The sequence below is a fragment of the Streptomyces sp. NPDC058289 genome, assembly GCF_042880975.1.
Lineage (GTDB): Bacteria > Actinomycetota > Actinomycetes > Streptomycetales > Streptomycetaceae > Streptomyces > Streptomyces stoeckheimensis.
Window position 1 is genome coordinate 1 of record NZ_JBHVYI010000035.1, and the last position, 55,141, is coordinate 55,141.

The following is a 55,141-nucleotide window of genomic DNA, read 5'->3' on the forward strand; positions in this document are numbered from 1 at the left end:
GGGGTGGGGTTGGCGAGGGTGATGCGGGCGCCGATGACCTGGGCCTGGCCCAGGGCGATGGTCAGGCCCAGGCCCGTGCCCTGGCCGCGCTCGGTCGCGCCCGTCAGGAACCGCTGCGGGCCGTCCCGCAGCAGCGTCTCCGGGAAGCCCGGGCCCCGGTCCCGTACGGTCACCGTGTTCCCGTCCACCGTCACGGTGATCGGGTCCCCACCGTGCTTGCGGGCGTTGACCAGCAGGTTCGTCAGGATCCGCTCCAGCCTCCGCACGTCCGTGCGGACGCGGGCCGTGCCGTCGGCGGCGCCCAGGGCCTGCGCCTCCACCCCCGAACGCCGGGTGACGGCCTCCACCAGCGGCCCCAGGAGGTGGACGTCCAGCTGGGCCACCTCACGCTCCCCGTCCAGCCGGGCCACCTCCAGGAGGTCCTCCGTCAGACTGCACAGGGCCGCGACCCGGTCCCGCACCAGCTCCGTCGGCCGCCCCGGAGGGAGCAGTTCGGCGGCGGTGTGCAGACCGGTCAGCGGGGTCCGCAGCTCGTGCGCCACGTCCGCCGTGAACCGCTGCTCCGCGACCAGCCGCCGCTGCAGGCTCGCCGCCATCGTGTCGACCGCCGCGGACAGTTCGGCCACCTCGTTCCGCGTCCCCGGCACGCCCGACGGGCCTATCCGTGCGTCCAGTTCGCCCGTGCTGATCCGCCGGGCCGTCTCGGCCGCGGACCGCAGGTCCTTGCTCAGCCGGCTGGCCAGCGCCGCCCCGCAGATCGCCGCGAGGGTGACGACGACCACCCCGAAGGCCATCAACTTCTGGTCGAGTTCCCACAGTTCCGACTGCTCCTCCGTCAGCTGCTGCCGTACGGAGAGCACTTGGTTGCCTCCGACCGGCCGGGCCGCCCACACCGCCGGGTGGGGGCCGTGCAGGTCGAGGTAGGTGGTGCGCTTCCCGGCCAGGACGGCCTGCCGCAGGGGTTCCGGCAGGCTCGGGCAGTCGAGGCGCGCGTCGGCCGATCCGACCTTGTCGAAGTCGAGCTGGCCCGTGAGCTCGTACACCTGGCGCACCCGGACGAGCTGCGCGAGGGCGCTTTGGCGCGCCGCGTCGGCCACCTGGTTCGCGCGGGCCTCGTGGATCAGGACGCCGATGGTGAGCGCGACGAGGGAGCAGCCGACGGCGAGCAGGACGGCGATCTTCCAGCGCAGGCCGAGGGAGTGCAGGCGGCGGCGGCAGTGGAGCAGGAAGCGCTTCACCGGCCGCCCCGGTTCGTGGGCGTGGGTATCGGTGCGGGTGTTTCGGAGCCGGACGGTAGCGGGGCCGGGCACGTGCCGGAGCCCGGTGCGGAGATGGCGTTGCCGAACTTGTGCTCGTCGCTGAGCACGCTCAGCCGCTGGCCGTCCCAGTGGTAGCGGATGTCGTGCGCGGATCCGTCGTCGTCGGTGGTGCGGACCAGCAGGTCGGTGCCGACGGTCTCGACGTGCATCCGCCGGCCGCTGGTGAACAGGATCGGAACGATCTTCCCGCCTGCCGCGGTGTAGACGCTCAGCACCGAACGCCCGGTCTCGGTGTCGGCGGCGACGATCAACTCGGGCTTTCCGTCGCCCGTCAGGTCCGCGAACCGGGCCGGCCGGACCCCGGCCTTGCCCGGACCCTCGATCTTCTTCCCGTCGCCGAAACGCTTCATCGCCTTGTCCGCGCGGACCACGGCCATCACGTCGACCTTCTCGATCCCCTCCGCCCCCACCGCAGGGGCGCCGGCGAGCGGCTGCGGCGGCGGCACTCGGCCGGCCACCGCCGTACCGCCGGAGCTGGGGGACTCGGTCCACGAGGGCCAGAGCGGCTTCGGCCGGGGCTGGGAGATCACGGGCTGCGCGACCTCGCCGGGCCCGAGGCCCCCGGGTGCGCCGCAGCCGCCGAGGCCGATGCAGAGCAGGGCGGCCGCGGCGAGGCTGCGGAGGGTCGGTCGAGTCATGGAAGGCGGAACCGTCGGGTGGTGGGGGAGGGCGGGGTGCGGGGAGGCAGACTGACGGTAGGCGGCGTCGGTCACGGGGACCGGGCGGTCGTGTAACAGCGGTGCGTAGGCGGTCTCCCGCGGTCGAAGTCGGGACTTCGGGCCCGGCCCGCGGGTCGGTGGGAGACCGGTCAGCAGCTCAGTCTGAATCGAGGGAGGCCCGCATGACATCGGCCGATCGGCCGGAAGGCCGGGGCGAAGGAACGATTCCACAGGTGGAGGAGCTCCTGGAACTCCCGGAACTCCCGAAGCTCCCGGAACTCCCGTTCTTCGTCTACGGGACCTTGCGCCCCGGAGAGGTCAACCACGACCTGTTCCTGCGCGGCCGCACGGCCGCCGAGGAGCCCGCCCGCCTCCCGGACGCGGCCCTGTACGAGGGCCCCGGATACCCGTACGCCGTGGACCGCCCCGGCTCCGCGATAGCCGGAGAGCTGATCACCCCGGCCCCCGGGGCCTACGGGGAACTCCTCGTGGCGCTCGACCTGCTGGAGGAGTACGCGGGCCCCGGACACCCCGCCAACATCTACGACCGCACCGCCCGCGAGGCCCTGCGCCCCGACGGCACCCCGGTCCGCGCGTGGGTCTACCTGGCGGCCCCGCCCCTGGCCCACCACCTCGCCCGCTCCGGCACCCCCATCCCGGGCGGCGACTGGCTGCGACGCTAGGGCGTGCTCCTCGGGCCTGAAGGTGCCTTCCGGACCTACAGGCCTTCCGCGCCGCGGTTGCGCAGGCGCCGGCCGTACTGCTGGAGCACCCACAGCTCTTCCTGGACCGCCGCGAGCTGCTCCGGCGCGTCCTGGTGGCCGAGGCGGGCCAGGGTGCCCTGGATCTCGTGCACCCGGCGGTCGACCGCGCGGAGCCTGACCTGGACCAGCTGGACCCCGGCGTAGACCTCGTCCACGGTCTTCGCGTGGATGGCCTCGACGACGAGCTCGGTGACCAGCGCGCGGACGGTGTCGTTCGGCGCGGCGTCCCGGACCCGGGTCAGGTAGTCCTCGGTGCCGAGCGAAGCGCCGCCGGCGTCCAGGATGGCCTGGCGGACGGCCGCGTAGGGCGGGGCGGTGAACTCGTCCATCCCGTACGCGTCGAAGGCGGGGGAGACCAGGGCGGGGCGCTGGAGCGCCAGCTTGAGCAGCTCGCGCTCGGTGATGTGGGCGGGGCTGCGCAGGTTCAGCGCGGGGCCCGTGGGGGTGGCGGACGGCGCCGGGATGTCCTCGTACGAGTGGCTGGAGTGGCTGGAGGGACCGGAGCTGCCGGCCTGGCCCCGACGCCCCTGCTGCGGCTGGTTGCCGCGCTCCCGGGCCCAGCGGTCGAGCTGGGCGATCCGCTTGACCACGAACTGCTCGTCGCGCATGCCGAGCATGCCCGCCAGCTGGACCGCCGATTCGTGCTGGATGGCCACGTTCTTGATCTTCTTGATGATCGGGGCGGCTTCCTCCAGCGCGGCCGCCCGCCCCGCCGGGTTCTCCAGGTTGTGCCGGGCCACGATGTGCTTCAGCGCGAACTCGAACAGCGGGGTGCGGGCCTCGACCAGCCCCGATACGGCCGCGTCGCCCTTGGCCAGGCGCAGGTCGCAGGGGTCCATGCCGCCCGGGGCGATGGTGATGGAGGTCTCCGCGGCGAACTTCTGGTCGTCCTCGAAGGCGCGCAGCGCGGCCTTCTGTCCGGCCGCGTCCCCGTCGAAGGTGAAGATCACCTCGGCGGTTGCGTTGTCCATGAGCAGCCGGCGCAGGATCTTGATGTGGTCGCCGCCGAAGGCGGTGCCGCAGGTGGCGATCGCGGTGGTGACCCCGGCCATGTGGCAGGCCATGACGTCGGTGTAGCCCTCGACCACGACGGCCCTGGAGGTCTTGGCGATCTCCTTCTTGGCCAGGTCGATGCCGTACAGCACCTGGGACTTCTTGTAGATCGCCGTCTCGGGGGTGTTCAGGTACTTGGGCCCGTTGTCGTCGTCGCGCAGCTTGCGCGCGCCGAAGCCGACGACCTCGCCGCTGATGTCGCGGATGGGCCACATCAGCCGGCCGCGGAAGCGGTCGATGGGCTTTCCGCTGCGGCTGTCCTGGGCCAGGCCCGAGGTGATCAGTTCCTTGTCGCTGAAGCCCTTGCCGCGCAGGAAACGCGTCAGGTGGTCCCAGCCGGCCGGGCTGTAGCCCACGCTGAAGTGCTGGGCGGCGGCCTGGTCGAAGCCGCGTTCGGCCAGGAACTTGCGGCCGATCTCCGCTTCGGCGCTGCCGAGCTGGTCCATGTAGAAGTCGGCCGCGGCCTTGTGCGCCTCGACCAGCCGGATGCGCTCGCCGCGCCCACTGGTGCCGGCGGTGTAGCCGCCCTCTTCGTACCGCAGGGTGATGCCGGCCAGGCCGGCGAGCCGTTCCACCGCCTCCGAGAAGGAGAGGTGGTCGATCTTCATGACGAAGTCGAGGGTGTCCCCGCCCGCCTGGCAGCCGAAGCAGTGGTAGAAGCCCTTGCTGGGGCTGACCTGGAAGGACGGGGACTTCTCGTCATGGAAGGGGCAGAGGCCCTTGAGGTTGCCGCCGCCCGCGTTGCGCAGCTGGAGGTACTCCGAGACCACGGCGTCGATCGGGACCGCGTCCCGTACCGCCTTCACGTCGTCGTCGTTGATCCGTCCTGCCACGCGTGAAGTCTACGGCCGGGCGGAGACAATCCCGTCAGGCACCCTCCGCCGGCACCAGGGCCGAAAGCGGAATCGATGGATCCGCCAGCTTCTCGCGGTCCACGGGCGCCTTAGACCTGATCAGGGCCTGGATGTCCTCGGTGACGTCCCACACGTTCACGTTCATCCCGGCCAGCACCCGGCCGTCCGAGAGCCAGAAGGCGATGAACTCCCGCTTGCCCGCGTCCCCGCGGATCAGCACCTGGTCGTAGCCGCCCGCCGGGGCGTACCCCGAGTACTCCAGCCCCACGTCGTACTGGTCGGAGAAGAAGTACGGAACCCGGTCGTACGAGACCTCCTGCCCCAGCATCGCCCGGGCGGCGGCCGGACCCCCGTTGAGCGCGTTCGCCCAGTGCTCCACCCGCAGCCGGGTCCCCAGCACCGGATGGTGCGCGGCCGCCACGTCCCCGACCGCGAAGACGTCCGGGTCGGACGTGCGCAGCGAGGCGTCCACGGCGATGCCGCCCCCGTGCTCCCGGTCCACCAGGGCCAGGCCCGAGGTCTCCGCCAGCGCGGTCCGCGGGGCGGCCCCGATCGCCGCGAGGACCGCGTGCGCCGGGTGCTCCTCCCCGTCGTCCGTACGGGCCGCCAGCACCATGCCGTCGTGCCCGACGATCTCCGTCAGATGGGACCCGAAGTGGAAGCGGACCCCGTGCTCGGTGTGCAGGTCGGCGAAGAGCCGGCCGACCTCCGGACCGAGCACCGCGTGCAGCGGGGTCGGCGCCGGCTCGATGACGGTGACCTCGGCCCCGTACCCGCGGGCGGCCGCCGCGACCTCCAGGCCGATCCAGCCGGCGCCCGCGATCAACAGGTGCCCGTTGTCCCGGCCCAGGCCCGCCAGGGCCTTGCGCAGCCGCTCCGCGTGCGAGAGCCGGCGCAGGTGGTGCACCCCGACCAGCTCGGTGCCCGGGATGTCGAGCCGACGCGGTTCGGCGCCGGTGGCGAGCAGCAGCTTGTCGTAGGGCAGCGCCGTCCCGTCGCCCAGGACCACCTTCTTGGCGTCCCGGTCGAGGTGGACCGCGGGCTGGCCGAGGTGCAGCTCGATGTCGCAGGCCGCGTACCAGGACGGCTCGTGCACGAAGACGCTCTCGCGTTCCTCCTTGCCCGCCAGGTAGCCCTTGGAGAGCGGGGGCCGCTCGTAGGGATGCTCGCGCTCGTCGCCGATGAGGATCACCCGCCCCGTGAACCCTTCGGACCTCAGCGTTTCGGCCGCCTTAGCCCCGGCGAGCCCTGCGCCGACGATGACGAACGTCCGGTGTGCGTCGACCACCTGATGCCTCCTCATAACCTCTGCGCCACATGCGACCACATGCGAGCGTCCCGCACCGAGCCTGCCGCGTGAAGGGGGAGTGGCCCGATCGGCTCACCCTTCGGCGCGTCGCGCGCGCTGGATGAGGCGGGCGTGCAGGGAGCGCGCGGAGGCGTCCGTGAGGGCCGCGATCTGGTCCACGACCGCCCGCTTCCTGGCCCGGTCGTCCGGGGCCTCGTCGAAGATCGCACGGAACTGCGGGTCCAGACCCTCGGGCGCGCGGGCGCTGACGGCCTCCGCCAGTTCGGCCAGGACGATGCGCTGATCGGCGCGGATCCGCTCCTGCTCGTCGCGCTGCATGACGTACAGGTCGGCCACCGCCTTCAGCACCGCGCACTCGTTGCGGGCTTCGCGCGGCACCACCAGCTCCGCCGCGTACCGGGTCAGCCGGCCGGTCCCGTACGCCTGCCGGGTGGCGCCCTCGGCGGCCAGGCAGAAACGGCCGATCAGCTGGCTGGTCGCGTCCTTCAGCCGGGCCTGGGCCACGGCCGAACCGTCGTACCCGTGCGGCCACCACTCCTGCTCCATCAAACGGTCCAGGGCCTCCCGCAGCTCCTCCGGCTCGGTGTCGGCGGGCACGTACCGGCCGATGGCCACCCGCCAGATCTCGGTGCGCTCGGGCTCGGCGAAGAGCAGGTTCGGGTCGAGGTGGCCGGCGTGCAGGCCGTCCTCGAAATCGTGGACGGAGTACGCCACGTCGTCCGACCAGTCCATGACCTGCGCCTCGAAGCACTTGCGGTCCGCGGGCGCGCCGCGGCGCAGCCACTCGAAGACCGGCAGGTCGTCCTCGTAGGCCCCGAACTTCACCGAGCCCGGGTCGGTGGGGTGGTCCCCGCGCGCCCAGGGGTACTTGGTGGCGGCGTCCAGGCAGGCCCGGGTGAGGTTGAGCCCGACGCTGACCAGGGTGCCGGTCTGCGGATCGGGGACGAACCGCTTGGGCTCCAGCCGGGTCAGCAGGCGCAGCGACTGGGCGTTGCCCTCGAAACCGCCGCAGTCCTTGGCGAACTCGTTGAGCGCTTCCTCGCCGTTGTGGCCGAAGGGCGGATGCCCCATGTCGTGCGACAGGCAGGCGGCTTCGACCAGATCGGGATCGCAGCCGAGCGCGGCGCCGAGCTCGCGGCCGACCTGGGCGCATTCGAGGGAGTGCGTCAGCCGCGTACGAGGACTGGCGTCCCAGTCGTACGAACGCGTCCCCGGGGTCACCACCTGCGTCTTCCCTGCGAGCCGGCGCAGGGCGGCGGAGTGCAGCACGCGGGCACGGTCTCGCTGGAAGGCGGTCCGCCCGGGCCGTTTGTCGGGCTCGGTGGCCCAGCGCTCGGTATCGGCGGGATCGTACGGCTCGCCGGGCAGGTCGAGGCCGGGTCGGACAGGTGCGGTGGTGCCTTCCATGCCTTCCATGGCCCAAACGGTAACCGGAGGAGCCGACAAGACGAGTCAAGAGGAGCAATCCGAGCGATTGCGAACCAACCAGACCGTTACGCGGTGGCCAGTTCGAGCGGCTGCTCCCGTCCTACGGGTCCTGCGAGCGCGGCGGCGGCTTCGTCGTAGCGCTGGAGCACCAGCCGGGCCAGCGCCGGATGCGCGCCCAGCGGGGCGGCGGCCGGGCCCGACGCGGCGGCGGCGCTCGCTGCGGCGAAGCGGCCGGGTGCGGTGAAGTAGGAGGCGACCGCGACCCGGTGGAGGCCCCGCGCGGCCAGGGCCCGTACGGCGGCGGGCACTCCGGGCGCGGTGCCCGAGGCGTAGGCGGCCACCACGGGGACCCCGCCGAGCCGTTCCGAGAGCAGGTCGGCGGTGGCCCGCACATCGGTCGCGGAGTCGGGGTCGCGGGACCCGGCGGCGGCCAGCACCACCGCCGACCCGGCGCTCCAGCCGGCCTCCACGAGCCGCTCGTACAGGGCCTCGACGAGCAGCGGATGCGGTCCGAGCGGGGCGGCGACACGGGTCCGCAGGTGCCCGGCGCGGGCGGCGGCGGCCGGCAGGTCCCGCTTGACGTGGGTCCCGCGGCCGAGCAGCAGCGGGACCAGTACGGCGGCTCCGGCGGCCCGTTCGAGGGTGTGCTCCAGCAGCGGGTGGTTCAGCTCGATGTGACCGAGCCGGACGTCGAGGCGGGGACGGAGCTCACGGACCCGTTCGAGCAGGGCTTCGACGGTGTGGAGGGCGCGCGGATCGCGGCTGCCGTGGGCCACGGCGACGAGTGCGGGCTGCTGCATGGGAGGACTCCTGCGTGGTGTCGGGGGCGCAGACCGCTGAGCTGCGTACCGAGCTGGGCGGTGATCCGGGTCAGCAGCTCCGCCGTGGTCGCGGGCGGAAGCGGTGGGAGGGGCGGGAGCAGGGGGAGGGGCAGGGACTCGGGAGGGTGCGCCGGCTCCGTCATGAACCGATCCTGCGCGCGGCAGGTTGCCGATGCGTTGCGCGGGCGTGACGGGTGTTTTCCACCTGCTCACACGGGGGTGGACGGCGGGGGTGGGATCGGGCCGTGCTTCCCCGTGCCGCGAACCGGCCGGGAAACCGCCGGGACCGTACACGCGTCCGTAGACGACGTAGACGACAGGACCGAGAGCAGCAGAACCGGCAGCATCACAACGGGCAGCATCAGAGCCGACAGCATCAGAACCGACAGCAAGACCGACAGCAAGACCAACAGGGGGATCGCATTGAGGCGCGCAGTGGTACGAGGCCTGCCGGGGGCGGCGTGGGAGCGGCTGAAGGCCGTACGGGTCGAGGTGCCCCGCACCGTGCGGTCGCGGCGGCGGGCCGTGCAGGTGGTGATGGCGGGCTGCGTGCTGGCCCTGCTGCCCTCGGCGTGGACGCACGCGTCCGCCGGGCCCCGGCTGCGGACCACCGCCGACGCGCCCGCCGCCGAGGTGGCCGTGGTCTTCGGCGCCGGGCTGTGGAACGGCCGGCCCACCCCGTACCTCGCGCGCCGCCTCGACGCCGCCGTCGAGCTCTACCGTGCGGGGAAGGTCAAGGTCGTCCTGGTCACCGGCGACAACAGCCGGACCGATTACGACGAGCCCGACGCGATGCGCGCGTACCTGACGGGTCACGGGGTGCCGGACGCCCGCGTCGTCAGCGACTACGCAGGCTTCGACTCGTGGGACTCCTGCGTCCGGGCCCGGGAGGTCTTCGGCGTGCACCGGGCGGTGCTGATCAGCCAGGGCTTCCACATCCGCCGGGCGGTCGCGCTGTGCCGGGCCGCGGGCGTGGACTCCTACGGGGTCGGGGTGTCCGACGTGCACGACGCGACCTGGTACTACGGCGGGGCCCGCGAGGTCTTCGCGGCGGGCAAGGCGGCGCTGGACGCGGTGTTCGAGCCGGAGCCGCGGTTCCTGGGGCCGAAGGAGGAGGGGGTGTCGCGGGCGCTGGCCTCTCTGGCAGACTGACGCCGCGATCGGCGTATGCCGATTAGTCATATAGCTCTTAGGTCTATGTGGCCCGTAGAGCCGTCCGTCGTGTGCGTCGTGTGCGTCAGGGGTGTGGAACCGTGGCTGTTGTGGATCTGAGCGGCAAGGTCGTCGTCATCACCGGTGGGGCCCGCGGCCTCGGCGCGGCGGCCGCGCAGGCAGTCGTCGACGGCGGCGGCAAGGTGCTGATCACCGACGTCCTGGAGGCCGAGGGCGCCGAGACGGCGGCCAAGCTGGGCGACGCGGCGCGCTTCCTGCGCCACGACGTGACCAGCGAATCCGACTGGGACGCGGCCCTGGCCTTCGCCCTCGCCGAGTTCGGCCGCATCGACGGGCTGGTCAACAACGCGGGCATAGCCGCCGGCCGGTTCCTGGAGCACGAGAGCGTCGAGCACTTCCGCAAGGTCGTCGAGATCAACCTGGTCGGCGTCTTCATCGGCATCAAGGCCGCGATCCCGCTGATGCGCGAGAACGGCGGCGGCTCCATCGTCAACATCTCCTCCGCCGCCGGCCTCACCGGCCTTGCCCTGACCGCCGGCTACGGAGCCTCCAAGTGGGGCGTGCGCGGACTGTCGAAGATCGGCGCGGTCGAGCTCGCGGAATCCCGGATCCGCGTGAACTCCGTACACCCCGGCATGACGCTCACCCCGATGACGGCCCCGGTCGGCATCCAGGCGGGCGAGGGCAACTACCCCGGCGCCCCCCTCGGCCGCGTCGGCCTCCCCGAGGAGATCGCCGCCGCCGTCGCCTTCCTCCTCTCGGACGCCGCGAGCTACATGACGGGCGCCGAGCTCGCGGTCGACGGCGGCTGGACGGCCGGCCTCACGGTGAAGTACCTGACCGGCCAGTGACCCCGGCCCCGGAGCCCGGATCGTGTACGCCGGGATCCCCGGCCCCTCCCGTGCGCCGGGCCACCTCACCGGAGGGGGCCGCGCGCGCTGAGGTGGAGCACGCCGAGTTGTAACGCGGGGCGGCGGCCCGCGTAACACCGCCGACGCACGCTGGGCTCATGCACACCTCGGACTCCCTCACCGCCACGCACTGCCCGTACTGCGCGCTGCAGTGCGGCATGAACCTGCGCACCGAGCCCGGCGGCGCGGGCGTGACGGTGGAGGAGCGGGCCGACTTCCCCGTGAACCGGGGCGCACTGTGCGGCAAGGGCCGCACCGCCCCCGCCGTGCTCTCCTCCCAGGTGCGCCTCACCGAGCCGCTCGTCCGCACCCACGCCGGGCGGCTGGAGCCGGCCACCTGGGAGGAGGCCCTCGACGCCGTCGCCGAGGGACTCGCCCGCACGCGGCGGTCGTACGGGGCCGACGCGGTCGGGGTGTTCGGCGGCGGCGGGCTGACCAACGAGAAGGCGTACGCCCTCGGGAAGTTCGCCCGCATCGCCCTGCGGACCTCGCAGATCGACTACAACGGCCGGTTCTGCATGTCCTCGGCCGCCGCCGCGCACCAGCGGGCCTTCGGGCTCGACCGGGGGCTGCCCTTCCCGCTGGAGGACATCCCCCGGACCGGCTGCGTCATCCTCGTCGGCTCCAACCCCGCCGACACCATGCCCCCCGCCCTCCGCTTCTTCCGGGAACTCCGTGAGAACGGCGGCACGTTGATCGTGGTGGACCCGCGCCGCACGCGCACCGCCGAACAGGCCGACCTGCACCTGGCCCCGCGCCCCGGCACGGACCTGGCGCTGGCGCTCGGCCTGCTGCACCTCGTCGTCGCGGGTGGCCACACCGACGAGGAGTTCATCGCCGAGCGCACCAGCGGCTGGGAAGAGGCTCGCGCGGGTGCGATGGCGCACTGGCCGGAGCTGGTGGAGCGGATCACCGGCGTGCCGGTGCCGAAGCTCCGCGAGGCGGTGGCGATGTTCTGTGCGCCCGAAACCGCGATGGTGCTCACCGCACGCGGGCCCGAGCAGCAGTCCAAGGGCGTCGACACCGTCGGAGCCTGGATCAACCTCTGCCTCGCCACCGGCCGGGCCGGCCGCCCGCTCTCCGGCTACGGCTGCCTCACCGGCCAGGGCAACGGCCAGGGCGGCCGCGAGCACGGCCAGAAGGCCGACCAGCTCCCCGGCTACCGCAAACTGACCGACCCGGCGGCCCGGGCCCACGTCGCCGGGGTCTGGGGGATCGACCCCGACGACCTTCCCGGGCCCGGCCGCAGCGCGTACGAACTCCTCGACGCGCTGGGCTCGGACGTCAAGGCGCTCCTCCTCATGGGCTCCAATCCGGTGGTCTCCGCCCCCCGCGCCGGCCACGTCGAGGAACGCATCCGCTCCCTGGACTTCCTGGCCGTCGCCGACGTGGTCCTGTCCGAGACGGCGGCGCTGGCCGACGTGGTCCTCCCGGTCACCCAGTGGGCGGAGGAGACCGGCACCACCACCAACCTGGAGGGCCGCGTCCTGCTCCGTCGCCGGGCCCTGACTCCGCCGCCGGGGGTCCGCTCCGACCTCGAGGTCCTGCACGGCCTGGCCACGAGGCTGGGCATGCCGAAGGCCTTCCCGACCGACCCCGAGGAGGTCTTCGAGGAGCTGCGCCGCGCCTCGGCGGGCGGCCCGGCGGACTATTCGGGCATCACGTACGCCCGCATCGAAGCGGAGCAGGGCGTCTTCTGGCCCTGCCCTTCGGCTCCGCGGACGGGGGAGGCGGCCTCGGGAGAGCCCGGCCCCGGGGCCGCACCGGGGGAGCCCGTCCCCGGGACGCCCGTCTCCGGGACGCCCGTCTCCGGGGAGCCCGCCTCCGGGGAGCCCGCCTCCGGGGAGCCCGCCTCCGGGGAGCCCACCCCCGCGACGCCCCACCCCGGTACCCCCCGGCTCTTCCTGGACCGCTTCGCCACCGAGGACGGCCGGGCCCGCTTCGTGCCCGTCACCCACCGGGACGCCGCCGAGGTCCCGGACACGGAGTACCCGCTCCTGCTCACCACCGGCCGGGTCGTCGCCCAGTACCAGTCGGGCGCGCAGACCCGCCGGGTGGACGAGCTCAACGAAGCCGCCCCCGGCCCCTTCGTGGAACTCCACCCGCGCCTCGCGGCCCGCATCGGCGCGGTCGACGGAGCCCCCCTCGCGGTCACCTCCCGCCGCGGCCGCGCGGTCGCCCCGGCCCGCATCACGGACACCATCCGCGCGGACACCGTCTTCATGCCCTTCCACTGGCCGGGCGAGGGCCGCGCCAACACCCTGACCAACCCGGCGCTGGACCCGGTGTCCCGGATGCCGGAGTTCAAGGTCTGCGCGGTCCGCGTCGAGCCGGCCTAGCCGTTCTCCGGAGCCCCGGCGAACGTGGGCGCCAGCGCCGCCAGCAGGCGGTTCGCGTAGGACTCGGCGGAGCCGGGGATCCCCGGGTACTCCTTGTGGAACGTGTCCCAGTCCGTCTGCGCGAACCCCTCGAAGACCTCCGGGGCGGGCGGCTGTTGCCCGCCGCCGCCAACCTCGAATTCGCCGGAGAGCCGGAACACCTCCGCCAGCAGCGGGTACGGCAGTGCGCAGCTCTCCGCCAGCAGGACCGCGTCGTAGAGGTCCTTGCCCTGCGGGTACATGTCCCCGGCCAGCCACACCAGCTTCCAGGCGAGGGACAGCTCCGGGGTGGCCCCCAGCAGCGGGACACCCGCGACCACCACGGGCTCGGGCGCGACCGGCAGGGGCTCGTTGAAGACGAAGTCGAGCTGGACCTGGCCGCCCCGCATCCCCGGCGCGGACCAGGGGAGGACCAGCCTGCGCCCCGGAACGCGTTCGTACGTCCAGATGTACTCGGAGACCGCGTCCGCCGCCGGCATCACCAGGCCTTCGTGTGCGGCCATCCGCTCGGCCCCGGCCGCGATCGCGTCGAGCATCCGCCCGGTGCGGTCCTCCTCGATCATCCAGTCCGCTGGGACCACGACGAAGTCCAGGTCGTGCGGCTCCCGCGCGGCCTCCCCGAACCACTGGGACATCAGCATGCTGCCGCGCAGCACGAGCGAACCGGCGTGGCCCGAGGCTCCGACCGCGCGCAACGCCACGTCCATCGCCGCCCGTCGGGCCGACCGCCAGGCCGTTCGCTCCGCAGGTTCCGAGATCACCGGATCCAGCGGCCGGTACGCCTCGGAGAAGTGCTTGAGGGCGGGGTCGAAGGCCACCGTGGCCGGCTCGCCCCTGTCGCCCGTTCTTATGGTGCGGGGCCGCTGGTCCATCCGTCGAAACCGCTCCGCCTTCGGCTCCGCGGGGTCGTCCGGGCCGCCCGGAATCGACGGTTTCCACTCCCGGCTGCTCATCGTGCGCCCTCCTCCTCGATCCACCCGTCGTCCACCGACAGGTCGCTGTCGTACAGCACGAACTCCCGCTCCTCCGAGCAGACCTCGTACCCGGCCCCCGCCAGCGCAGCGACCAGCGCATCGCACGCCGCCCCCGCCTCCGCCGCCGTACCCCGCCACCGCTGGGTCACGAAACGTTCCTGCCGAGCCCCCGGCAGGACCCGGCGGGCGTTCCACGAGACGTGTGCCGCGTGCCGGACCGCCAGGGACTCCAGGGCCGGGCGGTCCCAGTCGGCGGGGAGCCGCAGTTTGAGGTGGTGCTCGAAGTAGCCGCCGCCCGGCCCCGGGGGCTCCGTGGTCCACGGGACCGTCTCCACCTTGACCCGGACCGGATCGAAGCCGGCCGCGCGCAGCCGGGGCACCAGGACCTCGTGCCCGTCCCGGTCGGGCAGCGTCAGCATCGGCTGCGAGAGCATCCGGCCCCGGGCCAGCACGATGTGGGTCACCTTCAACTCCCTTTCCGCCGCCCACGATTCGAGTCGTGCCAGCTCCGCCGGGTGCGGGCAGCGGACGGTGATGTGGGATTCGTACTCGGGCATGGCAGCGATCATCTCGGACATGCGTCCGATCCGCATCGGGGTTCCGGTCGGGGGGTAACCATGGGTCACGCACCGGACCCAGAAAGTGGTCGCACGCCCCTCGTGGCAGCGATGTGTCGTACCCCACACTGAGGTGCGGTGCACCCGTCCTCGGAGCCCTGTGGAGGCCGCCCCCGTGCAGACCCAGAGCTTGACCGTCACCGTCAGCCCGCCCGCCGAAGTGCCCGCGGCCGAAGAGCCCGAGCCCGAGGCCGAGGCCGACGCCATGCACGAGGAGGAGGCCGAAGAGCCTGAGGAGTTGGAGGGCCCGGAGCTGCTGGAGAAGGTGCCCCCGCCGCGCAAGCGCCCGGCGGAAGGCTCCGGCGGAGCGGGACCATCCGCCGACCTGTTCCGGCAGTACCTGCGCGAGATAGGCAGGATCCCGCTGCTCACCGCCGTCGAGGAGGTCGAGCTCGCGCGGCGCGTGGAAGCGGGCCTGTTCGCGGAGGAGAAGCTCGGCAGCGGAGCCCCGCTCGATCTGCAGCTCACGCTCGACCTCGACAAGCTCGTCGTGATGGGCCGCATGGCGAAACGGCGTCTCATCGAGTCGAACCTGCGGCTCGTCGTCTCCGTCGCCAAGCGCTACGTCGGCCGCGGACTCACCATGCTCGACCTGGTCCAGGAGGGGAACCTCGGACTGATCCGCGCCGTCGAGAAGTTCGACTACGCCCGCGGCTACAAGTTCTCCACCTACGCCACCTGGTGGATCCGCCAGGCCATGTCCCGCGCCCTCGCCGACCAGGCCCGAACCATCCGCGTCCCCGTCCACGTCGTCGAACTGATCAACCGCGTCGTGCGCGTCCAGCGCCGCATGCTCCAGGAGCGGGGGTACGAACCCACCGCCGAGGAGGTCGCCGTCCACCTCGAGCTGACCCCCGAGCGGGTCCTGGAGGTGCTGCGCCTCGCGCAGGAGCCGGTCTCGCTGCACGCACCCGTGGGCGAGGAGGACGATGTCGCGCTCGGCGACCTCATCGAGGACGGCGACGCCGCCTCACCGGTCGAATCGGCCGCGTTCTTCCTGCTCCGCGAACACCTGGAAGCGGTCCTCTCGACCCTCGGGGAGCGGGAGCGCAAGGTGGTCCAGCTCCGCTACGGGCTCGCCGACGGGCGCCCGCGCACCCTGGAGGAGATCGGCCGGATCTTCGGGGTGACCCGGGAGCGGATCCGCCAGATCGAGTCCAAGACCCTCAACAAGCTGCGCGACCACGCCTTCGCGGACCAGCTGCGCGGATATCTGGACTGACGCAGACGGACAAGACGAACAAGACGGAAAAGGGGCGCCCGGATGGGCGCCCCTCCCCGCACCGGCCGCACGGCCGTACCGGTCTAGTCGACCTCGGCCACCGCCTGCGCGAACTGCGCCGCGTACAGCCGCGCGTAGGCGCCGCCCGAGAGCAGCAGCTCCTCGTGCGTGCCCTGTTCCACGATCGAGCCGCTCTCCATCACCAGGATCAGGTCCGCGTCGCGGATCGTGGACAGCCGGTGCGCGATCACGAAGGACGTACGGCCGTGCGCGAGGCGCGCCATCGCCTTCTGGATGAGCACCTCGGTACGGGTGTCCACCGAGCTCGTCGCCTCGTCGAGCACCAGGATCACCGGGTCGGACAGGAACGCCCGCGCGATGGTGATCAGTTGCTTCTCGCCCGCGCTGACGCCGGCGCCCTCGTCGTCCAGCACCGTGTCGTAGCCCTCGGGCAGGGTACGGATGAACCGGTCGGCGTGGGCCGCCCGCGCGGCCTCCTCGACCTCGGCGCGCGTGACCTCGCGCGTGGCCCCGTAGGCGATGTTCTCCGCGATGGTGCCGCCGAACAGCCAGGTGTCCTGGAGCACCATGCCGATGCCGCTGCGCAGTTCCTCGCGGGTCATCTTCGCGATGTCCACCCCGTCGAGGGCGATCTCCCCGCCCGTGACCTCGTAGAACCGCATCAGCAGGTTGACCAGCGTGGTCTTGCCGGCGCCGGTCGGGCCCACGATCGCGACCGTCTGACCGGGGTCGACGCTCAGCGAGAGGTTCTCGATCAGCGGCTTGTCCGGTTCGTAGCGGAAGGCGACCTTGTCGAAGGTGACCTGTCCGCGCAGGTTCTCCGGACGCTCGGGGACCTCCGCGTCCGCCTCCTGCTCCGGCGCGTCCAGCAGCTCGTAGACCCGCTCCGCGGAGGCGACGCCGGACTGCACCAGGTTCGCCATGGAGGCGACCTGCGTCAGCGGCATCGAGAACTGGCGCGAGTACTGGATGAAGGCCTGGACGTCACCGATCGACAGGGTGCCCGAGGCCACCCGCAGACCGCCGACGACCGCGACGAGCACGTAGTTGATGTTCGAGATGAACAGCATCACCGGCTGCATGATCCCGCTGACCAGCTGCGCCTTGAAGGAGGCCCGGTACAGGGCTTCGTTCTGCTCGGCGAACAGGGCCGCGGACTCCTTCTGCCGGCCGAAGACCTTGACCAGGGTGTGGCCCGAGTACATCTCCTCGACGTGGGCGTTCAGGGCGCCCGTTGACTTCCACTGCGCCACGAACTGCGGCTGCGACTTCTTGCCGATCTTCGCGGCGACGTACGCGGACACCGGGATCGTCACCAGCGCGACCAGTGCCAGCACCCACGAGATCCAGAACATCATCGCCAGCACGCCGACGATCGTCAGGAGCGAGTTGAGCAGCTGACCCATCGTCTGCTGGATCGTCTGCCCGACGTTGTCAATGTCGTTCGTGGCCCGGCTGAGCACCTCGCCGCGCTTCTGCTGGTCGAAGTACGACAGCGGCAGCCGCGACAGCTTCGCCTGGAGCTCCTCGCGCATCCGGTAGACGGTGCCGTTCATGATGTGGTTCGACAGCCGGGTGGCGACCAGCATCAGCAGACCGGCGACCGTGAAGACGGCCAGCGCCCACAGAGCGACCGACCCGACCGCGCCGAAGTCGATGCCCTTGCCCGGGGTGAAGTCGGTGCCGGACAGCATGTCCGCCATCCCGCCCTCGCCCTTGGCGCGCAGACCGTCCAGGGCCTGCTGCTTGGTGAGGCCCTTGTCGAAATTCCGGCCGACGATCCCCGCGAACACCAGGTCGGTGGCCTCACCGAGGATCTTGGGACCGGTCACCGACGCGGCGACGCTGCCGACGACCGCGAGGATCATGCCCCACAGCTTGGCCCGGTCACGCGCCAGCGCGCTCAGCAGCCGCTTGCCCGAGCCCTTGAAGTCCATGGACCGCGTGGTCGGCGGTCCCATCATCATCCGTCCTCCGGGCCCGCTCACGCCGCCTCCGCTTCCGTCAGCTGGGAGAGCACGATCTCCCGGTAGGTCTCATTGCCGGCCATCAGCTCGTGGTGGCGCCCCTCGCCCACCACCTGCCCCTCGTCGAGGACGATGATCCGGTCCGCGTCGCGGATCGTGGAGACCCGCTGGGCGACGATGACCACGGTCGACTGCTCGGTCTCGCGGGCGAGCGCGGAGCGCAGCGCCGCGTCCGTGGCGTAGTCCAGGGCCGAGAAGGAGTCGTCGAACAGGTAGATCTCCGGGCGCTGTACGAGCGTGCGCGCGATCGCGAGCCGCTGGCGCTGGCCGCCGGAGACGTTGGTTCCGCCCTGGGTGATCGGAGCGTCGAGCCCGCCCTCCAGCTCGGACACGAAGCCCTTGGCCTGCGCGACCTCCAGCGCGTGCCAGAGCTCCTCGTCGGTGGCGTCGGGGCGCCCGTAGCGCAGGTTGCTGGCGACGGTCCCGGAGAAGAGGTATGGCTTCTGCGGCACCATGCCGACCGTCTTGGCGAGCAGGTCGGGGTCGAGGCGCCGTACGTCCTCGCCGTCGACGAGCACGTCGCCGCCGGTCGCGTCGAAGAGCCGGGGGATCAGCCCCAGCAGCGTGGACTTGCCGCTGCCGGTCGAGCCGATCACCGCGGTGGTCTCGCCGGGGCGGGCCACGAGGTCGACGCCGCGCAGCACGGGGGCCTCGGCGCCCGGGTAGCGGAAGTCGGCGCCGCGCAGTTCCAGGCGGCCGTGGTGGAGCAGCTTGCGGACGGGGTCGGCGGGCGGGATCACGCTGGAGTCGGTGTCCAGGACTTCCTGGACGCGCTCGGCGCAGACCTCGGCGCGCGGCACCATCATGAACATGAAGGTGGCCATCATCACGGACATGACGATCTGCATCAGGTAGGCGAGGAAGGCCGTCAACTGGCCGATCTCCATGTCGCCGGAGTCGATGCGCATCGCGCCGAACCAGACGACGGCGACGCTGGAGATGTTCACGACCACGATCACGGTCGGGAACATCAGCGCGAGCAGCTTGCCGGCCGCCAGCGAGACGCCGGTGAGGTCGGCGTTGGCCTCGCGGAAGCGTTCCTTCTCGTAGTCGTCGCGGATGAAGGCGCGGATCACCCGGTTGCCGGTGATCTGCTCGCGCAGGACCCGGTTGACCGTGTCCAGGCGCGTCTGCATCGCACGGAACAGCGGGCGGGTCTTCAGCACGATCGCGCCGACCGACAGGCCGAGGATCGGGACCACGGCGAGCAGCACGCCCGAGAGCTTCACGTCCAGCGAGAGCGCCATGAAGATGCCGCCGACGCACATGATCGGTGCGGAGACCATCAGCGTGAAGGTCATCAGCACGAGCATCTGGATCTGCTGGACGTCGTTCGTCGTACGGGTGATCAGCGACGGGGCGCCGAAGTGGCCGAGCTCACGCGCGGAGAAGCTCTGCACGCGGTCGAAGACGCCGGCCCGGACGTCCCGACCGAAGGCCGCGGCGGTACGGGCCCCGTAGTAGACGGCGCCGACGTTGCAGACGAGCTGGACCAGCGAGACGCCGAGCATGAGTGCGCCAAAACGCAGGATGTAGCCGGTGTCGCCGTTGACGACACCGTTGTCAATGATGTCGGCGTTCAGCGTGGGCAGGTAGAGGCTCGCACTGGTCTGCAGCAGTTGCAGCAGGACCAGCACGGCGATCGGTTTCCGGTACGGACCCAGGTGGGTCCGCAGAAGTCGTATGAGCACGCGCAGGCTCCGGTCGGCATGATCGAGGGGATTCACTCCATCTTCTGCCAACGGGAGGCCGGAACCCACCGGATTTCGTAAAGCCCGGTCAAAAGGAGTAGCCCGGGTGCGGCAGGGCGTAGGCCGGGCGGGCCCGGGCCGCCGCCGCGCCGACGGGGGGCGCCGGGAGGACGATGGGGGAGGGGGAATGGCTCGGGGACGTCTCGGGGACGGACCGTCCGCGGAGGAACCATGACGGCAGCCACACGGGAGCAGATCCCCGTCCTCTTCGAAGGCAACGGCGCCGAACTGCGCGTGCTGGAGCTCGGCGGAGGCTTCTCCGTCGCCTTCGGGCGCTTCGACAAGGGCGTCGACATGACCCCGGCGTTCAAGGGCCTGCCCGACGACCTGTGTCCGTGCCCGCACTACGCCTATGTGCTCAAGGGCCGGATCAAGATGCACACGAAGGACGGGGACAAGGTCTACTCGGCCGGGGAGGCCTGCTACTGGGCGCCTGGACACGCCCCGGTGGCCCTTGAAGACACCGAGTACCTCGACTTCTCGCCGACGGAGGAATTCCAGGCGGTCGTCGAGCACGTGAAGGCGCAGCTGTCCTAGGGCCTGTCGCCCTAGAACGCCCCCGGGTGGATCTGGTCCCGGGTCGCGATGTACTGCTGGCGCGCGCCCTGCCAGGCCGGGTACTCCTCGTCCGGCTCGAACAGCTGCGCCGCGGGCGCCGGCCACACCGGCGGGGTGTTCGGGGCCGCCGTGCCCTGCGCCGCACCGAGCGCCCACGCGGCCTGCCGGGCCGCGCCCAGGGCCGCGTAGTCGGCCGGCGCCGGTACGAGGACCTGCGTACCGAACAGTCCCGGCGCGAAGGCCTGTACGGCCGGCAGTTCGGCGGCCGCGCCGAGCAGGAACACCCGGCGGATGTCCACGCCGCGGCTGCGCAGCACGTCGAGCGCGTCCACCAGCCCGCACAGCATGCCCTCGAAGGCGGCGCGCGCGAGGTGCTCCGGCTTCATGGAGTCCCGGCGCAGCCCCGACAGGGTGCCGGCGGTGTGCGGCAGGTTCGGCGTCCGCTCTCCCTCCAGGTACGGCAGGAGTACGAGTCCGTGCGCGCCCGGGGTCGACTTCAGCGCGAGCTCGCTCAGCCCCTCCAGATCGGTGCCCAGCAGTTCGGCGGTGCCGCGCAGGGCCCGTACGGCGTTCAGGGTGTTCACCACCGGCAGGTGCAGCCCGGTGGCGTCGGCGAGGGAGGTGATCAGCCCGCCCGGCTCCGACAGCGCCTCGTGGTGCACCGCCATCACCGATCCGGACGCGCCCAGCGAGACCACGGCGTCGCCGGGTCCCATGCCGAGCCCGAGCGCGGCCGCCATGGTCTCCCCGGTGCCGGCGGAGATCAGCAGCCCCTCGGGCGTGGTCCCGGCGGCTTCGGCCGGGCCGAGTACCTCGGGCAGCAGCGCCCGGTGCCCCAGCGCGAGCTCGACCAGGTCGGGGCGGTAGGCGCCGGAGGCCGCCGACCAGTAGCCGGTACCGGAGGCGCCGCCCCGGTCGGTGGTCCGCCGGGCCGGGCGGCCCAGCAGCTGCCACACCAGCCAGTCGTGCGGGGACATCAGGACGGCCACCCGCCGGGCCGCCTCCGGCTCGGTACGGGCCAGCCAGGCGAGCTTCGTGACGGGCTGCGCCGCATGGGGGACGGAGCCGACGGCCTCGGCCCAGGCCTGCCGGCCGCCGAAGGACTCGATCAGGTCGGCGGCTGCGGCCTGGCCACGCTTGTCGTTGCCGATCAGGGCGGGACGGACGAGGCCGCCCTGCGCGTCCAGCGGCAGCAGCCCGTGCTGCTGCGCGGAGACCCCGATGGCCTGCACCCCTTCGAGGAGCCCGCCGCCGGCGGCCTCGCCGAGCGAGAGCAGCCAGGCCTGTGGATCGGTCTCGTGCGGCACCGCCTCGCCGGTGGGCTGCGGATGAGGGGCGTACCCCTGGCGCAGCACGGCGCCCGTCTCGGTGTCACAGACGACGATGCGTGTGAACGCGGAAGAGCTGTCCAGCCCGGCGACTATCCCCATGCGGAGAATTCTGCCGCACGCGGGGCGGTCTCGACCGCCCCGGCGTGCGCGGGACGGACACCGTCCCTTATGTGGAGCCCCGCGCACGGGACCGGGCGGGACCGGGCGGGACCCCGGCGAGGGGTCCTCGGGCGAGGACCCCTCGCTCCGGGCCGGGCCGGTCAGGTGTTGCTGGTGCCCCAGTCGTCCTCGGCCGCGCCGTTGCCGCCGACCCGTGCCCGCAAGCCCCGTACGCGTCCGGCCAGGGCGTCCGGCACCGCGTCGCCCACCTTGTCGCTCACCGCGGCGAAGGCCTTGCCGGCGAACTCCCGGCTGCTCTGACCTGCGCTCTCGGCGGCGTTGCGGACCGCGGGGTTCTGCGCGAACTCGCGCGCGGACTTCTTCAACTGTTCATACCGCTCGCGTCCGGCCCGGGTTCCGAGCACGTACCCGAGGGCCAGCCCGACCGCGAACGTGACCTTGTACCGCATGCTTGCCACCCTTCGTCGTGTGGTGCCCGGCCCGCTGGCGATACCGATTGGCGGAGCACCCCCCTGCTTGCGCTAATCTATGACTCGCAACGGGCGCTCGCCCCCTGGCCAAGGCCGGAGGTGGGCTGTTCGGTGCAACGCAGCAATCCCCTGTAGCTCAATTGGCAGAGCAGCCGACTGTTAATCGGCAGGTTACTGGTTCGAGTCCAGTCGGGGGAGCGCGGTCCCCTGTAGCTCAATTGGCAGAGCAGCCGACTGTTAATCGGCAGGTTACTGGTTCGAGTCCAGTCGGGGGAGCAAGAAGGAATGAGGACCCCTGGTGGGTCCTCTTTCTTTTTTCTGCCCTCCGCACGCAACCGGGCAGGGCCCGGCGCGGTCTCTCTGGGCAGGCGAAGCCGATCATGCGAGGCATCCGAGGCAGGAGATCGTATGAGCGGCTATGCTGCGGCAGACGGCGCGCACACATGTACGCGCCACGCCGTGAAGGGGCGGTAGCTCAGCCGGTTAGAGCAGCGGACTCATAATCCGTCGGCCGTGGGTTCGAGTCCCACCCGCCCCACTGCGAGCCGCAGGTGAAGAATCGTTCTCATCTGCGGCTTTGGCGTGTCCGGGGTCTGTCGTGCCATCAGGCGAGCGGGGCTCAAGCCTTTGGCTGGGAACCACCTGGGCACGAGAGTCCCCCGGTTGGACCTGCTCGCGCCGCCGGCGCGGCACGAGGGATGCCGCCTTCTCGGCCGCGTCGCGCCCGACTCCACCCAGCAGGTGTGAGTACAGGTCTGTGGTGATCGTCACCGTGGAGTGCCCGAGGCGCTTCGACACGATCGCCATGTCGACCCCGGCGGCGAGCATCAGCGACGCCTGGCCGTGCCGCAGGTCGTGCAGCCGTACCCGTCGCAGGCGCCGGCGCTCCCCGTCGGGGAGGTGCGCGTCGTCCTCGAAACGGACGGCGTCGATCAGGCCACCGAAGAGCTTGGAGACGTGATCCGGGCGCAGGGCGTCGCCGTCGTCATGGGCGAACACGAGCCCGTGGTCCCGGTACGCCGACTTCCACTTGCGGCGCTCCTCCTCCTGCCGCAGCTTGTGACTCAGGAGCGCACCGACGGTCAGCTCGTCGAGGTCGATGATCCGATCCTCGCCGCTCGCCGTCTTGGGCCGGGAGAACATCAGACCGATGTGTCCCCCTTCGCAGTACGGGCACGCCACGGGCGGCATGTCCCGCTTCTTGAGCCCGGACACCTGCACGATCTGTTGCCGCACGACGATCACTCGCCGGGCGAAGTCGACGTCGTCCCATCGGAGCCCGCACGCCTCACCGCGGCGCAGGCCCGTTCCGGCGATCACCTCGAAGAGGGCGCCGAGGCGGTGCGTGCCGATGTGGTCGAGGAAGGCGCCGAGCTCGGCCGGCTCCCACGGGATGACCTTGGGGCGCTGAGAGGTCGGCAGCTCGACGTTCTTCGCCATGTTGAAGGTGATGAGCTGCTGCTTCACCGCGGTCGTCAGGGCGCTGCGCAGCGTCGCGTGAATCCGGCGCACGGTCGCCGTCTTCCGCTTCCCGTCGTTGACCTCGGCGAGCAGCTTGTCGACGTGCGAGGGCCGCAGGTCGCGCAGGCGTATACGGCCGAGGTGCGGCACGAGGTAGTCGTCGATGTGGTGCCGGTACGAGCGGAGCGTCGTCGGGCGCCGGCCCGCCCGCTCCTTTAGCTCCATCCACTTCTTGAGCCACTGCTCGACGGTCTGCCCGTCGTCGTGGGTGTAGCTGCCCTCACTGATCCGGGCGAGGACCGTGCTCAGCTCGCGCTCGGCCTCGTCGGCCGTGGCGAACCCGCCCTTCTTGAGCTGCTGCCGCTTGCCGTCCTTCTCGATCCCGGTGTCTGCGGCGTAGTACCAGGAACCGTGGGCCTTCTTGCAGTTCTTACGCCGGCCCTTGGCGTCGTACTGGGCGATGCACTGGCACCGTTTGAACACGTGCCCTTTCAAACTGACTCCTCTGGGGGGTCGGTGGCGGTCTAGTCATCCGTCCGAGCCAAGATCTCTTCCGCAGTCGGGGGCGGGGCGATGTCCTCCTCGAAGTAGGGGGCGAGGTAGTACGGAAGTGGAGGGGGTGTCAGGCCGTCCTCACGGAGCTCTGCGCGGATCTTGGCCACCTCCTCTGCGGTCCGGTAGGTGGCTTCGGTCATCTCTTCGGCGACCTGAAGCAGCGCACGGTGAAGCTCGGGGTCGAAGTTCTCGCCGAGTTGGACCGCGCGTTTCATCTTTGCGTCGGCTCGAAGCTGGTGTGACACAAGGGACCGGACGAGCCGCTCGTGCTCTCGGAACTGGGCTACGCCGAAGGGTGTCTCTCGGAAGGCGGCCACATCGTCTTCCGTCGCCTGCCAACTCGACGAGAGGCCGTGCCCAGGGACCTCGCCGGAGAACCACTGTGCCGCCTCGAACGTGTCGTACTTCTTCCCCGGCAGGTACTCAGTCCGTTCTTCGTACCCGACCGGGAAGACGAGCGATACCGGTGGTACTCGCAGGGCCTGCGCGATGATCAGGAGCTCGGCAACGGACAGTGTGGGCCGACGACCGCTCTCGAAGTTCGCCAGCACGGATCGCGCGATGGGCATCCCGAGCTCCGCGCATCGGTCCGCGAGCTGCTGTGCGCTCATGCCCCGGACCTGCCGGAATCGCCGGACTTCGGCGGCCATCGTCCGGGCCAGTCGAGCAGGCCATTCCTCTTGTGTCATGGCAGCACAGTATTAGGGATCATTGACACTGTCCAGCATTGACGTGCATTCTGTGCTCCACGGTCACCAAATTCGTGGAGGTAGTCATCCCGTGACACAGTCCAGCATGACTCGCTCGGACCTCTTGGCTCTGCCGCCCGCTGTTGATCTTGTGACGGCGGGTCGTGCGCTGGGGCTGGGACGCAGCAAGGTCTACCAACTGGCACAGCGAGGCGAGATGCCCGTACGGACCCTGCGCCTTGGCAGCGCCTACCGCGTGGTTACGGCCGAGCTGCTCGAACTGCTCGGCGTTCGGCCCGAATAGGTGGGCCCCGGCCGGTGCGTCAACACCGAGCCGAGGCCCTTGAAGCCCCCAGCACTGCCCAGCTCTGAACAGTCGCGGCGGGAGCGAGGTCTCTAACCACCTTGCGCCGCCAGTAAGGAAGCTCCATGTCTCAGGTTACTGAGAGCGCGCGTCCCCCGTCTCCACCTGCCCGGCCGGTGCCGGTCCGGGGTCGCACGATGATCGAGACCGACACGGCGCGGCGGGTCGAGCAGGTGCTCGACCTCGCCAGCCACGGCATGCACGTATTTCCCCTCCGCCCCGACGACAAGCGGCCCGCCGTGAAGGAGTGGCAGCAGCGGGCCACGACCGAGAAGGACGCGATCGTACGGGCGTGGTCGCACGGGCCGTATGGCGTCGGCATCGCCTGCGGTCCCTCCGGTCTCGTCGTGGTCGACCTCGACACGGCCAAGGGCGACACCCCGCCCGACGAGTGGACCCTGCCCGGGATCACCGACGGCGCCGACGTTCTCGCCGAGCTGCATGCCCGCCACGGGGCTCGGTGGCCGTTCGGCACCACCCCCGCGGTTCGCACCGCATCGGGTGGCCAGCACCTCTACTACCGGGCGCCGGCCGACGGCGAGATCCGCAACAGCGCCGGCCGCCTCGGGTGGAAGATCGACGTACGTGCGGTCGGAGGGTACGTCGTCGCCCCGCCCTCAACTGCGAACGGCGCCCCGTACCGATGGCTGACCGGACTCGACGCCGAGCTCCTCGCCCTGCCCGAGTGGCTGGGCGAGCTCGCCGCCCCGGCGAGGCCCGAGCCAGTGCACGCGGTAGTACTGCCGCTGACCCCGCCGCGCACCACCCGCCCGGGGTACGCCGCCGCCGCGCTGCGCGCCGAGGCTGATGCCGTCCGCACGGCCGCCCCCGGAACCCGGAACGACACCCTGCACCGGGCCGCGTTCAAGCTCGGCACGCTCGCCGGCCGCGGTGACCTCACCCCCGCCGAGATCGTCGACGAGCTGCTCGCCGCGGCAGCAGCCAACGGCCTCGGCACGACTGAAACGGGGAAGACCATCACCTCGGGCCTGCGCTCCGGGATGCACCACCCGCGAGGGGCCGCCGTATGACCGCCCCGACCGCGCGTGAGCGCATTCTCGCCGCCGTCCCGGCCCAACCGAGCGAGGCCGCCATGCCCGACCGCACCACTTGGCAGCGCGTCGACCTCGGCCCCGTGCTCGACGGTACCCACAGCGCGCCGCAGCCCACCATCGGACGTCGCGACGACGGTGCCGGTCTCTTCTACCCCGGTCGCCTGCACAGCATCTTCGCCGAGCCCGAAGCCATGAAGACATGGCTCGCGCTCACCGTTGCGACCGCCGAACTCGCCCTCGGCAACGCCGTGATGTACCTCGACTTCGAGGACGAGGAAGGCGGCATCGTCTCGCGCCTGCTCGCCCTCGGAGCTCCATCCGCCGCCATCGCCGAACGCTTCCACTACTTCCGCCCCGACGGGCCGCTCGGCGACGCCGGCCGCGCTGCTCTGGCTCCCTACCTCACCAGCCCGACCACCTTCGCCGTCATCGACGGTGTCACCGAAGCGATGGGCCTCTTCGGCCTCAAGCCGAAGGACGACACCGACGTCGCCGGTTTCTGGCGCATCCTGCCCCGATGGCTCGCCGAGCAAGGCCCGGCCGTGCTGCTGCTCGACCACGTCAACAAGGACCGTGAGAACCGGGGCCGCTGGGCGACCGGCTCACAGCACAAGCTCTCCGGACTCAACGGATGCGCCTTCGTACTGGAGAACATCACGCCCCTCGCCCCCGGACAGACGGGCAAATCCCGCGTACGCGTTGCCAAGGACCGCCCCGGACAGGTCCGCAAGAACGCGCTGCCGGGCAGCAACGGGGCGCTTCACTGGTTCGCCGACTTCATCGTCGAGTCCCAGCTCGACGGCTCGGCGCTCGTGAGTCTGCCCGCGCCCGCGCAGCACGAGGGACCGTTCAGGCCGACGATGCTCATGAAGCGGGTATCGGACGCGCTCGCGACGGCACGGGAACCGCTCAGCGTCCGCGGCGTCCTCGAACGGGTCTCCGGCAAACAAGACGCCGTACGCCGTGCGCTCGCGCTGCTCGTCGACGAGGGATTCGTGGGCCAGACGCCCGGCGCCCGTAACGCTCAGCTCCACGAGTTGAAGCGCCCGTTCACCGACTCCACCGACTGACCGTACGACCGTGTCCCACCGTGGCCGACCGCTTCCCCGGCCACGGTGGCCCCGACCGTATGACCGTGTCCCAGTGTCCCTATAAGGGACACGGTCAACCGGGCCACACTCACGGCCCGCACTCACCCTCGGGAAACGCTCAGCGTCTCCCCGCCACCAGACGCCCGGATGTCGCTTCCTCCGGTCTCCCTGCCGTCGCTGGGAACGCCCACACACGCCTCATTCCGTCCTCACGCGCGCGCGAGGAGAGAAGGACCCTCAGATGACCAGTAAGAATCGCCCCGCCGCTGTGGTCGCCCTGGCCCGCGGCAACACGGCCGAGCAGGCCGCCCGCGAGGCCGGCGTCTCCGGCCGCACCATCCGCCGTTGGATGGAGGAACCTGAGTTCGGCCGGCAGGTGATGGCGACCCGAACCGAGCTGCTACAGCTTGCAGTCGGGCAGCTCGCCGCCGCCTCGACCAAGGCCGTGGCCACCCTCGTCGACGCACTCGACAACGAGAAGGGCCAGGCCCGCGTACAGGCTGCCCGTGTGCTGCTCGACGCCGTACTCGCCCTGCGTGAGTCTCTCGACCTCGAACAGCGTCTCGCCGCCCTCGAAGCAGCCGGGGGTGACGCGCACTGATGGCTCGCAGGAAGAACAAGCTCGCTGACCGCCTCGCCCGCCTCGAAGACGCGTCCCGCGAGGGCATGTGGCAGCTCACCCTCGAAGACGGCACCACCGCCGCTCTGCCCGTGCTCACCGTCATGGACGCGCTCGCCGAGCTCTTCGGATTCCCCGTCGACGCTGATCAGGACGATAACGAGCGGTCGCCGGGACCGCCCCGACTGACGTTGACCCACGAGATACGGCTGCTCGCTCGCGTGGCCGAGGGCTCAGAGACGTCGATGCTCGGCCGTACTGTCGTGGCGCTTGCCAAGGAGGCAGTTCGAGAGGGCGCCGCATGAGCGCTCACGACCGTTCCCAGCGCGTTCCCAACCCCCTCGCGACCTGCGCCGATGATGCCCGTAGCGGATACCAAATCCGTCGGTTCGATGGCTCGGATCGGGCGCGACCGGGCCGTTCGATGCTCCGGCCCGATGGATCGGTGATCGTGCCACCCGCGCTGGCGAGTGAGGTCGTCCGCATCCTCTCGGGTCACCTTGACGCACGGGTGCGTACAGATGGGGGCGAGCTCTCCACAGAAGCTCGGCGCCTCCTTGTCGCACTACAAGCTGGCGCCGAGCACACGACCACGGAGCCCGCACGGCCCGCCGCTACCGGAAGCCCCACGGCGGACCCTGGCACGGTCGAGGTGACCGTGACCGAGGCGGCGGCGCTCATGGAGTGTTCGCCGCGCTGGATTCGGTCCCTGATCAAAGCCGGGTGCCTGCCCGCCCGGCGGGCCGGCGAGCGTCTGTGGCTCGTCGACCGAGTAGCTCTCGACCACTACCGCCAAGGAGGAACCGCCCTACGACCACCGCCGACGTCGACCGCTCCCAGTGGGAGGACACCACACCTGACGACCGCAAGATCCCTTGGAAGAGGATCACGGCCCCGGAGGCCCGCTCGGGCCCCGTCAGTACGCACCCCGTCATGGCAGACCGGGGCTTCGTCCACACCGCACCGTGGTGGGTCGACGGCACTCTATACACGGACAACGCCCGCTGGTTCGGGCACGTCCGCGAGCAGGCGCAGCAGAGCGGGCAGCAGATCGTCGTCGAGGAAGTCCCGGACGGTGCGCCGGCCGAGCACCGCGCCCAGGTCGAGGCCATGCGCCGATACGCCGAGCTGCACACCCTGCGGCCGGCCCGCCCTCTGCCGCGCGACGAGCAGGGGCAGCCCCTGCTCGTCCGCTTCTACTGACCAGCCCCCGCCGCCGAAGGACCCCACACTATGACCAGCCTCACTGGCCCGAGCATCATCGACGCACAGCTCTCCCTCGCCACCGTCCGGCGTGCCCGCGAAACAGACCTCACCGCACTGCGTCGCCGCCTCGACGACGGGCTCAGCCAGGCCCGAACCTTCCGTGACCCCGACCTCACCGACGAGGCGAACGCCCGTCGCCGGACGGAAATGGAACGTGCCGCCCGCGAGCGCGCAGGCACCGAACTGGACGGCATCGAGCGCACGACCAACGCGGCTGCCGAACAGATCCGCGCCTACGCCGAACGGACTTCGGCGCCGACCACGCGCGACGCAACCGAGCAGCTCCTCGCCGAGACCCGCCAGGGACGCGCGTGGGACCGTACCCGTGCCCTGCTTGATGCCGGCCGCAGCGCTGCCGATGTGATCGGATCGGCTGACGTCGACACCCTGCGCGCGCTGCGCGTCGAGCTCCCTTCGTACCTCGCGGGCAGGAGAGCCAAGCCCGAGGGGTTGGCCGGCCTCGACTGGACCGAAGCGGACCAGGCCCCGGTACTGCGCACGATCGACCGGGCCCTCGTTGACCGTCTGCCCAAGGACCAGAGCGCGGCCCTGCGCATCCGCCTCGACCTCGACCAGGCTGAGCCCGGCCTGCGGGAAACCGTCGCCGGTCTGCGGCGCCAGGTCGACGGCTCAGCCGACGGCGGCGACGGTCTGCGCAGCGCCATCGCTGCCCGCTTTGCCGACCAAGAAGCGGCACAGCTCGATGCGTAGCTGACGGAGTGCGCCCAACACCACAGCCCCGCCAACCAGCGGGGCTGTGCGCGTATGGGAGAACGTCAGGCCCAGTCGGCCGACGGCTGGGCCACGTCCCATCCGCCGATGTGAGGCTGGGGAGCGTGCTTGGCGGCGCCGGGCGGCAGCGCGGCGAGGCAGGCGGTCGAGCAGGCGTTGACGAGCAGTGGCAGGACGTCGGTGGCGACCACGAGCGAGATCCACCGCTGGTGAAGCTCTGATGCCTCCACCGGCCCGTCACAGACACTGCACGCACTGATGGCTGTCGTGCCCCACCGCTTCGGGTCCAGCGCGGCGAGGTGACCGCCGGATTGAGAATCGCCCGTCGTCCGCAGCCGGGGAAAGGGCGGGCGAAGCTTGAAGTTGCCGAACAGCGAGCGGGTGCTGACCGTGCTCCGCACCAGCTTCGAGCAGCGGGTGATCTCGTACGGGAACCAGTGCAGCCGGTGGGAGGTGTACGGGCTGAACTCCTCCAGGCTGGTCATGGCGCCGATCTCCGGGGGAATCCGCACCAGGTTGCTGCCGTAGAGCCTCAGATGCTTGACAGCGGTCAGACGGCCGATGCTTGCGGGCAGCGTGATGACGTCGCGCCGCTCTTGCGGGCTGAGCTCGACGAGCGGGTTGAACTCCTCCCTGCCGTCCGCGGCCGCCTCTTCGACGAGCGCGAGAAGACGCAGCCAACCCGGCGAAGACGTGTCCTGCCGCTCGCCGTGAAACCCGACCCGGGCGCGCGGATGCACCCTGTACTGATCGAAGCAGGTGCAACGTTCCCGGTGGATGGGTTGACCATCCGGCCCGATTCCTTCGGGCCATCGGTTCGCGAACAGGCGGGGCTCGGGGGGTGTGGCATCCATGCGATCAAGATAGGAACCCGGCAGGACGATCGCACTGGGTTTCGGTACTAAGCGCTGTGCACATCCTGGCTGCTGCGATGCCTGGACCATGCTCGGGCGGCAGCGATCAGCGGGGCGCGATGCGGTGCCGGGTCCGAAGCGGCGCGACTCTCCCAGACGCCACAGAGGGTGGCTGCGAAGGTGGCGACGGCCGAGGGCTCGGCGGAGCGGTACGTGGGCACCGCTCGGGCGAGGGCTTCGGCTTGCTCCGCGGTGTGGCCGACGTGAATGAAGCGAGGGATGGCGAACGCTGTGTCTGCCCACGCCGGGCCGGGGCAGGCGAGGGCCCAGTCGAGCACACGGATTCCGTTCGCGGTGGCCAGCATGTTCATCGGTGACACGTCGGAGTGGACGAGGGCACGGCCTTCGATATCGGGGGAGCGGTCGGCAGGGAAGAACCCGGCCCAGCGGATGTGCAGGGGCTTCTTGCGGACCTGCTCGGGCCACGGTGTCTCGGACATGGTGGTGAGCGCGTCGAGGAAGGGGCCGAGGTCGGGTGAGCCGGGGCTGAGGTCTGGGTGGGGACCGACGAGGTACTCGTACCCGGTGAGCAGCCAGCCGCCGGCGTCGACCTGCCAGAGCACGCGGGGGGCGAGCGGTGCGACGCGGGTCACGCGCGCTTCGTAGTCGTACATCCACGCTGTGGGCTCGTCGCTAGGGGTGCCCTTGACGAAGACGGGCCCGGTGGCGGTGTGGAGGGTGCAGGCGAGGCGGGCCATCACGCCGGTCTCTGCGGTCTCGGCGTGCTCGACGGGGCCGGTGCAGGCCTCGACGGCGCTACGGGCCTCGGGTGGGAGTTCAAGCCATGCGGTGCGGTCCACCCGCTTACTCCTCGTGCAGAACGGAAGCCGGTCCCCGGCTCGGCCACAGAGTGGCACAAGCCGGGGACCGGCCGCAGGCGGTACGTCAGGCGTACTTGGGGCTGTTGTGGCAGTTGGCGTGGCACTGCGAGCAGTCGGCGAGGTCCAGCTCGGGCCAGAACTCCATGTCGATCACGAACCCGGACGCGACGATCGCGTCGACCGTCCGGGCGCGCAGGGCCTTGCCGCCGCCGTGTTCCTCTTTGTCGAGGAACCCGGGCTGGTGGTGGACGAACTTGCCGATCGTCCCCGAGCAGAAGTCCTGGTACGCCTGCGTGTGCAGCAGGAAGGCGTGCCAGAAGTCATCGACGAGCGGGGACGGGCTGAGCGGGGTGTCGCTGTACGCGCCGGCCGCGAGGAACGCGATCATCTGGCCGACGCCGCGGTCGGCCTTGTCGTCGGTCAGCTCGGGGAACTTGGCCTGCATGTTGGACACGAGCGTCGCGCGCAGCTTGGCGCCGATCAGATTCCGCGCGTCGGTCGCGGGACGTTCCTGGATTGCGGTCACGGTCCTTGCCTCCTTGGTCAGTGGTGCATGGGACGTGCTGTGAAGCGCCTCGGCCGGCGCGACTGGGGACGGTGCCGACCGAGGCGTGCCCCGCCCGCCCGGGATCTGTCGGGTCATCCGAGCGGGCGGGGAGATCAGAGCGCCGGGAATCCGGCGTCGGGGATGGCTATCGCCGCCGGTGGGTCGCCGTGGCCGAGCTCACCAGTGGTCATGGTGGCGAGCGCGGCGAATCCTGCGGCGGTGCCGAGCACCCATATCCAGCTCAGGAAGCGGCCCACCGGATCGCCGGATGCGGCCCCGCGCTGCGCAGCATGGCGCGCGGTCATGCGGCGTTCTCCTGCGCCTGCTTGCGCTGGGCGATGAGTCGCTCGAACTGGATCGCGTACAACTCGACTTGGTCCGGGGTGAGGACGAGCAGGGACTCAGCCGTACCGCCGTCGTCGTAGTGGACCAGGACCGGGAGCGCGCCTTGCTCGGCCCGGTGGTCGTACACGGCGTCGCGTCGCATCGGGGTCACGTACGTGGCCTGTGCCGGGACGGGGCGCAGGGTTGTTCCGTCGGCTGGCGCGGACCACTCGTCGCCACCGCCCGGCGGGCGCAGGTGGTACGTGCTGGCGCCCACTCTGGGCAGCGTCACGACGACGCCGATTCGGCCGTCCTTGGCGGTGTCGCGGGCGAGGTCGCCGAGTCGCGGGTAGAGCGGTCCGGCCGTCCCTAACTCGCCGCCCTGTGAAGGGAGATGGGGTGTTGGTCGTCCTGTCATGCCCCAGAAGTTAGAGGCGCGTCAGGGACCCAATATGAATCGGAGGAATACCGCCCTCATCCGTCCAGGTGGAAGCGGTCCGACATGCGGCGAAGCTTCTCGCGGGTGGCGATCCGCTCGGCGTAGACGATGCCGCGGAGGGTCGACCGAGCGATCGGATGGTTCCGTACGAGCTGGGGAGCGATGCGTTCCGCGGTCTCCAGCTCGGCGAGCGCGCGGTCGCGGTTGCCGTCCCACAGCCACGCGCGGGCGAGGTCCATGTGGTGGTGTCCCTGGCGAGAGTTGGGGAGGGCGGCGACGAGCTCGGGTGCGGTGCGTCGGTTTATGGCGAGCGCCTTGGTCTGCTCGCCGGTCTCCAGGGCGACGCTGATCGCGTGGATCTGCACGTTGCCAGGGGAGAAGGTGACCGAGTGCCGGTCGTAGACCGGTGGGTTGTGGTGGCCTGCCATTCGACGGGCCGCGTCGCGGGCGTGGTTGATCCGCTCGTCGGCCTCGGCCGGTCGGCCGGCGCGGGCGGCAGCGACGGCGGCGCGCAGGTGGAGCGTGCCCCACATCCGTAGGGCGAGCGGCTCGCCGAGTTCGTACTCGCGCTGCACGCTGGCGAGGGCCTTGTCGGACAGGGTGAGCGAGTCGTCCCAATCGGCCGTGGCCCACATGTCCCAGACGCGCATCCAGTCGGCGAGCGCGGGCATGACGGGGTCGGCCGAGAGGCGGGCTGCCCATGCGGCGCGCTCCGCCGCCATGGCGACGAGCTCGGGGTGCCCGAGGGCGTGCGCGGCGGTGTGGGCGAACTTGCACGCCACGGCGTAGATCGCGAACGCTTCCTCCTGCTCGTGACCGGTCGCGGCCTCGGCCAAGGCGCGGGCCTCGCGCAGGAGGTCGGGGAGGGTGGCGAGGATCGCCGTGTTGGCCGCCGCATCTCGCAGGCGGTGCAGGCGGGTCATGTCCCGCCACAGCTCACCGGACGCGCGCGGGGCGCCGTCGAAGATCGGCGCGAGGTCGTAGCGGCGCAGCTCGCGCAGGATGGATGCCGCCGAGACCTGCCACTGATTCTCGGCGGGGCTGCTCGCGTACGGCCGGCCGATCAGGTCATTGGGATGCACGTGCAGCTCGGCGGCCACGAGGTTCAGCAACCCGACCCGATCGAGCTCGATCAGGCCGCGTTCCATCTTCGACACCCAGCCCTGGGTCTTGCCCAGAGCTGCGGCGAGGTCTGCCTGCGGCATCCCAAGCCGGAGTCGTGCCCGTCGGACGCGACGGCCGATCTCCTCTGCTTCCTCCAGCATCGGTGCACCCCTTGCAACCTGGCAGCCTGGGACAGCCCAACTGGGCTTGCTCAACAGCACGGTACCCATGTCGAGGCTGTTGAGTGAGCCCACAAGCTCATGCAGTTTGGAGGATCGCGAGCAAAGGCGTGCATTCGACATGCTGCGAAATGATCGTCAGGACTGACTCATTCTTCCCGCCAACTCATCCCAATTGATTACTCTTTGGGAGATCAAACCTTTGATTTTTCGGTTGTTCGCGAGGAGGGTGATTAGAGATTGGTCGACTGGCAACCCGGCGACCGCAAGCAATCGGAATCGAATTACCCATCGAGTGAACGAAAGAATGATGAATAGCGCTCCTGGATCATCTTCGATGTGGTGGGTAGTGTCGTATCCGTGACTTAGTGCGTTGCGCACCGTTGCCGTGATGAGTGCCCAATGGTTCACGTGGCCGTCAAAGAACCAGGCGCAGAACTCTTGGCCGAGCTCCCCGGCGAGTTCCTGCAATCGGTTCTCTAGGGATTTTTCGGTAAACTTGACTGCTGAGACTACCTTCCTGCGATCCCTACTGTTGAATCCCTCCGCCGCTTTCAGGGCTTCCTGAACGCGAGCTGCGAGAGGGGATTCTTGAGGGGCGTCGTCAGTGTGAAGTACGCGGTGGAGGGTCTCGGCGGCGTTGACTATCTGAGTCACTTGGTTTTGCAGCGATCCCACTGTCGGTTGGGGCTCGGCCGCATCCATGGGAACGCCGCATCTCTTAGCGGCCTCGATCCATTGAGGGAGGAGCGCTGTCATGTCGACGTCATTGGATGTGAGGATCGGGTGACTGCTGCGATCGTCCTCCCCCTGTTCGCTTGAAGGGTCGACGACTATTGGGAAAATCCGAAATCCGGGTGGATCTCCGACAGGACGCTTCAGGCGCAGCCTTAGCTGGTGAACATCAACCGGTGAGTCTAGAGAGATCGCAATGAGAGCCCTGACGGGATTGATTAGCTCATCCTGAAGGGTCTCTAGTGTGAATCCGGTATCTCTCATGAAGGAGATGGTTACGTGCTCGCTGATCGATCGATTGCGGAGTCCTGAGCGCTCTGTGGTTCGCGCCCAAACAGTCAGAATTGTTCCATCAGGGCAGTTGGCGACGAGAGGTTTCGGGGGGTTGTATTCGGCGGTTCTTGCGGCAGCCTGCGGGCCGCGCAGCCCACTCTGTGGCCACCATTGCGAGAGGCCGGAGATCTCAACTGAGGCTTCTTCGTAGAGAGTGTCAGCCGGCAGGGCGCCCCCTTGGATGAGGGTTTGCCCGTGCCACCGCTGCCATGATTGATCGTCCGCGACCGGCCCAGCATCCTGGCCGAACTGGATGCTGGGTGTCCGCGTCGTCAGGAGGAAGGCGCCATCGAGGGTGTACTCCTTGCCGTGGCAAGCCCCATAGATCCGTTCACGGGGTACTACCGAGAGGCTGTCTGACCAGTACGTGTTGACCGGCAGGATCCCGATGAGGTCGAGCTGCCACGTGTCGCCTGTGCGGACAAGGGTTCCAGGGACCTGGACGGTCGGCGCTTCGCCAACCCACCACACCCCGCTTATCGTCTCCGACACCGATATCTCCAGGGTGCGCCGAGCGTTGTGCCGATGAACGGCCCGAGCGGTTGATGCTGTCATGTTGGCGTGCGCGGCGCACGGGGCATTCAGGCACGCCGTCGCGTTTGGCTCGGCGGTACGACGACGTGCCTGTTCAGCGGGGGTCTGTACTGGGAACTCGTTGGGAACGCACGCGCTGGAACGCGGCGTCAAGGACCGGCACGGCGAGGCGGTGCGCGCAGCCCGTGAGCAGCCAGAACGGCAGAGTGGATCACCCGGCGGCATCCTCCGGATCGTCCTCGATCGGACTCATAATCCGTCGGCCGTGGGTTCGAGTCCCACCCGCCCCACCATCGCAGGTCAGAAGAAACTTTCTGACCTGCGAAAACGTTTCTTTCGCGGCCGTGGGAGCACCGGATCGGTGCAGCGATCGTGCGGTGTTGCTTGTCGCCCTTCAGGCCCGCATGCCCGTGACCTGGGGTTTGTTGAGTTCCTCGGTGGGATGGCTGGTTGTCGGTCCCACCCGCCCCGCTGCAGCGGGATCGTTTTGACGTGCGAAGCGTCCCTGTGGGGGTTGAGGCGTCAGTTTTCGCTGCACCAGCTCCTCCTCGATGGCTTGTCGGCACGGCGTGCGTCGAGGGGTACCTGCGGCAGTCCTGCGATGTCACCTACGCGATGATGTGGCGCGCTGCGGCGCCCGGACCGGGGTTCGCAGAGGGAGACCTCGACGACGAGCCGTCGGCGATCCGCTTCAAGGACTTGGCCGACAGTCACGAACGGCAATGGCCGCCGGGGTTGGTCAACCCGGGGCTTCGTCGAGCCAGATGAGTCCGCCGCCTCCGAGGAGGAGGCGTTCACTTCGTACGCCCACCACTACGTCAGCTTGTTGACGACATGGTGCCGCGCAACGCGTCCAAGGCGGTCGCCGGCCTTCAGGGCTTGCTCCCCCTGCGCCCTCCAGCCGGCCGTGGACGCCGATCTGCCGTTGCGCGAGTCAAACCCCTACTCCCACACAAGGTTGCCAAGGGAGAGGACACGGCGGACAAGGAGGTGTTCTGGGAGCCGGAGGAGTGTGCGTTCCTGCGCCGGCACCTGCTTCCTGATCAGGTGGAGCCGATGCCGAGTTCTCGGCGACCTCTTTGCGCGCGGCCGACTCGGTCGGGCAGCCGCCACGGACCTCGGGGGCCATGCGGACGACTCGTTTGGGCAGTTCAAGGGGATAGGAGGAGGGCGCGCCATGACTCGATCCCTTGTGGAAGTCGAGGCTCCACCGAACCCGGGACGTTCACTCCGTACTGGCCCCGGCCCCCACCGGGGAGGTCGTTGCCGCGGGCCGGGCGGCCGGGAGGGGCGATGATCGTGCTGAAGTCCGGATGTGACGAGCGAAGGGTGTGGCGGGTGGGCGAAGGTGCGGGGATCACTTCGGCGCAGGAAGCGGCGAACGATGAGCTGGTGCTCGCGTTCGGGCGGCTGCAGGGGGCCGCGGGGCGGCTGGAGTACCTGCTCGGTGCTGCGATCGAGGAGTTCGACGCCTACTGCGGCTGGTCCTACGGGTTCGCCCCCACCCTGGCCGAGGTCACCCGGCGTCACCCGGAACTGCCCGTCGAGGTCGTATCGGGCGGTTTGTTCACCGGGTAGCGGGTCGTGTCGATCCGCGAGTTCGGCCATGTCCAGGGCGCGAACGCCAAGATCAGTGAGCTGACCGGTGTCGTGTTCGGGGCCGGGTACGAGCGGCTGATCGCCGACGGCTCGTTCGTCATGGACTCCCTGGACGCGGCCCGGGGCATGGCGGTGCTGCGGCAAGCGGCCCCGGAGCGGGCGGTGGAGCCGGCCATGGCCGTGCAGGCCGCGTTTTACCAGGACGGCCTGAGCCTGTCCGACCCCGACACCTTCACCCGGATCGCCGCGGCAGCAAACCTGGACGCGCTGGAAGCCGGCGCACCCGCGGCACCGGCCGCCCTTCTCGCGGCCGAGGCTGACTTCCGGTGGGCGGCAGCCCTGGGCGCGCAGGCCTACCCGACCCTCCTGGTCCAGGACGGCGACCGCACCGCGGTGCTCGCCGCCGGTCACGCACACCCCGACAGGGTCGACGCACTCCTGGAGCGGTTCGGCGCCGCCCGCACCCGGTCGGCCGCGTCCGGCCGCTGATCCCGGCCGACACACCGGCACGGTCCGCGGCGCCCGGACACGGCGGGGCGAACCTGAACCCGTACGACCGGCAGCCCCAGCCCTCACCCCTCCTCACGCTGATCCCGGCAAAGGACATGATCATGAGCACTCTCGACTTCAAGGTCATCGACCTGGACTTCCCCGTCGGCTCGAAGAACAAGACCGCCACCCTCATCGCCGGTGAGCACGACGTCTTCCTCATCGACACCGGGTTCACCCGCGCCGACGGACACCGGCTGGCCGCCGAGATCCTCGACTCCGGCAAGAACCTCACCAAGGTGTTCATCAGCCACGCCGACCCCGACTTCTACTGGGGCGCCGAGGTCGTCGCGGACGCCTTCCCCGACGCCGAGATCCTCGCGACTCCGCTGGTGATCGAGCACATCAAGGCCGCGTACGAGGGCAAGCTCAAGGCCTGGGAGCCGGTTGGCGCCAACCGCCCCACCCGCCTGGTCGAGATGGCCGAACTGACGGGCGACCTCACCTTCGAAAGCCACGTCTTCCAGCTCAAGGGCGGCCACCCCGGCCTGCCCGACCGCCACTACCTGTGGCAGGCCGAACATCGGGCGATCGTCGCCGGCGTCCTGCTCTTCCAGAACGAGCACGTCTGGGTCGCCGACACAGGCAAGCCCCAGGACCGCGCCGTGTGGATCGAACTGCTGGACGAGATGACGGCCCTCGACCCCGCCTTCGCCGTCCCCGGCCACCGGCTGCCCACGGCCGCCGCCCTCGACGCGAGCCCGATCGCCTATACCCGCAACTACCTCACCGTTTTCGAGGATGAGCTGGACAAGGCCGACAGCGGCGAGGCCCTGACGAACGCGCTGGTCGCCCGCTACCCGGACGCGGGGATGCTTATCGCGGCCCAGCTCGGCGCGAAGGTCGCCAAGGGCGAAATGACCTGGGGCTGACCCGCACCCACGTTCCGGTCCCGGAGACCCTGGCCCCGGGACCGGTCAGGCCCCGACCGCCGAGTCCTGTGAGAGCACGAGGAGCACCACCCGTTCCGCCGAGGCGGGGCCGGCACGTCTGATCTGTGGCCAGGAAGCGGCCGCTGCCCCGGTCAGGTTCGCCACGGTTCGGCCGGCGCCCGCCTGGAACGGATTCTCCGTCTTCCTCGCCGAAGCCGGATGCCTGATCGCCGTCACCCTGCCGATCGGGTTCCACCTCGCCTACCCCGCACGCAGCCACGGCTCCCGCTCACCCTCGCCGTGGCCACGGCGCTGAGCGTCGGCGTGCTCGGGCCGCGTAGCTGTGGCGCGTCGAGCTTGGCCCGCCGGTCCGGCCCCGCGACCCTGTCCGGGAACCTCAACTACCTGGCCGTTCGTCTGATCGCACCTGTCCTCGGCGTCGTCCTCGGCGCCGGCATCCACCAGTTGTTGCAGCGCTACGGAGGAGCCCTTGAAGCACCCGCCCACCGCCTGTGCCCCACCGCCACCGAACGCGTCCTGTCCTGACCGACCTGAGAAGGGCCGTCACCATGAGTGAGACGACCGATTTCCACACCTCCACCGCCCCGGCCGACGTGGTGCGCCGGCAGTACCTCGCCTCCGCGAACGGCGACCTCGAAGCCCTGCGGGCCACCCTGGCCGACGACGTGGAGTGGACCGAGATGGCCGGCTTCCCGCTGGCCGGCACCTACCGCACCCCGGGCGGTGTCACCTCCGCCGTCATGGAACAGCTGGGCAAGGACTGGGACGACTGGACCGCCCATGACGACACCTACGTCGTCGACGGCGAGAACGTCGTGGTCCTGGCCCGCTACACCGCAACCAACAAGGCCACCGGCAAGGGCATCGACGTGCGCGTCGCCCACCACTTCATCGTCCGCGGCGGCCGCATCGTCCGCTTCGAACAGTTCGTGGACACCGCCGAAGTCCGCGACGCCATGACCCCCTGAAACCGCGGTGCCAGGACCGAACTGCACGACCACACGGCCTGAGCGGCCTCGTTCCTGCCCGGCCGGGCGCGGCATGCGGTGTTCTGAGTGGCGTGCCGGAGGGGAGAGCGAAGATGGCACAGCCGGCGGGGGAGTGACGTACCGCTACTCACGCTTGCCCTCGTAGGCGTCGCACCCGCCGGTGGTGCTGCTCTGGGACCCGCATCGGTCCGTAAGGCCGAGGGCGACGAAGATCCGGTGATTGGCAGCTTTGTACACCCCGCTGGCTCGGGTGGCGCACGAGGGGATCCGGCAGCCCCGCGAGAAGCCCCGGGGCGCAGGACAGGCCAGGGGGCAGGTGGCGGGTCAGCGGGACCGGCCAGCCGCCCTCTGGCCCTTGGGGTGGGGCCTTGTCAGGCGCTGCCCGGTGCTACCAGGTGAAGTCCGACGCCTGTGCGCTGGTCGCCGTGCAGTAGATGCTGGGGACGCCCGGCGGGGTGATCGAGACCGTGAAGTTGGCCGCGCCCGGAGTCCCGGTCAGCGGCGCGACGTTGGTCTTGTTACCCGTGGTCAGCGTGCCCGTGGTGAGCGGGAGCGGGCCGACCGTGACCGAACCGCCTGCGACCATGGGCGGGTTGACGGTGCCGGAGAACTGTGTGGTTCCGGCGACGCCGTTCTTCGTGACCTTGATGACGGTCGCGATGGTGTTGGCCCCGATCGGGGCCGTGCCCGCGGGGACCTTGATCGCGGTCGACGCGAGCTTGATCTTCTTGACGCCGCCCGAGTCGGTGGCGGTGAGGGTCACGCTGCCGCTTCCCCAGGTGGCGCAGTTGAAGGTGGCGGTCGTGGTGGCCGGGGCGACCGCGTAGGCGCTGGTCGACAGCGCGATCGAGGCCGTTATCGCGGCGGCGCCGGCGGCTGCGATGGTGGCGATCTTGAGGCGGGACATGGTGGTGCTCCCTTCGAGGACCTTGCGGACATGAGGGTGGCGCACGAGCGCGGGCACGCCGGATCGACGGTGCGCCGCTTGGTGACGGGAATTCCCGGGACGGGACGATGTCCGAGGGCTCTTCGGCGCCCGGTTCGACGGCGCCCGGGTGTGGCTGGATCCAGCATCCCGAATTGCAGTGAAGCCGCGCCTTTGGGTGGGAGTCAAGGCTTTCTGAGGAATTCTTTTTCGATTACGGAGGCGAGTCGGCGATGTAAAGGGCAGGTGAATCGGCACCTCTTGTTCGACCGTGTGGGCAAGGCCGAAAAGATCATCTGACGTGCCGTCAACTCGCCTATTCCCTTCTGTGCTTCACTGCGCCACGCTGTCCGCTCCCGGTGGTGCGGACGCCATCCGCCACTCCGGGCTGCAAGTGTTTGATCAGGCCGGACGGCCGACTGGACGGGCTGTATCAAAGAGGGCCCGGGCGTTACAGAGTTGCATGTACCGCCCCGCCATTCCTTTGTCCATTTCGGCCTTCCGTAGGCCTTCTGTGTAATGAGTACGGAAATTGACCGAAAGGGAAACCGTGCTCAGTCGGCCGGTCGAACCGCCGGCCGCTCACACCCGAGCGGGCCGGAACTCCCACTCGCGAATGAGGAGATCAGGTGTTCTTCCAGCGAAGTCCGGTGGCCCGGAGATCGGTTCTGTTGGGGGGTGGTGTGACCACCGTCCTCGCTCTGGCGGGCGCGATGCTGGCACCCGCCGCCCAAGCCGGAACGATTCACCCCACCGTGCACTGTGTCCTGCCCGCCGGCCAGGGTGACCCCTCCGGGCCGCAGGACATCACCGTCGAGCTGTCTCCGGCCACGGTGGCACCCGGCGGCAAAGTGCACGCCAAGGTCACCCTCGGGCCCGGCCCGGCGACCAGCCCGTTCAAGCTCGACGACGTGCCGTCCACACCCTCGATCGACCTCGTGATGTCGGGCGGGGCCACGGGCAAGGTGACCGTGCAGGGGCCGACGGTCCTGGTGGACGTCCCGGCTGCGCCGGCCCCGATCGTGATCCCGCCCTACGAGGGCGACTTCTTCGTCCCGGCGAATGCCTCCGGGCCGGTCCAGTTCACCCCCGTCAAGATGAACACGGCCACCGTGGTCTTCGGCGGCAACTACAACACCCCCTGCGACGTGGTCAGCGGCGGCGGCGTGGTCGCCACGGTGACCGCCCAGGGCGGCGGGGGCACGGAGGCGACGGTGTCGGCCCCGAGCGGTCCGGTCAAGCCGAGCACGTCCGTGACCCTGTCGGGTGGCGGCTGGACCCCGGGCGCCGCGGCGAGGGCGAGCCTGTGCGACGCCGGCGGCGGCGGATGCGACGCGACGAAGGTGACCGGCAGCTCGCTGAAGATCGACGCCTCGGGTGGCCTGAGCGGCGCGATCGACCTCGCCGACTCCTGGACGATCGCGGACGGTTCGTACTCGGTCCAGGTGAGCGACGGTGCGAAGCAGGCGAAGGCTCCGCTCCAGGTGAAGGCGTACGTGCCGGCAGGTCCGTACGAGTTGACCGCGAGTCCCGATCACGGTCCGGTCGGCACGGTGATCACGGTGTCGGGGAAGAACTACCACCAGGACCAGCAGCTCAACGTGGTGGCCCTGGACGCCAACGGCTACACGCTGGACGACACGGCGGTCTATCCGAGCACCACCACCGACGGCACCTTCACCACCGAGTTCACCATCAGTGACCCGGCCATCGCCTTCATCCACACCGACGAGGGCGGGGTGGAGGGCACCGAGACCAAGGTCCCCTTCACCGTCACGACCGGCCCGGGCCCGGGCGAGGGCGGCACAGGCACCCAGAGGTTCACCTTCTCCGTCACCCCCGGCCCGCTCTCCATGAGCCAGAGCGGCGCGGAAGTGAACTTCGGGACCGTGCAACTCGACGGCTCCAGCCACGACGTCCCCGGCGCCCTCAACCCGATCCAGGTGTCCGACGCCCGGGGCTCCGCCGCCGGCTGGTCGCTGACCGGCACGCTCACGGACTTCACCGCCGCCGGCGGAGGTACGGCCGTGATCCCGGCCGGGGCCGTGAGCTGGACCCCGGCCTGCGCGGCGCACGCCGACGCGATCGGCACACCGACCGCGGGAGCGCCCGGAGCGCTCGGAGCCACCCCGGCGGGACTGTGCGAGCTCCCGGCCGGCGGCGGCCAGGTGGTCGGCGGAGTCGTCGATGCCTCCGCAGGACTCAACCTCCATACCCCGGCGGTCATCCCCGGCGGGAACTACGCGGCGACGCTCACGCTCTCGCTGTCCTGATCCGGGCACCGCACACGCACCACGCGCCATCGGGCCGGGATCCCACGCGCGCCACGCGCGGGATCCCGGCCCACACCACCCCGCCTACGTCCCACCCCCACATCACCCCCACCGACAAAGGGAGACCGGATGCTCTCGCACCGTAGACTGCCGCGGCGCACGCCGCTGGTCACGGGCGGTATCGCCCTGATCCTGGCCGCGGGCGGCCTCGCCCTGGCCCCCACGGCCCAGGCCGGCACCGTCACCCCCACCGTGCACTGCTCCCTGCCCGCCGGGCAGGGCGAAGCCACCGGTCCGCAGAGCATGACCGTCGACCTGACCACCACCAGCGCTCCGCCGGGCGGCAAGGTCCACGCCAAGATCACCCTCGGCGTCAGCCCGGCGAAGAGCACCACCAACCTCAGCAACATCCCCACCACCCCGGCGATCGACCTCGCGCTGTCCGGCGGGGCCACGGGCACCGTCACCATTCAGGGCCCGACGGTCAACCTCGACTACACCAGCGGCCAGTCCGTCGTCCTGCCGCCGTTCGAAGGCGACTTCTTCCTCCCGGCCACCGCGTCCGGCGCGGTCAACCTGACCCCCCTGCGGACCCGGACCACCACCGTGGTCTTCGGCGGCACCTACCAGACCCCCTGCGACGTGACCGCCGGCGGCGGGACCGTGGCGACGGTGACGGCCCAGGGCGGCGGGAGCGCGGAGGCGACGGTGTCGGCTCCGACCGGTTCGGTGAAGCCGAGTACGTCCGTACCGCTGGCCGGCGGCGGCTGGACCCCGGGCGCCACCGCGACCCCGACCCTGTGCGATGCGGCGGGCGGCAACTGCGACGCGGCCATGATCGCGTCGAGCAGCCTGGCCATCGACGCCTCAGGCGGCCTGAGCGGCAGCATCGCCCTCGCCAGCTCTTGGACGCTCGCCGATGGCGCGTACTCCGTCCAGATCAGCGACGGTACGAAGCAGGCGAAGGCTCCGCTCCAGGTGAAGGCCTACGTCCCGGCGGGCCCGTACGAGCTGACGCCGAGCCCGGATCACGGACCGGTCGGGACGGTGATCACGGTGTCGGGCAAGAACTACCACCAGGACCAGCAGTTGAACGTGGTGGCCCTGGACGCCGCCGGCAACACGCTCGACGACACGGCCGTCTACCCGAGCACGACCACCGACGGCACGTTCACCACCGAGTTCACCATCAGTGACCCGGCCATCGCCTTCATCCACACCGACGAAGGTGCCGTGGAAGGCACCGCGACCAACGTCCCCTTCACCGTCACCACCAACCCCGTCACCCTCGCCACGGGCACGGCCACGGCGAAACCGGGCGCCACGGTCTCCCTCTCCGGCACCGGCTGGCCCGCGGGCGCCGCTGCCACCGCCGCCCTGTGCACGGCCGACGGCTCCGGCTGCGACCCGGCGAAGCTCTCGGCGACGAACTTGGGCGTCAGCGCCTCCGGAGCCCTGTCCGGTACGGTCACCCTCGCCTCCTCGGTGGCTGAAGGGGCCTACCAGGTCCAGGTCACCTCCGGCGGTCTCCACGTCATCGCGCCGATGACGGTGGCGAAGACCTTCATCACGCTCTCCCCGTCCACCGGACCGGCCGACACCAAGGTCACCGTGGTGGGCCAGGGCTTCGCCCCGGTCAGCACCGTCCAGATCGACGGGCTGAAGGCCGACGGCTCCAAGAGCGCGGACAACTACAAGACCAAGGTGGTCGGCCTCGACGGCACCTTCTCCCAGACCTTCACCGTCAACGACCCCGCCACCGTCGCCCTCCAGGCCCACGAGTGGCTCGTGAACGGGAAGAAGGCACTGGCCCGCTTCACCGTCGGCGGCACCCCGCCGCCGCCCGCGCCCTCCTACGCCCTCTCACCCGACAGCGGTCCCGTGGGCACTGTCGTCCAGGTCACCGGGCGGAGCTTCGCCCCGGTGGCGACGGTCGCGGTGAGCGGCCGGAAGGCGGACGGGTCGAAGACCTCCGACGCCTGTGTCACCCGGATGATCGGCCTGGACGGCACGTTCGCGCTGAACTTCACCGTCAAGGACCCGGCCACCACCTCGATCATGGCCTCCGAGGTCCTGGCCAACGGGAAGGTGATCCAGACCCGCTTCACTGTGCGCTAGGCGTATCCACGAGACGTAGGGATCATCACCGGCATGGTTGCGGGGCTCAAGGACGGCTCGCACGCCCCCGGTTCGTCACATACCGTCATGGAAGCCGAGTGTGGAGGGCGGGGGGGCGTCTGATCTCGTTCTGCCGCCCTGTACGGGTGGATGCGGAGGCCTTGCGCGCAAGGGCCAAGTGCGACGTAGCCGCAAATTGCCCGAAGGGAGCCGTGCAGCGATCGCTGCACGGCCGCCCGTTGAGGAGCACGGAGCGGGATCCAGTAGGGGCGAATCAAGCATTTGGCTGGAACCACCCCTGAGCGGGAGCCCCCCGGTTGGGCCTCTCGGGGGCGGGCCGTGCGACCCGGCCCTTGATCGCCGTGGGCCGGAGTTCGGGGTCGGCGCCCCTCTGGCCGGCCAGGCGTACGCGGGCCGCACGCAGGTTCGCGGTGGTGGCCTCCGCCTTGCGGACGCGCTGCTCGCGCTCCGGTGGAGGTTCGAACTCGACGACCGCGGCAACCCGTTCGGCGAACCGGGCGCGGGCGTCGAGGAGGGTGGCGAGCCGTTCGGGAATCCGGCCCTCCTCGTGCGCGGGCCACAGCAGCGGCATGGTGGCGGCCGTTGTCCCTGATCGGATCTCCGTCCTTCTCCGAGATCCCGGCCGAGCTGGCCGCCGACGGCGACGGCGACATCGTCATCACCAAGCGCCACTGGGGCGCCTTCACCGGCACCGAACTCGACCTCCAGCTGCGCCGACGCGGCATCCACCGCATCGTCCTGGCCGGCATCTCCACCAGCGTCGGCGTCGAATCCACCGCCCGCACCGCCTGGGAGAACAGCTACCGGCTCGTCTTCGCCGAGGACGCCACCGCCGACGCGGACGCGGACTCCCACACCTTCACCAAGATCTTCCCCCGCATCGGCAAGGTCAGCACCACCGACGAGATCATCGAGGCCCTCGACGCCTAGGCCGTCAGGCCGCGTCGGACATTGCCTGGTCGCGCAGGGATGCGCAGATGCGGCGGATCAGCCGGGAGACGTGCATCTGGGACAGGCCGAGCTCTTCGCCGATGCAGCTCTGGTCCATTTCGCGGAAGAACCTCAGGTAGAGGATCCGCCGGTCGCGCTCGGGCAGGGCGCGCAGCAGGGGGCGGAGCGTCTCGCGGTCGACGATCCGGTCGAAGGCGGGCTCCGACCAGCCGAGCGTGTCCGCCAGGGGGTACGCGTCCTGGTGGTGGCCGTGTGCGGCCTCGATGGATAAGGGGGACCAGCTGTGGAGGGCCCCCTGCCCCCTGCGCACCTCCTGCTCGGTCAGGCCGGTCGCCGCGGCGATCTCGGCTGCCGTGGGGCCACGGGCGTCGCGCGAGGGGGACAGCTCGCGGTCGGCCGTACGGACCTGCGTGCGCAGTTCCTGGACGCGGCGCGGCACGTGCACCGCCCACAGGTTGTCGCGGAAGTGCCGCTTCACCTCGCCGACGATCGTCGGGATGGCGAAGGCCTCGAAAGAGGTGCCCATGTCCGGGTCGAACCGGGAGACCGCTTTGACCAGGCCCATTTGGGCGACCTGGCGGAGGTCCTCCAGGGGCTCCTTGCCGTTGCTGAACCGCCGGGTCAGCCTGATGGCCATCGGGATCCAGGCGCACACCACCTCCTGTCGCAGGGCGGTCCGCTGCGGGCCCTCCGGGAGGGACGCGATGCGGCGGAACGCGGCCGCGGTGTCGGGGGAGTCGCCGGCGTGGTGGCGGCGCCGGGTGCTCTGCGTGCCGGGGGGTGTCATGGACGCGGGTCTCCTTGGCTCGGCGGCCGTCACGCGCCGTGGGAGCCGACCGGCACGACAAGGGTGCGGACCCGGAGGTGGGAACTGGGGCCGCCCGCTCGTTCGCGCGGTGGCGACGAGAGGCCGGCGGGGTGGCTCGTCGGGGAGGACGGCCGTCCCCGCCGGCGGTCAGGGGGCGTTCGGAGCGGGACCGCTCACATGCGCAGCAGCCGCAGGGTGATCTCCCGGTACTCGCGCAGGGCGAGCCGGAGGTCTTCCGTTTCCGCCTCGACGCCGCGGCCCCGGTGGGTCGCGCCGATGGTGCGCCGGCGTTCCACGAGTGCGGCCGTGACCCGGGTGGTGGCTTCGGCGAAGGTGGTGTCGGCTTCCTGGACGGCTTCGTGCGGGCTCTCGATGAACGTGCCGAGAGCGTGCTGGAGGTGCAGGGTCAGCCTGTCCCGGTCGCTCTGCGCGAACAGTGACACGTGGGCCACGGGCTTTGGCGGGGACGTGGGGGAGGTGGGAGGCGGGGGGTCGGCGGGGGGCTCGGGCGGTGCCTCGCGGGGTGCGGTCCGTGGCGCGGGGACCCCGCGCGGGTCGCGCCGTGCCGGGGGCGGCTTGCGGGCCGGGGCCTGCCGTGCGCGTTCCTCGTCGTACGTCATCGCGTGCCACTTCCCTCGACGGGGTGCCGCTGCGGACGGTGCCGGCCCGAGTCGGCCGGCTGCTGCGCCACCAGGGCGTCGAAGAGGCCCCGGGCTCCGATCATGGCCCGCCTCTTCTCCTCCGTGCCGCCCTCGCCGTGGACGGCTGCGCGCATCCCGCGGTAGCCGTCCACGTGCTGCGCGTGGTGCACGGAGAGCGCGGCGAGCCGTTCTTCGAAGGGCCCGCCGTCCGGGAAGCCCCGGTCCGCCGTCAGCCGCGTCAACAAGGCGTCGGCCTCGGCGAGTGACTCCTGCGGGGAATCGACGAACCGCCTCTGGATCCCGGCCCACTGGGCCGCGTACTGCTCCCGGGAGGCCGGTGAGAGCGGTCGCTCCCGGACGGAGCCGTGCTGCTTCAGGCGCTCTCCCAGTTCCCGGTCCGCGGCCTTGGTGTCGCCCTCGTGACGGTTCACCAGGCGTTCGTACTCGGGGCCGAAGCGCCGCTTCAGGCCGCGCCCGATGCGGCGGTGGCCGAGTGTGGCCAGGAGGACGGCCGTCACCGCGAGCAGGGTCGCGAAGACGATGGCCACGATGATGATCACGGCCCTGGACATGGCCGCTCCCCGCTGCTGCAGGCTCGTACGTCGTACTGCTGCATGCGCGTCGACTCTCCTCGGTTGATGGCGCATCGGTGCCGGGCAGGAGGAGAAGGATCCGGAAGGGCGTGGCCGGGACCTGCACAGCGGTCACAGGGGTGGTGCCTGCGTTCCGCGGGGTCCGGGCGAAGCGGAGCGGCGGGGGCCTGGCCCGGATCCTCCCGGGGTGGTGCGGCCCGACGCCGTCCCCGTCAGTCAACGCCGGGCGGTGCGCCCTGTCAACAGGGCCGTCGGCGGGGGCGGGAGCGGGTCCGGGGGTGGAGGCCGGGCGGGGGCTGTCGCTCAACTCGCCGTGGGTCTACCCTGCTTGACGAGGCCCCGGTCCCCGGCAGCGATGACCCGTTCCGCTGTGGAAGGGACTGCCCGTGCCCGTCGTACTCCTCGTGCTCCTCGTCCTTCTTGTTGCCCTGATCCTCTTCGGCTATCTCAGCCACCTGCTGTGGGTGGCCGCCGCCGTGCTGCTCTTCGCCCTGGTGCGCCGCGGCCGCAGGGGCGGCTCGGGCCGCGCCGGTGGCCACCGCGACCACGACCACGATCGTGACGGTCACCGTGATGACGGCAACCACCGTGACCACGACGGCTACGACAGCTACGGCGACTACCGCGAACACCGGGACCGGCAGCACCGCTGGGACCGCCGCTACGTCCGGCAGCACCGCGGCCGCCGGAGCCGCGAGGACCGCGAGGACCGCCGGGACCGGCGGGACGGCTGGGACCGGCGGGACGGCCGGGACGGCTGGGAACGGCGCTGAAGGTCAGGGGGTCAAACCCGGGAGGGGTTCGGTGCCGGCGATGAAGGCGCCGGCCAGGTCGGACAGCCGGCGGTTGTGCGCGCGGGCATAGCTCCGCAGTGCGGTGAAGGCTTCCTCCATGCCGATGCCCTGGCGTTCGGCGAGCTTGCCCTTGGCCTGCTCGATCAGCACACGGCTGTTCAGGGCCGCCTGCAACTGCTCGTTGAGCATGGAGCTGTGTCGGGTGGAGCGCTGCTGGAGGAGGCTGATGGTGGCGACGTCGGCCAGGGCCTGGGCGATGCGCGTGGCGGCCGGGTCGAAGGGCCCGGGGCGGGTGCGGAACAGGTTCAGGGCTCCGACGACCTCGTCCCGCAGGCGCATCGGCAGGGTCTGGACCGCCGAGTACCCGCTGCGGAGGGCCTGTTCGGTGAAGCGCGGCCAGCGGACCGCCTCCTCGGCCAGGTCGGGGACGGTGACGGGGGCGCCGGCGCGGAAGCACTCCAGGCACGGGCCTTCGTCGTTCTGGAGCTGGAACAGTTCGAGTACCCGCACTTGCTCGTCGGAGGCGGCCATCACGCGGAGTTCCCCGTTCAGGTCCGCGAGGAGCACGCCGGCCGCGCTCATGCCGAGCATGCCGACACAGTTGTCGGTCAGCATGCGGAGGAAGTCGATCAGGTCGAAGTCCGCGACCAGGTTGTCCGCCAGTTCGACGAAGGCCTTGGCAAGGAGCTGCTCATTCATCGTGCACACCTTCTGTTGTCAGGCATCGTCGGCTGCGCTCCGTTCCTCGTCCGGGTCCTGCGTGAACCGCAGCCGGTGGGCCACCACGTCGGCGGCCGCCTCGGCGAGCCGCCGCCCGTGGGTGTACGCGTGGGCGCGCAGGCGGACGAACGCCTCCTCGATGCCCACGCCGAGCTGCACGGTGAGCATCCCGGTGGCCTGGTCGACCTCGGCCCGGTAGCCGCCGAGGTCACTGCCGGGTCCCCACGCCGGGTCGATCCGCGTGCCGAGGAGCACGAGCGTGGCGGTGTCGGCGAACACCATGGCGTCGGCCAGCTCCCCGGAGTCCAGCTCGACCGGAACCGCGGAGTAGAGGTCGAGGACTCCGGGACTGATCGCGCCGATCCGCAGCGGGAACGCGAACACCGCCGCCGCGCCGGTGGCGACGGCCTCGGGGGCGAAGGCGGGCCACCGGCGCCGTTCCCCGTCGGCCCGCAGATCGGGTGCCAGGACCGCCGACCCGAGGGCGTGGGCGTCCACACCGGGGCCTTCGCCCAAGGTGAGCTGGAGTTCCTCGATCCGCTCGCTCACCGGGCCCGTGGAGCACAGCGGACGCCCGGCCGCCGGCCGGGACATGGCCGTCACCCCGGCTCCGCCGATCGGGAGCGCGGCCACGGCGGCCGTGCACACGTCCACCACCGCGACCCGTGCGCCGCGCCGGGCCGCCTGCTCGGCCACCAGCACCTGGATCCGGGCCGACCGCCCACCCGTCACCGTCCCGGCCGGTGAAGACCGTCGTGGCGCTGCGTACCGCCGGGGCGCTGCGCACCGGTCGCGAGCGCCGGGCCGAGGGGCAGGACCAGGGCCCGGATCAGCTCCGTACCGGGCGGCCTGTGGACCTCGCCGATCTCGCGCCACCCCCAGGACTGGAAGGCCTTCAGGGTCCTGATGTCGGAGTCGGGCACCAAGGTGGCGCCCAGCGAGGCCCCGTGGTCGTCGAGCAGCCGTTCCTGTAGGCGTCTGCCGACCGTGCGGCACTGTTCGTGCGGTGCGACCACGACCTCGCTGATGGCGAAGACGTGGCCGGAGGCCGTGAGCCGTTCGACGTCCCGGGGCACGGTGCCGAGGAACCCCCGCCACCAGGAGCCGTCGCGCCGCAGGGGGAAGCCGAAGGCGCATCCGAACAGGGCGGGCCGCTCCGCGACCAGCATGGCGAATCCGGGTCGCCGGACGTCGCCCGTGAGTCGGTGCAGGAAGGCTTCCCGACAGCTGTGGGCCGTGCCGATCACCGGGTACGAGGACTCCACGTACAGGTCCGCCACGTCCTCCTTCAGCCCCTCGGCCTGCCACCGGTTCAGCCGCCGCAGACGGAGCTCGGCCAGGGCGTCCGGCTCGGACAGAGCCGCGCGGCGGCCGCGCAGCGGACGCACCTGCCGTGGACGCCCCTGCTGCGGATTCCCCTGTGGCGAGGTGTCCGTCACAGCGCTCCGCCCAGGGAGGCGGGGAGCGCGGGAGCGGGACGGTCGCCGAGCAGGAAACCGGAACGGGTGATGTGGACCATCCTGACCAGTACGGGCGGCGGGTGGTGCAGGTGCAGGCTCCCGCCGGCCGCCGTGATGCGCCACCACGAGGAGAGGAGCACGCCCAGGCAACTGCAGTCGCAGAAGGTGACGGCGGACAGATCGACGTCGACGGTACGGACGCCGTCGTGCAGACATTGCGCCAGGGAGGCGCGCAGCGAGTGGACGGTCGCCACGTCGATCTCTCCGACCGGAGCGATCAGCACGCGGCTGCCGTCGTCGTACCGGTCGGCGTTCGGATCGGGGACACGCATGGTGGGGTGCCTCGGTTCGGGAGCAGCCGGGCAACGCCGTTCGGCGCCGAACTCCCCGGCTCCTCCAGGCACTTCCCGGTGCGGGTGTACGTGCGCGGCGGGCGGGGGCCGGTCCGGAGGCCTGTGTTCCAGGATGCGGGACGAGCCGTGCCCTCGGATGCGCCGGGCGGGCGGACGCGGGGTCCGTGCCGGGACGCGGAGATCTGTGGCAGGCAACGCACCGTCGGGGTCTCGAACGGGGACGTTCTGTTCGCAGCATAGCCCGGTGCCAGGTCCGGCGGAGGGGCGCAAGCAGGCCTTTCCTGGCCGGTTGCCGACCGGCGCGGGCCCGCGCCGACGTGCGCCCCGCTGCGAGCCGCAGGCGCAGAATCGATTGCACCTGCGGCTTCGGTGTCTCGGGGCGGTACCGGCTAGGAGGCCTCCGTCTCGTCCGCCAAGAGGCGCAGTACGTCCTTCAGATCGCCGCGGCGGGCGAAGGCCGTGCGCTGTCGGTGGGCGCCCGAACCGTCGCGCAGGAGGCCGGTCATGGTTCTCGACGCGTGGTCGAGGTCGCCGGACGCGGCCAGTTCGGGGGCCACCAGGTCGAGCAGGGCCTCCGCCAGGTCTGCCGCCGGGAGTTCGACTCCCGTGTACGGGTCCAGCCCGAAGCCCTCCAGGCCGTCGTGGGCCGCCCGCCAGCGCGCGAGGCGCAGTACGTCGTCCCGTACGGGCGGATCCGGCCGCTGCTCGGCGATGTCGCGCAGGGCCGTCGCGACGAGGGCGCGGGCCAGTTCGGCCTGGAGGATGGCCGAATCGATGTCCGGGGACATGTCGGGGGCCCGGAGTTCGAGCGTCGGCCAGTTCCCCGAGGGCCGGAGGTCCCAGTAGACCATCTTGGTGTCGAGGGCCGCCCCGGAGCCGAGCAGGGTCTGCACGGAGCGGCGGAAGTGGGCCGTCGAGGTGAAGTGCGGGGGCAGGCCCGCCGAGGGCCAGCCCGCCCAGGCCATCGCCCGCCAGCTGGCGTGGCCGGTGTCGCGGCCGCCCCAGAAGGGGGAGTTGGCCGCCAGCGCGATCAGCGTGGGCAGCCAGGGCCGGACCCGGTTGGAGACGGCCACCGCCGTGTCCACGTCGAGGGTGCCGATGTGGACGTGCCGGCCGCAGCTGACGAGGGTGTCGGTGAGCGCGCCGAAGCGCCGGGCCTGCTCGCGCTGGCGCGGCTCGTCGTCGGTCAGGTGGAGGGGGCCCTCCAGGGCGACCACCGGCGAAGGCGCGGCCAGCAGTCGGCAGCCGTGGGCGCGGGCGGCCCGCGCGAGGGTGCGCCGCAAGCCGGCGAGCTCGCTGCGCAGGATCGCGGCCGAGTCGGCGACGGGGGTGGAGATCTCCACCTGGTAGCGGGTGCCCTCGGGGTGCAGTTCGTGGGGGAGCCCCGCGGCGGTGGACAGGACGAGCGGGGCGGCCGGGACCACCCGCAGGGTGCGGGCGTCGACGAGGAGGAACTCCTCCTCGACCCCCAGGGTGAGGGGGAAGACCGGACCGGTCGCGCGCGGTCCCTGCGTCTTCGGCCCCGTTCTCTTGATGCCGGTGCTCGTGGTGCCGGTTCCGGTGCCGGTTCCGGTGCTCGTGGTGCTGGTGCCAGGTTCGATCACTGCGCCTCCCTGGACATACGAGTCTTTTCATCATGAGCTGAACTTCAGGCGAGGAGCGCACGTCTATTCGGTCAAATGTCCGGTGATAGTGGCGAGTTACCGGCAAGGAATGCGCCGCACCGGGGCTCGGGTTCCGGGTGGGGCGAGTGGTGCGCGTGCGGGAACGCGGAGTCCGCTCGACGTCCGCTCGACGTCCGCTCGGCCGGGCTCCGAGCGGACTCCGGCCGGGGCCGGTCAGGCCCAGGGTAGGCCCGGGGTAGGCCCGGGGTAGGCCCAGGGCAGGCCCGGGGTAGGCCCAGGGCAGGGGCGGCTTATCATCCGTTGTGACTCGTACGACCGCTCCACCCGCGTCCACCCGCCCCCGGCGCCGCATATGGGCCGACCTCACCCCGCTGAGAACCTCCCCGGACTTCCGGCGGCTGTGGTTCGGCGGAATCGTTTCCTGGCTGGGCCAGGCGATGACGGCCCTGGCCATCTCGCTCCAGGTCTACGAGATCACCGGTTCCAGCTTCTCCGTCGGACTCGTCGGGCTGTGCTCGCTCGTCCCGCTGGTCACCTTCGGGCTCTACGGCGGGGCCATCGCCGACACCGTCGACCGGCGCAAGCTCGGCCTCGTCAGTGCGCTCGGCCTGACCGCCCTCTCCTTCGCCCTGGCCGGCGCCGCGCTCCTGGACTACCACCGGGTCTGGCTGCTGTACTCCGTCGTCGCGCTCCAGTCCGTCTGCGGGGCCCTCAGCGGGCCCGCCCAGTCGGCGATGATCCCGCGGCTGCTGCCCGCCGAGCAGCTGCCCGCCGCCAACGCCCTGAACTCCGTGGTCTGGACCTTCGGCATGACGGCCGGCCCGGCGCTGGGCGGGGTCATCGTCGGCTGGTGGGGCTACCAGGCCGCGTACCTGATCGACGCCCTCACCTTCGGCGCCGCCCTCTACGCGATGTGGCGACTGCCGCCGATGAGTCCCGAGGGGGCCGGTGCCCGCCGGGGGCCGGCCTCCGTGCTCGACGGCCTGCGCTTCCTGGGGACCCGGCCGAACATCCGGATGACCTTCTTCTCCGACCTGGCCGCCATGGTGCTGGCCCAGCCGAAGGCGCTGTTCCCGGCCGTCGCCGTGCTCTGGTACGGCGGCGATGCCAAGACGGTCGGGCTGCTCGTGGCCGCCCCGGCCGTCGGGGCGCTGCTCGGGGGGCTGCTCTCCGGCTGGCAGGGGCGGATCCGCCGGCACGGGGCGGCGATCCTGCTCTCCGTCGCCGGGTGGGGGCTGGCCATCGCCGTGTTCGGGCTGACCCGCAACCTCTGGCTCGGGCTGCTCTTCCTGGCCCTGGCCGGGTGCGCCGACAGCATCTCGATGGTGTTCCGCAGCACCATGCTCCAGGCCGCGACCCCGGACGAGATGCGGGGCCGCCTGCAGGGCGTCTTCATCGTGGTCGTCGCCGGCGGACCCCGGCTCGGGGACTTCCTCGCCGGGTCCACCGCCGAGCTCACCTCCCCGACCGTCGCGATCACGGGCGGCGGGCTCGGCTGCGTACTCGTCTTGGCCCTGCTGGCCGCGCGATGGCGGGGCTTCGCCCGGTACGACGCGCGAAAGCCGCAGGCTTGAGGGGGGCCGGCTTACGCGTCCACCGCCTCGCGGGTGCGGTCGCTGACCTCGCCGCCGGTGTTGGTGGTGCCGGCGGGCTCGAACAGCAGGATCGCCGTCTCCCCGTCGGCCTGCGGGCAGTGCTCCACCCCGCGGGGGACCACGTAGATCTCCCCGGGGTTCAGTACGACGTCCCCGGCGCGCAGCCGGATCGTCAGGGTGCCGCTGACGACGAGGAAGAGCTCGTCGGTGTCCTCGTGGGTGTGCCAGATGAACTCGCCCTGGATCTTGGCGATCTTGACCTCGTAGTCGTTGACCCGGGCGATCCGGTGCGGGGCCCATTGCTCGGTGAAACCGGCCAGCTTCTCCGCGATGTTCACCACGGCCGCCGCCGGGTGAGCGTTCTCGTGCGTGCTCTCGGGTGTCGTCATGCGGACAGGCTGCCGGCGTGCGGGCCGGCCGGTCTTGTACGTTCCTGACATGTCAGCCGCGATACGTCCGCACAGCACGGTCTCGGCCTGGCAGCCGCCGGTGCCGGGGATCGCCGAGGTGTTCCACGCCCGGTTCACCGATCACGCCTACCCCGCGCACGTCCACGACACGTGGACGCTGATGATCCTCGACGGCGGCCGCGTCGACTTCGGGCTCGACCGCGAACGGCACGGCGTGGGCGGCTCGGACACGGTGGCCCTGTTGCCGCCCGGGGTGGTGCACGACGGGCGGACCGTCACCGAGGCGGGTTTCCGCAAGCGCG

The 55,141-nt window shown here is 71.0% G+C and carries 51 protein-coding genes, 4 tRNA genes and 7 pseudogenes (1 of these 62 cut by a window edge); 30 read left to right on the forward strand and 32 right to left on the reverse strand.

What is annotated here, in order from left to right:
- Positions 1-1,238, reverse strand: a 1,238-nt coding sequence (locus ACFVX6_RS19520) for an ATP-binding protein (protein WP_389693011.1), incomplete at its 3' end; no start/stop codon positions are given.
- Complete coding sequence (locus ACFVX6_RS19525) at positions 1,235-1,957, reverse strand: hypothetical protein (RefSeq protein WP_389693013.1); 723 nt, start codon at positions 1,955-1,957, stop codon at positions 1,235-1,237. The genes ACFVX6_RS19520 and ACFVX6_RS19525, both read right to left, overlap by 4 nt.
- A gap of 203 nt (positions 1,958-2,160) precedes the next feature.
- On the opposite strand from ACFVX6_RS19525, the gene ACFVX6_RS19530 reads away from it, so the two are divergent.
- Positions 2,161-2,661 carry a gamma-glutamylcyclotransferase family protein gene (locus tag ACFVX6_RS19530; RefSeq protein ID WP_389693015.1) on the forward strand — a complete coding sequence of 167 codons (501 nt, stop codon included), beginning with the start codon at positions 2,161-2,163 and terminating at the stop codon, positions 2,659-2,661.
- A 35-nt stretch (positions 2,662-2,696) separates the two neighbouring features.
- Here the strand turns inward: ACFVX6_RS19530 and dnaG are convergent, their stop codons facing one another.
- From dnaG to ACFVX6_RS19550, 4 genes and pseudogenes are all read right to left on the reverse strand, one after another.
- Positions 2,697-4,628: a DNA primase gene (dnaG, locus tag ACFVX6_RS19535; RefSeq protein WP_389693017.1), complete on the reverse strand. Its 1,932-nt coding sequence runs from the start codon at positions 4,626-4,628 to the stop codon at positions 2,697-2,699.
- A 34-nt stretch (positions 4,629-4,662) separates the two neighbouring features.
- The gene (locus tag ACFVX6_RS19540) at positions 4,663-5,937 is read right to left on the reverse strand and encodes an NAD(P)/FAD-dependent oxidoreductase (protein WP_389693019.1); all 1,275 of its coding nucleotides are present in this window, start codon (positions 5,935-5,937) and stop codon (positions 4,663-4,665) included.
- A gap of 93 nt (positions 5,938-6,030) precedes the next feature.
- Positions 6,031-7,374, reverse strand: coding sequence for a deoxyguanosinetriphosphate triphosphohydrolase (locus tag ACFVX6_RS19545; protein WP_389693021.1), 1,344 nt, complete (start codon positions 7,372-7,374; stop codon positions 6,031-6,033).
- Between the two features lie 77 nt (positions 7,375-7,451).
- A pseudogene (locus ACFVX6_RS19550) lies at positions 7,452-8,350 on the reverse strand (sirohydrochlorin chelatase).
- A 394-nt stretch (positions 8,351-8,744) separates the two neighbouring features.
- On the opposite strand from ACFVX6_RS19550, the gene ACFVX6_RS19555 reads away from it, so the two are divergent.
- From ACFVX6_RS19555 to ACFVX6_RS19575, 5 genes and pseudogenes are all read left to right on the forward strand, one after another.
- Positions 8,745-9,359: a vancomycin high temperature exclusion protein gene (locus tag ACFVX6_RS19555; protein WP_250752247.1), complete on the forward strand. Its 615-nt coding sequence runs from the start codon at positions 8,745-8,747 to the stop codon at positions 9,357-9,359.
- A 101-nt stretch (positions 9,360-9,460) separates the two neighbouring features.
- Complete coding sequence (locus ACFVX6_RS19560; protein ID WP_389693023.1) at positions 9,461-10,231, forward strand: glucose 1-dehydrogenase; 771 nt, start codon at positions 9,461-9,463, stop codon at positions 10,229-10,231.
- A 218-nt stretch (positions 10,232-10,449) separates the two neighbouring features.
- A pseudogene (locus tag ACFVX6_RS19565) lies at positions 10,450-11,793 on the forward strand (molybdopterin oxidoreductase family protein); the annotation flags it as partial.
- A pseudogene (locus tag ACFVX6_RS19570) lies at positions 11,733-12,119 on the forward strand (hypothetical protein); the annotation flags it as partial. The pseudogenes ACFVX6_RS19565 and ACFVX6_RS19570, both read left to right, overlap by 61 nt.
- Positions 12,120-12,345: 226 nt before the next feature.
- Positions 12,346-12,630 (forward strand): annotated as a pseudogene (locus ACFVX6_RS19575) (molybdopterin dinucleotide binding domain-containing protein); the annotation flags it as partial.
- Here ACFVX6_RS19575 and ACFVX6_RS19580 read toward each other — a convergent pair.
- Together ACFVX6_RS19580 and ACFVX6_RS19585 are read right to left on the reverse strand one after the other, a co-directional pair.
- The gene (locus ACFVX6_RS19580) at positions 12,627-13,622 is read right to left on the reverse strand and encodes a nucleotidyl transferase AbiEii/AbiGii toxin family protein (RefSeq protein ID WP_389693025.1); all 996 of its coding nucleotides are present in this window, start codon (positions 13,620-13,622) and stop codon (positions 12,627-12,629) included. The pseudogene ACFVX6_RS19575 and the gene ACFVX6_RS19580 overlap by 4 nt on opposite strands.
- Entirely contained in the window at positions 13,619-14,200 is a 582-nt protein-coding gene (locus ACFVX6_RS19585) for a hypothetical protein (protein ID WP_389693027.1), read from the reverse strand. Before ACFVX6_RS19585 ends, ACFVX6_RS19580 begins: the two co-directional genes overlap by 4 nt.
- A gap of 175 nt (positions 14,201-14,375) precedes the next feature.
- Here ACFVX6_RS19585 and ACFVX6_RS19590 point away from each other — a divergent pair, with 175 nt between their 5' ends.
- Positions 14,376-15,482: an RNA polymerase sigma factor gene (locus ACFVX6_RS19590; protein WP_389693028.1), complete on the forward strand. Its 1,107-nt coding sequence runs from the start codon at positions 14,376-14,378 to the stop codon at positions 15,480-15,482.
- Between the two features lie 83 nt (positions 15,483-15,565).
- On the opposite strand, the gene ACFVX6_RS19595 is transcribed toward ACFVX6_RS19590, so the two are convergent.
- Both ACFVX6_RS19595 and ACFVX6_RS19600 read right to left on the reverse strand, forming a co-directional pair.
- Positions 15,566-17,491, reverse strand: coding sequence for an ABC transporter ATP-binding protein (locus ACFVX6_RS19595; protein ID WP_389693030.1), 1,926 nt, complete (start codon positions 17,489-17,491; stop codon positions 15,566-15,568).
- Complete coding sequence (locus ACFVX6_RS19600; protein ID WP_389693032.1) at positions 17,488-19,221, reverse strand: ABC transporter ATP-binding protein; 1,734 nt, start codon at positions 19,219-19,221, stop codon at positions 17,488-17,490. The genes ACFVX6_RS19595 and ACFVX6_RS19600 overlap by 4 nt, the downstream gene beginning before the upstream one ends.
- Positions 19,222-19,452: 231 nt before the next feature.
- Between ACFVX6_RS19600 and ACFVX6_RS19605 the strand changes: the two genes are divergently transcribed.
- A complete protein-coding gene (locus ACFVX6_RS19605; RefSeq protein WP_389693034.1) occupies positions 19,453-19,818 on the forward strand; it encodes a hypothetical protein in 366 nt (121 codons plus the stop codon).
- 11 nt (positions 19,819-19,829) lie between these two features.
- Here ACFVX6_RS19605 and ACFVX6_RS19610 read toward each other — a convergent pair whose 3' ends face one another.
- Both ACFVX6_RS19610 and ACFVX6_RS19615 read right to left on the reverse strand, forming a co-directional pair.
- Positions 19,830-21,269 carry an FGGY family carbohydrate kinase gene (locus tag ACFVX6_RS19610; protein WP_389693036.1) on the reverse strand — a complete coding sequence of 480 codons (1,440 nt, stop codon included), beginning with the start codon at positions 21,267-21,269 and terminating at the stop codon, positions 19,830-19,832.
- A 161-nt stretch (positions 21,270-21,430) separates the two neighbouring features.
- Positions 21,431-21,739, reverse strand: a complete 309-nt coding sequence (locus tag ACFVX6_RS19615; protein WP_250745599.1) for a YtxH domain-containing protein — start codon at positions 21,737-21,739, stop codon at positions 21,431-21,433.
- A 146-nt stretch (positions 21,740-21,885) separates the two neighbouring features.
- Between ACFVX6_RS19615 and ACFVX6_RS19620 the strand changes: the two genes are divergently transcribed.
- The 3 genes from ACFVX6_RS19620 to ACFVX6_RS19630 all read left to right on the forward strand — a co-directional run bounded on the left by ACFVX6_RS19620 (position 21,886) and on the right by ACFVX6_RS19630 (position 22,298).
- Positions 21,886-21,958: transfer RNA gene (locus tag ACFVX6_RS19620), tRNA-Asn, on the forward strand.
- 5 nt (positions 21,959-21,963) lie between these two features.
- Positions 21,964-22,036, forward strand: a tRNA-Asn gene (locus ACFVX6_RS19625).
- Positions 22,037-22,224: 188 nt separating this feature from the next.
- Positions 22,225-22,298 (forward strand) — tRNA-Ile (locus ACFVX6_RS19630).
- Positions 22,299-22,558: 260 nt separating this feature from the next.
- On the opposite strand, the pseudogene ACFVX6_RS19635 reads toward ACFVX6_RS19630, so the two are convergent.
- Together ACFVX6_RS19635 and ACFVX6_RS19640 are read right to left on the reverse strand one after the other, a co-directional pair.
- Positions 22,559-23,704, reverse strand: a pseudogene (locus ACFVX6_RS19635) (tyrosine-type recombinase/integrase); the annotation flags it as partial.
- A 41-nt stretch (positions 23,705-23,745) separates the two neighbouring features.
- Complete coding sequence (locus ACFVX6_RS19640) at positions 23,746-24,465, reverse strand: helix-turn-helix domain-containing protein (protein WP_389693038.1); 720 nt, start codon at positions 24,463-24,465, stop codon at positions 23,746-23,748.
- Positions 24,466-24,571: 106 nt separating this feature from the next.
- On the opposite strand from ACFVX6_RS19640, the gene ACFVX6_RS19645 reads away from it, so the two are divergent.
- From ACFVX6_RS19645 to ACFVX6_RS19680, 8 genes and pseudogenes are all read left to right on the forward strand, one after another.
- Positions 24,572-24,769 carry a hypothetical protein gene (locus ACFVX6_RS19645; protein WP_389693040.1) on the forward strand — a complete coding sequence of 66 codons (198 nt, stop codon included), beginning with the start codon at positions 24,572-24,574 and terminating at the stop codon, positions 24,767-24,769.
- A 197-nt stretch (positions 24,770-24,966) separates the two neighbouring features.
- Positions 24,967-25,860, forward strand: a complete 894-nt coding sequence (locus tag ACFVX6_RS19650; RefSeq protein WP_389693042.1) for a bifunctional DNA primase/polymerase — start codon at positions 24,967-24,969, stop codon at positions 25,858-25,860.
- Entirely contained in the window at positions 25,857-26,954 is a 1,098-nt protein-coding gene (locus ACFVX6_RS19655) for an AAA family ATPase (RefSeq protein ID WP_389693044.1), read from the forward strand. Before ACFVX6_RS19650 ends, ACFVX6_RS19655 begins: the two co-directional genes overlap by 4 nt.
- Positions 26,955-27,216: 262 nt before the next feature.
- Positions 27,217-27,576, forward strand: a complete 360-nt coding sequence (locus ACFVX6_RS19660) for a hypothetical protein (RefSeq protein ID WP_389693046.1) — start codon at positions 27,217-27,219, stop codon at positions 27,574-27,576.
- Complete coding sequence (locus tag ACFVX6_RS19665) at positions 27,576-27,899, forward strand: hypothetical protein (protein ID WP_389693048.1); 324 nt, start codon at positions 27,576-27,578, stop codon at positions 27,897-27,899. Before ACFVX6_RS19660 ends, ACFVX6_RS19665 begins: the two co-directional genes overlap by 1 nt.
- 119 nt (positions 27,900-28,018) lie before the next feature.
- Positions 28,019-28,381, forward strand: a pseudogene (locus tag ACFVX6_RS19670) (helix-turn-helix domain-containing protein); the annotation flags it as partial.
- A gap of 146 nt (positions 28,382-28,527) precedes the next feature.
- Positions 28,528-28,797, forward strand: coding sequence for a hypothetical protein (locus ACFVX6_RS19675; protein WP_389693144.1), 270 nt, complete (start codon positions 28,528-28,530; stop codon positions 28,795-28,797).
- Between the two features lie 30 nt (positions 28,798-28,827).
- Positions 28,828-29,571, forward strand: coding sequence for a hypothetical protein (locus ACFVX6_RS19680; RefSeq protein WP_389693050.1), 744 nt, complete (start codon positions 28,828-28,830; stop codon positions 29,569-29,571).
- A 65-nt stretch (positions 29,572-29,636) separates the two neighbouring features.
- On the opposite strand, the gene ACFVX6_RS19685 is transcribed toward ACFVX6_RS19680, so the two are convergent.
- The 7 genes from ACFVX6_RS19685 to ACFVX6_RS19715 form a co-directional block, all read right to left on the reverse strand.
- A complete protein-coding gene (locus ACFVX6_RS19685) occupies positions 29,637-30,446 on the reverse strand; it encodes a leucine-rich repeat domain-containing protein (protein WP_389693052.1) in 810 nt (269 codons plus the stop codon).
- Positions 30,447-30,493: 47 nt separating this feature from the next.
- Positions 30,494-31,306, reverse strand: a complete 813-nt coding sequence (locus tag ACFVX6_RS19690) for a phosphotransferase (RefSeq protein ID WP_389693054.1) — start codon at positions 31,304-31,306, stop codon at positions 30,494-30,496.
- An 85-nt stretch (positions 31,307-31,391) separates the two neighbouring features.
- Positions 31,392-31,853: a glycine-rich domain-containing protein gene (locus ACFVX6_RS19695; RefSeq protein ID WP_389693056.1), complete on the reverse strand. Its 462-nt coding sequence runs from the start codon at positions 31,851-31,853 to the stop codon at positions 31,392-31,394.
- A gap of 134 nt (positions 31,854-31,987) precedes the next feature.
- Entirely contained in the window at positions 31,988-32,179 is a 192-nt protein-coding gene (locus tag ACFVX6_RS19700) for a hypothetical protein (protein WP_389693058.1), read from the reverse strand.
- Positions 32,176-32,616, reverse strand: coding sequence for a hypothetical protein (locus ACFVX6_RS19705; protein WP_389693060.1), 441 nt, complete (start codon positions 32,614-32,616; stop codon positions 32,176-32,178). The genes ACFVX6_RS19700 and ACFVX6_RS19705 overlap by 4 nt, the downstream gene beginning before the upstream one ends.
- A gap of 56 nt (positions 32,617-32,672) precedes the next feature.
- On the reverse strand, positions 32,673-33,902 hold the full coding sequence (locus ACFVX6_RS19710; RefSeq protein WP_389693062.1) for a helix-turn-helix domain-containing protein: 1,230 nt from the start codon (positions 33,900-33,902) through the stop codon (positions 32,673-32,675).
- Between the two features lie 156 nt (positions 33,903-34,058).
- Positions 34,059-35,480: a HEPN domain-containing protein gene (locus tag ACFVX6_RS19715; protein ID WP_389693064.1), complete on the reverse strand. Its 1,422-nt coding sequence runs from the start codon at positions 35,478-35,480 to the stop codon at positions 34,059-34,061.
- A gap of 247 nt (positions 35,481-35,727) precedes the next feature.
- On the opposite strand from ACFVX6_RS19715, the gene ACFVX6_RS19720 reads away from it, so the two are divergent.
- The 5 genes and pseudogenes from ACFVX6_RS19720 to ACFVX6_RS19740 all read left to right on the forward strand — a co-directional run bounded on the left by ACFVX6_RS19720 (position 35,728) and on the right by ACFVX6_RS19740 (position 39,531).
- Positions 35,728-35,815 (forward strand) — tRNA-Ile (locus ACFVX6_RS19720).
- 1,162 nt (positions 35,816-36,977) lie between these two features.
- Positions 36,978-37,610 (forward strand): annotated as a pseudogene (locus ACFVX6_RS19725) (DsbA family protein).
- 122 nt (positions 37,611-37,732) lie between these two features.
- A complete protein-coding gene (locus tag ACFVX6_RS19730; RefSeq protein WP_389693066.1) occupies positions 37,733-38,542 on the forward strand; it encodes an MBL fold metallo-hydrolase in 810 nt (269 codons plus the stop codon).
- A 300-nt stretch (positions 38,543-38,842) separates the two neighbouring features.
- On the forward strand, positions 38,843-39,088 hold the full coding sequence (locus ACFVX6_RS19735; RefSeq protein WP_389693068.1) for a hypothetical protein: 246 nt from the start codon (positions 38,843-38,845) through the stop codon (positions 39,086-39,088).
- Between the two features lie 23 nt (positions 39,089-39,111).
- Entirely contained in the window at positions 39,112-39,531 is a 420-nt protein-coding gene (locus tag ACFVX6_RS19740) for a nuclear transport factor 2 family protein (protein WP_389693070.1), read from the forward strand.
- Positions 39,532-39,940: 409 nt separating this feature from the next.
- On the opposite strand, the gene ACFVX6_RS19745 is transcribed toward ACFVX6_RS19740, so the two are convergent.
- The gene (locus ACFVX6_RS19745; protein ID WP_389693072.1) at positions 39,941-40,459 is read right to left on the reverse strand and encodes a hypothetical protein; all 519 of its coding nucleotides are present in this window, start codon (positions 40,457-40,459) and stop codon (positions 39,941-39,943) included.
- Between the two features lie 701 nt (positions 40,460-41,160).
- Between ACFVX6_RS19745 and ACFVX6_RS19750 the strand changes: the two genes are divergently transcribed.
- Complete coding sequence (locus tag ACFVX6_RS19750) at positions 41,161-42,750, forward strand: hypothetical protein (RefSeq protein ID WP_389693074.1); 1,590 nt, start codon at positions 41,161-41,163, stop codon at positions 42,748-42,750.
- Positions 42,751-42,879: 129 nt separating this feature from the next.
- The gene (locus tag ACFVX6_RS19755; protein ID WP_389693076.1) at positions 42,880-44,868 is read left to right on the forward strand and encodes a hypothetical protein; all 1,989 of its coding nucleotides are present in this window, start codon (positions 42,880-42,882) and stop codon (positions 44,866-44,868) included.
- A 274-nt stretch (positions 44,869-45,142) separates the two neighbouring features.
- Here the strand turns inward: ACFVX6_RS19755 and ACFVX6_RS19760 are convergent, their stop codons facing one another.
- On the reverse strand, positions 45,143-45,460 hold the full coding sequence (locus ACFVX6_RS19760) for a hypothetical protein (RefSeq protein WP_389693078.1): 318 nt from the start codon (positions 45,458-45,460) through the stop codon (positions 45,143-45,145).
- 11 nt (positions 45,461-45,471) lie between these two features.
- Between ACFVX6_RS19760 and ACFVX6_RS19765 the strand changes: the two genes are divergently transcribed.
- Positions 45,472-45,819: an isochorismatase family protein gene (locus tag ACFVX6_RS19765; RefSeq protein ID WP_389693080.1), complete on the forward strand. Its 348-nt coding sequence runs from the start codon at positions 45,472-45,474 to the stop codon at positions 45,817-45,819.
- 4 nt (positions 45,820-45,823) lie between these two features.
- On the opposite strand, the gene ACFVX6_RS19770 is transcribed toward ACFVX6_RS19765, so the two are convergent.
- From ACFVX6_RS19770 to ACFVX6_RS19780, 3 genes are all read right to left on the reverse strand, one after another.
- On the reverse strand, positions 45,824-46,627 hold the full coding sequence (locus ACFVX6_RS19770) for a SigB/SigF/SigG family RNA polymerase sigma factor (protein ID WP_389693082.1): 804 nt from the start codon (positions 46,625-46,627) through the stop codon (positions 45,824-45,826).
- Between the two features lie 194 nt (positions 46,628-46,821).
- A complete protein-coding gene (locus ACFVX6_RS19775; RefSeq protein WP_389693083.1) occupies positions 46,822-47,091 on the reverse strand; it encodes a hypothetical protein in 270 nt (89 codons plus the stop codon).
- Between the two features lie 173 nt (positions 47,092-47,264).
- Positions 47,265-47,861 carry a hypothetical protein gene (locus ACFVX6_RS19780; protein ID WP_389693084.1) on the reverse strand — a complete coding sequence of 199 codons (597 nt, stop codon included), beginning with the start codon at positions 47,859-47,861 and terminating at the stop codon, positions 47,265-47,267.
- A gap of 407 nt (positions 47,862-48,268) precedes the next feature.
- On the opposite strand from ACFVX6_RS19780, the gene ACFVX6_RS19785 reads away from it, so the two are divergent.
- Entirely contained in the window at positions 48,269-48,655 is a 387-nt protein-coding gene (locus ACFVX6_RS19785; protein WP_389693086.1) for a hypothetical protein, read from the forward strand.
- A 3-nt stretch (positions 48,656-48,658) separates the two neighbouring features.
- On the opposite strand, the gene ACFVX6_RS19790 is transcribed toward ACFVX6_RS19785, so the two are convergent.
- The 5 genes from ACFVX6_RS19790 to ACFVX6_RS19810 form a co-directional block, all read right to left on the reverse strand.
- Positions 48,659-49,375, reverse strand: a complete 717-nt coding sequence (locus ACFVX6_RS19790; protein WP_389693088.1) for a GAF and ANTAR domain-containing protein — start codon at positions 49,373-49,375, stop codon at positions 48,659-48,661.
- An 18-nt stretch (positions 49,376-49,393) separates the two neighbouring features.
- Positions 49,394-50,128: a GAF and ANTAR domain-containing protein gene (locus ACFVX6_RS19795; protein WP_389693090.1), complete on the reverse strand. Its 735-nt coding sequence runs from the start codon at positions 50,126-50,128 to the stop codon at positions 49,394-49,396.
- A complete protein-coding gene (locus tag ACFVX6_RS19800) occupies positions 50,125-50,784 on the reverse strand; it encodes a hypothetical protein (protein WP_389693092.1) in 660 nt (219 codons plus the stop codon). The genes ACFVX6_RS19795 and ACFVX6_RS19800 overlap by 4 nt, the downstream gene beginning before the upstream one ends.
- Positions 50,785-50,831: 47 nt before the next feature.
- Complete coding sequence (locus ACFVX6_RS19805) at positions 50,832-51,188, reverse strand: STAS domain-containing protein (protein WP_389693094.1); 357 nt, start codon at positions 51,186-51,188, stop codon at positions 50,832-50,834.
- A 410-nt stretch (positions 51,189-51,598) separates the two neighbouring features.
- Positions 51,599-52,813 (reverse strand): glutamate--cysteine ligase, encoded by a 1,215-nt coding sequence (locus tag ACFVX6_RS19810; protein ID WP_389693096.1) that lies wholly within the window; start codon positions 52,811-52,813, stop codon positions 51,599-51,601.
- Positions 52,814-53,136: 323 nt separating this feature from the next.
- Between ACFVX6_RS19810 and ACFVX6_RS19815 the strand changes: the two genes are divergently transcribed.
- A complete protein-coding gene (locus tag ACFVX6_RS19815; protein ID WP_389693098.1) occupies positions 53,137-54,408 on the forward strand; it encodes an MFS transporter in 1,272 nt (423 codons plus the stop codon).
- 11 nt (positions 54,409-54,419) lie between these two features.
- Here ACFVX6_RS19815 and ACFVX6_RS19820 read toward each other — a convergent pair whose 3' ends face one another.
- Positions 54,420-54,818, reverse strand: a complete 399-nt coding sequence (locus ACFVX6_RS19820) for a cupin domain-containing protein (RefSeq protein WP_389693100.1) — start codon at positions 54,816-54,818, stop codon at positions 54,420-54,422.
- A 49-nt stretch (positions 54,819-54,867) separates the two neighbouring features.
- Between ACFVX6_RS19820 and ACFVX6_RS19825 the strand changes: the two genes are divergently transcribed.
- Positions 54,868-55,141: the beginning of a helix-turn-helix domain-containing protein gene (locus ACFVX6_RS19825; RefSeq protein ID WP_389693102.1), read on the forward strand. It continues 563 nt past the right edge of the window; the window shows 274 of its 837 coding nt (coding positions 1-274); the start codon lies at positions 54,868-54,870; its stop codon lies off the right edge, out of view.

Coding starts and splice junctions, on each gene's coding strand:
- ACFVX6_RS19525 (WP_389693013.1), bottom strand. CDS start 1,957: ATGACTCGACCGACCCTCCGCAGCCTCGCCGCGGCCGCCCTGCTCTGC.
- ACFVX6_RS19585 (WP_389693027.1), bottom strand. CDS start 14,200: ATGCCCGAGTACGAATCCCACATCACCGTCCGCTGCCCGCACCCGGCG.
- ACFVX6_RS19650 (WP_389693042.1), top strand. CDS start 24,967: ATGATCGAGACCGACACGGCGCGGCGGGTCGAGCAGGTGCTCGACCTC.
- ACFVX6_RS19680 (WP_389693050.1), top strand. CDS start 28,828: ATGACCAGCCTCACTGGCCCGAGCATCATCGACGCACAGCTCTCCCTC.
- ACFVX6_RS19745 (WP_389693072.1), bottom strand. CDS start 40,459: ATGTCCCGCCTCAAGATCGCCACCATCGCAGCCGCCGGCGCCGCCGCG.
- ACFVX6_RS19545 (WP_389693021.1), bottom strand. CDS start 7,374: ATGGAAGGCATGGAAGGCACCACCGCACCTGTCCGACCCGGCCTCGAC.
- ACFVX6_RS19610 (WP_389693036.1), bottom strand. CDS start 21,269: ATGGGGATAGTCGCCGGGCTGGACAGCTCTTCCGCGTTCACACGCATC.
- ACFVX6_RS19770 (WP_389693082.1), bottom strand. CDS start 46,627: ATGACACCCCCCGGCACGCAGAGCACCCGGCGCCGCCACCACGCCGGC.
- ACFVX6_RS19655 (WP_389693044.1), top strand. CDS start 25,857: ATGACCGCCCCGACCGCGCGTGAGCGCATTCTCGCCGCCGTCCCGGCC.
- ACFVX6_RS19615 (WP_250745599.1), bottom strand. CDS start 21,739: ATGCGGTACAAGGTCACGTTCGCGGTCGGGCTGGCCCTCGGGTACGTG.
- ACFVX6_RS19730 (WP_389693066.1), top strand. CDS start 37,733: ATGAGCACTCTCGACTTCAAGGTCATCGACCTGGACTTCCCCGTCGGC.
- ACFVX6_RS19645 (WP_389693040.1), top strand. CDS start 24,572: ATGACTCGCTCGGACCTCTTGGCTCTGCCGCCCGCTGTTGATCTTGTG.
- ACFVX6_RS19660 (WP_389693046.1), top strand. CDS start 27,217: ATGACCAGTAAGAATCGCCCCGCCGCTGTGGTCGCCCTGGCCCGCGGC.
- ACFVX6_RS19790 (WP_389693088.1), bottom strand. CDS start 49,375: ATGAATGAGCAGCTCCTTGCCAAGGCCTTCGTCGAACTGGCGGACAAC.
- ACFVX6_RS19580 (WP_389693025.1), bottom strand. CDS start 13,622: ATGAGCAGCCGGGAGTGGAAACCGTCGATTCCGGGCGGCCCGGACGAC.
- ACFVX6_RS19710 (WP_389693062.1), bottom strand. CDS start 33,902: ATGCTGGAGGAAGCAGAGGAGATCGGCCGTCGCGTCCGACGGGCACGA.
- ACFVX6_RS19675 (WP_389693144.1), top strand. CDS start 28,528: ATGGCAGACCGGGGCTTCGTCCACACCGCACCGTGGTGGGTCGACGGC.
- ACFVX6_RS19755 (WP_389693076.1), top strand. CDS start 42,880: ATGCTCTCGCACCGTAGACTGCCGCGGCGCACGCCGCTGGTCACGGGC.
- ACFVX6_RS19820 (WP_389693100.1), bottom strand. CDS start 54,818: ATGACGACACCCGAGAGCACGCACGAGAACGCTCACCCGGCGGCGGCC.
- ACFVX6_RS19530 (WP_389693015.1), top strand. CDS start 2,161: ATGACATCGGCCGATCGGCCGGAAGGCCGGGGCGAAGGAACGATTCCA.
- ACFVX6_RS19665 (WP_389693048.1), top strand. CDS start 27,576: ATGGCTCGCAGGAAGAACAAGCTCGCTGACCGCCTCGCCCGCCTCGAA.
- ACFVX6_RS19685 (WP_389693052.1), bottom strand. CDS start 30,446: ATGGATGCCACACCCCCCGAGCCCCGCCTGTTCGCGAACCGATGGCCC.
- ACFVX6_RS19780 (WP_389693084.1), bottom strand. CDS start 47,861: ATGTCCAGGGCCGTGATCATCATCGTGGCCATCGTCTTCGCGACCCTG.
- ACFVX6_RS19700 (WP_389693058.1), bottom strand. CDS start 32,179: ATGACCGCGCGCCATGCTGCGCAGCGCGGGGCCGCATCCGGCGATCCG.
- ACFVX6_RS19805 (WP_389693094.1), bottom strand. CDS start 51,188: ATGCGTGTCCCCGATCCGAACGCCGACCGGTACGACGACGGCAGCCGC.
- ACFVX6_RS19605 (WP_389693034.1), top strand. CDS start 19,453: ATGACGGCAGCCACACGGGAGCAGATCCCCGTCCTCTTCGAAGGCAAC.
- ACFVX6_RS19705 (WP_389693060.1), bottom strand. CDS start 32,616: ATGACAGGACGACCAACACCCCATCTCCCTTCACAGGGCGGCGAGTTA.
- ACFVX6_RS19640 (WP_389693038.1), bottom strand. CDS start 24,465: ATGACACAAGAGGAATGGCCTGCTCGACTGGCCCGGACGATGGCCGCC.
- ACFVX6_RS19740 (WP_389693070.1), top strand. CDS start 39,112: ATGAGTGAGACGACCGATTTCCACACCTCCACCGCCCCGGCCGACGTG.
- ACFVX6_RS19760 (WP_389693078.1), bottom strand. CDS start 45,460: ATGCCGCTGCTGTGGCCCGCGCACGAGGAGGGCCGGATTCCCGAACGG.
- ACFVX6_RS19555 (WP_250752247.1), top strand. CDS start 8,745: ATGGCGGGCTGCGTGCTGGCCCTGCTGCCCTCGGCGTGGACGCACGCG.